The 52,133-nt window shown below is 38.7% G+C and carries 36 protein-coding genes and 1 riboswitch (1 of these 37 running past the window's edge); of the genes, 26 read left to right on the top strand and 10 right to left on the bottom strand.

The features are described 5' to 3' along the window. Window positions 1-328 precede the first annotated feature (328 nt). Window positions 329-1,288 carry an acyltransferase family protein gene (locus tag PQ474_RS08910; protein WP_273842089.1) on the bottom strand — a complete coding sequence of 320 codons (960 nt, stop codon included), beginning with the start codon at window positions 1,286-1,288 and terminating at the stop codon, window positions 329-331. Window positions 1,289-1,814: 526 nt separating this feature from the next. Here PQ474_RS08910 and PQ474_RS08905 point away from each other — a divergent pair. The 10 genes from PQ474_RS08905 to PQ474_RS08860 all read left to right on the top strand — a co-directional run bounded on the left by PQ474_RS08905 (window position 1,815) and on the right by PQ474_RS08860 (window position 18,741). After that, on the top strand, window positions 1,815-2,828 hold the full coding sequence (locus PQ474_RS08905) for a LacI family DNA-binding transcriptional regulator (RefSeq protein ID WP_273842087.1): 1,014 nt from the start codon (window positions 1,815-1,817) through the stop codon (window positions 2,826-2,828). 256 nt (window positions 2,829-3,084) lie between these two features. Beyond that, entirely contained in the window at window positions 3,085-4,413 is a 1,329-nt protein-coding gene (locus PQ474_RS08900) for an ABC transporter substrate-binding protein (RefSeq protein WP_273842085.1), read from the top strand. Between the two features lie 78 nt (window positions 4,414-4,491). Continuing rightward, complete coding sequence (locus PQ474_RS08895) at window positions 4,492-5,394, top strand: carbohydrate ABC transporter permease (RefSeq protein ID WP_273842083.1); 903 nt, start codon at window positions 4,492-4,494, stop codon at window positions 5,392-5,394. A 5-nt stretch (window positions 5,395-5,399) separates the two neighbouring features. Continuing rightward, window positions 5,400-6,311 carry a carbohydrate ABC transporter permease gene (locus PQ474_RS08890; RefSeq protein WP_273842081.1) on the top strand — a complete coding sequence of 304 codons (912 nt, stop codon included), beginning with the start codon at window positions 5,400-5,402 and terminating at the stop codon, window positions 6,309-6,311. A gap of 23 nt (window positions 6,312-6,334) precedes the next feature. Further along, window positions 6,335-7,312, top strand: a complete 978-nt coding sequence (locus PQ474_RS08885; protein WP_273842080.1) for a PfkB family carbohydrate kinase — start codon at window positions 6,335-6,337, stop codon at window positions 7,310-7,312. 58 nt (window positions 7,313-7,370) lie between these two features. Beyond that, complete coding sequence (locus PQ474_RS08880) at window positions 7,371-8,861, top strand: glycoside hydrolase family 32 protein (protein ID WP_337956348.1); 1,491 nt, start codon at window positions 7,371-7,373, stop codon at window positions 8,859-8,861. An 18-nt stretch (window positions 8,862-8,879) separates the two neighbouring features. Continuing rightward, window positions 8,880-9,497, top strand: coding sequence for a YesL family protein (locus tag PQ474_RS08875; RefSeq protein ID WP_273842079.1), 618 nt, complete (start codon window positions 8,880-8,882; stop codon window positions 9,495-9,497). Window positions 9,498-9,618: 121 nt separating this feature from the next. Next, the gene (locus PQ474_RS08870; RefSeq protein WP_273842077.1) at window positions 9,619-15,987 is read left to right on the top strand and encodes a GH32 C-terminal domain-containing protein; all 6,369 of its coding nucleotides are present in this window, start codon (window positions 9,619-9,621) and stop codon (window positions 15,985-15,987) included. Window positions 15,988-16,760: 773 nt separating this feature from the next. After that, entirely contained in the window at window positions 16,761-17,483 is a 723-nt protein-coding gene (locus PQ474_RS08865) for a PDC sensor domain-containing protein (protein ID WP_273842074.1), read from the top strand. Then, window positions 17,452-18,741, top strand: a complete 1,290-nt coding sequence (locus tag PQ474_RS08860) for a methyl-accepting chemotaxis protein (RefSeq protein ID WP_273842072.1) — start codon at window positions 17,452-17,454, stop codon at window positions 18,739-18,741. Before PQ474_RS08865 ends, PQ474_RS08860 begins: the two co-directional genes overlap by 32 nt. Window positions 18,742-18,946: 205 nt before the next feature. On the opposite strand, the gene PQ474_RS08855 is transcribed toward PQ474_RS08860, so the two are convergent. The 4 genes from PQ474_RS08855 to PQ474_RS08840 form a co-directional block, all read right to left on the bottom strand. Then, window positions 18,947-20,011, bottom strand: coding sequence for a hypothetical protein (locus PQ474_RS08855; RefSeq protein WP_273842069.1), 1,065 nt, complete (start codon window positions 20,009-20,011; stop codon window positions 18,947-18,949). Window positions 20,012-20,174: 163 nt separating this feature from the next. Beyond that, window positions 20,175-20,735 (bottom strand): transposase, encoded by a 561-nt coding sequence (locus tag PQ474_RS08850; RefSeq protein WP_273842067.1) that lies wholly within the window; start codon window positions 20,733-20,735, stop codon window positions 20,175-20,177. Between the two features lie 58 nt (window positions 20,736-20,793). Then, complete coding sequence (locus PQ474_RS08845; protein ID WP_273842064.1) at window positions 20,794-21,459, bottom strand: class D sortase; 666 nt, start codon at window positions 21,457-21,459, stop codon at window positions 20,794-20,796. Further along, window positions 21,452-22,612, bottom strand: coding sequence for a processed acidic surface protein (locus PQ474_RS08840; RefSeq protein WP_273842153.1), 1,161 nt, complete (start codon window positions 22,610-22,612; stop codon window positions 21,452-21,454). The genes PQ474_RS08845 and PQ474_RS08840 overlap by 8 nt, the downstream gene beginning before the upstream one ends. 399 nt (window positions 22,613-23,011) lie before the next feature. Here PQ474_RS08840 and PQ474_RS08835 point away from each other — a divergent pair, with 399 nt between their 5' ends. The 4 genes from PQ474_RS08835 (at window position 23,012) to PQ474_RS08820 (ending at window position 29,877) form a co-directional block, all read left to right on the top strand. Continuing rightward, complete coding sequence (locus PQ474_RS08835) at window positions 23,012-26,242, top strand: M14 family metallopeptidase (protein ID WP_273842061.1); 3,231 nt, start codon at window positions 23,012-23,014, stop codon at window positions 26,240-26,242. 407 nt (window positions 26,243-26,649) lie between these two features. Continuing rightward, the gene (locus PQ474_RS08830) at window positions 26,650-29,070 is read left to right on the top strand and encodes a S8 family serine peptidase (RefSeq protein WP_273842058.1); all 2,421 of its coding nucleotides are present in this window, start codon (window positions 26,650-26,652) and stop codon (window positions 29,068-29,070) included. Between the two features lie 349 nt (window positions 29,071-29,419). Further along, the gene (locus PQ474_RS08825; RefSeq protein WP_273842056.1) at window positions 29,420-29,584 is read left to right on the top strand and encodes a YwzD family small protein; all 165 of its coding nucleotides are present in this window, start codon (window positions 29,420-29,422) and stop codon (window positions 29,582-29,584) included. 149 nt (window positions 29,585-29,733) lie between these two features. Beyond that, window positions 29,734-29,877 (top strand): hypothetical protein, encoded by a 144-nt coding sequence (locus PQ474_RS08820; RefSeq protein ID WP_273842055.1) that lies wholly within the window; start codon window positions 29,734-29,736, stop codon window positions 29,875-29,877. Between the two features lie 204 nt (window positions 29,878-30,081). Here the strand turns inward: PQ474_RS08820 and PQ474_RS08815 are convergent, their stop codons facing one another. The 3 genes from PQ474_RS08815 to PQ474_RS08805 all read right to left on the bottom strand — a co-directional run bounded on the left by PQ474_RS08815 (window position 30,082) and on the right by PQ474_RS08805 (window position 34,250). Beyond that, entirely contained in the window at window positions 30,082-31,515 is a 1,434-nt protein-coding gene (locus PQ474_RS08815; RefSeq protein WP_273842052.1) for an alanine/glycine:cation symporter family protein, read from the bottom strand. A 422-nt stretch (window positions 31,516-31,937) separates the two neighbouring features. Then, window positions 31,938-32,027, top strand: a riboswitch (cyclic di-GMP riboswitch). Window positions 32,028-32,856: 829 nt separating this feature from the next. Beyond that, on the bottom strand, window positions 32,857-33,318 hold the full coding sequence (locus tag PQ474_RS08810; RefSeq protein ID WP_273842050.1) for a hypothetical protein: 462 nt from the start codon (window positions 33,316-33,318) through the stop codon (window positions 32,857-32,859). A gap of 167 nt (window positions 33,319-33,485) precedes the next feature. Beyond that, complete coding sequence (locus tag PQ474_RS08805; RefSeq protein WP_273842049.1) at window positions 33,486-34,250, bottom strand: SGNH/GDSL hydrolase family protein; 765 nt, start codon at window positions 34,248-34,250, stop codon at window positions 33,486-33,488. A 288-nt stretch (window positions 34,251-34,538) separates the two neighbouring features. On the opposite strand from PQ474_RS08805, the gene PQ474_RS08800 reads away from it, so the two are divergent. From PQ474_RS08800 to PQ474_RS08785, 4 genes are all read left to right on the top strand, one after another. Continuing rightward, window positions 34,539-35,435, top strand: a complete 897-nt coding sequence (locus PQ474_RS08800) for an LCP family glycopolymer transferase (RefSeq protein ID WP_273842048.1) — start codon at window positions 34,539-34,541, stop codon at window positions 35,433-35,435. 79 nt (window positions 35,436-35,514) lie between these two features. Further along, entirely contained in the window at window positions 35,515-36,192 is a 678-nt protein-coding gene (cmk, locus tag PQ474_RS08795; RefSeq protein WP_273842046.1) for a (d)CMP kinase, read from the top strand. A gap of 557 nt (window positions 36,193-36,749) precedes the next feature. Further along, the gene (locus tag PQ474_RS08790) at window positions 36,750-37,238 is read left to right on the top strand and encodes a hypothetical protein (protein WP_273842045.1); all 489 of its coding nucleotides are present in this window, start codon (window positions 36,750-36,752) and stop codon (window positions 37,236-37,238) included. A gap of 186 nt (window positions 37,239-37,424) precedes the next feature. Beyond that, the gene (locus PQ474_RS08785; protein ID WP_273842043.1) at window positions 37,425-38,447 is read left to right on the top strand and encodes an NAD(P)H-dependent glycerol-3-phosphate dehydrogenase; all 1,023 of its coding nucleotides are present in this window, start codon (window positions 37,425-37,427) and stop codon (window positions 38,445-38,447) included. Window positions 38,448-38,493: 46 nt separating this feature from the next. Here PQ474_RS08785 and PQ474_RS08780 read toward each other — a convergent pair whose 3' ends face one another. Continuing rightward, window positions 38,494-39,270 (bottom strand): SGNH/GDSL hydrolase family protein, encoded by a 777-nt coding sequence (locus PQ474_RS08780; RefSeq protein WP_273842039.1) that lies wholly within the window; start codon window positions 39,268-39,270, stop codon window positions 38,494-38,496. 35 nt (window positions 39,271-39,305) lie between these two features. After that, entirely contained in the window at window positions 39,306-41,291 is a 1,986-nt protein-coding gene (locus PQ474_RS08775) for an InlB B-repeat-containing protein (protein ID WP_273842038.1), read from the bottom strand. 242 nt (window positions 41,292-41,533) lie between these two features. Between PQ474_RS08775 and PQ474_RS08770 the strand changes: the two genes are divergently transcribed. From PQ474_RS08770 to PQ474_RS08735, 8 genes are all read left to right on the top strand, one after another. Continuing rightward, a complete protein-coding gene (locus PQ474_RS08770) occupies window positions 41,534-41,821 on the top strand; it encodes a hypothetical protein (RefSeq protein WP_273842035.1) in 288 nt (95 codons plus the stop codon). 267 nt (window positions 41,822-42,088) lie between these two features. Further along, window positions 42,089-42,976, top strand: coding sequence for a UTP--glucose-1-phosphate uridylyltransferase GalU (galU, locus tag PQ474_RS08765; RefSeq protein WP_273842034.1), 888 nt, complete (start codon window positions 42,089-42,091; stop codon window positions 42,974-42,976). A gap of 69 nt (window positions 42,977-43,045) precedes the next feature. Continuing rightward, complete coding sequence (locus PQ474_RS08760; RefSeq protein WP_273842031.1) at window positions 43,046-46,045, top strand: CDP-glycerol glycerophosphotransferase family protein; 3,000 nt, start codon at window positions 43,046-43,048, stop codon at window positions 46,043-46,045. Between the two features lie 213 nt (window positions 46,046-46,258). Further along, window positions 46,259-47,296 carry a glycosyltransferase family 2 protein gene (locus tag PQ474_RS08755; protein ID WP_273842029.1) on the top strand — a complete coding sequence of 346 codons (1,038 nt, stop codon included), beginning with the start codon at window positions 46,259-46,261 and terminating at the stop codon, window positions 47,294-47,296. A gap of 12 nt (window positions 47,297-47,308) precedes the next feature. Then, window positions 47,309-48,076: an ABC transporter permease gene (locus PQ474_RS08750; protein WP_273842027.1), complete on the top strand. Its 768-nt coding sequence runs from the start codon at window positions 47,309-47,311 to the stop codon at window positions 48,074-48,076. Between the two features lies 1 nt (window position 48,077). Then, window positions 48,078-48,797, top strand: coding sequence for an ABC transporter ATP-binding protein (locus PQ474_RS08745; RefSeq protein WP_273842025.1), 720 nt, complete (start codon window positions 48,078-48,080; stop codon window positions 48,795-48,797). A gap of 40 nt (window positions 48,798-48,837) precedes the next feature. Continuing rightward, window positions 48,838-51,033, top strand: a complete 2,196-nt coding sequence (locus PQ474_RS08740; RefSeq protein ID WP_273842023.1) for a bifunctional glycosyltransferase/CDP-glycerol:glycerophosphate glycerophosphotransferase — start codon at window positions 48,838-48,840, stop codon at window positions 51,031-51,033. A gap of 22 nt (window positions 51,034-51,055) precedes the next feature. Beyond that, window positions 51,056-52,133 carry the 5' portion of a CDP-glycerol glycerophosphotransferase family protein gene (locus PQ474_RS08735; RefSeq protein WP_273842019.1) on the top strand. 110 nt of this gene lie beyond the right edge of the window, so 1,078 of the gene's 1,188 nt are visible here — the first part of the coding sequence; its start codon is at window positions 51,056-51,058; its stop codon lies beyond the right edge, outside the window.

The following is a 52,133-nucleotide window of genomic DNA, read 5'->3' as shown; positions in this document are numbered from 1 at the left end:
AGCCGGAGAGAAATACAAGTCCCTAAAGGAAGCATTAGGACCGTGAAACTTTGGCCGGAGAGAAATACAAGTACCTAGAGGAAGCATTAGAGGCGTGAAACCTGAGCCGGAGAGAAATACAAGTCCCTAAAGGAAGCATTAGGACCGTGAAACTTTGGCCGGAGAGAAATACAAGTACCTAAAGCTAAAGCAGAGTTTAGGTCCAGATATACAACCGTACGAAAGAAAAAATCTACGCAGCCTGATTAAGCTGAACAAGCACCCACCTTCCCTTACGCCAAAGCCTCCCAAAAAAAACACCCAGCCCCTAAAGCTGAGTGTCAAACTGTTACTTTGTAACGGGCTTCATTAAAAAACGAACCGGTTTTCGCGTTGAAATATAAACAATAGCAAACGCAAAAACAACCAGTAACCAATATTGATTTTGTTCAATAATAAATGGGACTAAAGGCGATTCGTGGAGCATTTTCACAAACAGCATATGCAACAAGTAAATAGAAATGGTAAATGGACCAATATGAGTAAAGAAGGTTTTCTGACTCGGGACTAATGTGAAAAATAATACAGTGACCATACTCATCACAACGTACACACCGAATCTCGCTAACCAAGCGAATTGGAGCGTGATGTCATCCATTTTTTCATAAGGCTGTTTTCCCATTAACCAAGCTCTTTCATCAAGTGGCATAACTTTATATAAAATCAAAAACAAAGCAACCAGTAATGCGACTGAAATGACTTTGTTCAACTTCGATGTCAGTCTTGTAAAATGCTCTTCTTTTAAATAATAGCCTAGTAAAAAGAACGGAAAAAAGAAAAACGTTCTAGAAAGGCTTAAGAAACCATCTACGTCGGAAAAATAACCAACCACCAACGACAGAACCACCGCTAGCAGCAGACCATACCTGATCTTTGAAAATAGTAACAGCATCACATTCCATAAGAATAAACTTAATAAAAACCATAAAGCCCACCTTGGAGTAAAAGGAGATATCGACAAATCATTATTAAAGATCACAATGTAATAAAAGGTATAAAAAATTTGGAAAATGAGATAAGGAATAAGTAGTTTTTTGGCGACATTGGCCAGATAACCTGGCTTATGGATTCCTTTTGCAAAGAAGCCCGATATGATAATAAACGCAGGCATATGAAACAAAAAAATAAAGAGATAGACACTAGATACGATCCGATTTTCATATAGAAACTCAGAGAGAATATGTCCAAATACGACAAGGAAAATTAAGATCACTTTTGCATTATCGAAATAAGGATTCCGTTCTTTCATGTATGTTCACCAACCTTTTTTCAATAAACGAAATGATATCATACATTATGTAAAGAAAACATAAGCACTTTTCCCCCTTTTTAATGGAGCGGAATGGCTTTTTCTGGTGAAATGATGATGTATATTTACAAAGTCATAGTTAGAAAGAGTGAAAAAACGAACAGAGCTAAGCTCTGTTCGTTTTCCTGTTTATCTAAATGTCGGACGGATTGACCACATTTACACTTATGAGGTTGTTTTTAAATCCGCCATGCAACGATTCTAAGGTAATTAAATGAAATAAAGCCACCCCATTGTCTAACAAGTTTGTCCCTATCACTGCCATGCTACTGATCCCCGTTTTGGGAGGAACCAACCAATTATCATTTCTTAGTTTTTAATCCATTATGAATAAAAAGAAAAACTTTTCGAATTATATTGACAATTGAAGCGTTTTCATATAATCTCAAGTTAATCGATTACGTAAACGTTTAACTAGATTTGTAGATTGTTAAATAGTTACTGAAAATGGTGAGAGAAAATGAGTATGAGTAAAACAAGTTCTAGTATAAAGGATGTTGCAAAAAGAGCGAGTGTTTCTACAGCGACGGTCTCTCATGTCATTAATGAGACGAGATATGTATCTGAAGAAACGAAGAATAAAGTGCATCAAGCAATGAAAGAGCTTAATTATCAACCTAACCAAATGGCACAAGGCTTAAGAAGCAGAAAGTCAAAAACAGTTGGATTGATCGTACCTATGCTTTATACAGATACTTCTAATTTCTTCTTTATGTCCATTGCTAATGGGATTGAAACCATCTTGCAAGACAGAGGGTATCATTTAATCTTAAGTAATTCTCATGAAGAGCTTAAAAAAGAAATGGATCATATTAAAGTGTTTAATTCAAAGTTAATTGATGGACTCATTATTGCTCCAACAGCCGAAGACTTTTCACAATATGAAGATGTCCTTTCATCCGATTATCCTGTTGTTTTTATTGATCGAAAGCCAAAAGGTTTTGATAAAGACGGGATCTTTGTAGATAGTGAAAAGGGTTCATATGAAGCGATTAAAGCTTTAATTGAAAAAGGACATGAAAGAATTGCTTTTTTAACGGGTTCTTTAGGCATAACGACTAGTGATGACCGATTAATGGGTTATAAAAAGGCATTTAAAGACCATCATTTAGCGATAAATCCTAATCTAATCGGTGAAGGTGAAGCAAGCTTTCAAGCAGGGTATGATTTGGCCAAGAAATTAGTCGTAGAAGAAAAGGCGACAGCCCTTTTTGTTGCGAACAACGTCATGACAATGGGAGCATTAGGCTATTTAAATGAGCAAAAGATTAAAGTTCCAGATGAAGTGGCGATTATTGGATTTGATGATTATGACTGGATGAAGATCACAACACCACCATTAGCCGTTGTGAAACAGCCATCCTTTGAAATAGGGGAAAAAGCCGTAAATCTACTTCTAAAAAGAATTGAAGAACCGCATAAAGGGGAGCCTGAGCAAATTATTTTAAGTACCGAATTGGTCATGCGTGAGTCGATATAAAGGGGAGTAATCCCCTATTTTGGTCCATTCGTTGACTAAACGGATAAACAATTAAATAGATAAGGATAGGAGTAAACTAGAACCATATAGTCCGTCAATAGAGGAATATGGAGTAAATTTTTGTCCTTCAGGTAAACGTTTACGTAATCGTTTAAACAAATATTAGCTATTTTTTACTAATTAAAGGAGGTGAAAAAGTAATACATCGTATTGCTTTCTGAATCAAATTTTAATTAAAAAAAAGGGGCGTTAATCTATGAAGAAATTATTATTTATGTTCATGATGTTGGTTCTAAGTGTTTTGGTCGTTGTAGGGTGTAGCTCTTCTAATGAAGAAACGGGAACGAATGAAGCGAATACAGATGATTCAACGGATACAAGTAAGACAGAATCGACTGATGGCGAATTAATTACATTAGACTTGTGGATTCACCAAACAAATGAAAAAGAAACACAATATTACTTAGATCGAGCAGCGGAATTTAATGAAGCGCATGAAGGAGAAATCTATGTTGAAGTAGCCCCTCCTATTATTGACGAAGGTAGCTCTTATAACGATGCGATTAATACCGCTTTAGTAGCAGGGAATTTACCAGATTTAATTAAGCTAGATGGTCCTTTCGTTTCAAGTTACGCAGCATCTGGAGTGATCATGCCAATTGATGAGTACATTCCTGAAGAGGAACTGACTGATTATGTCGATTCTATTATTCAACAAGGTAGTCACGATGGAAAGCTATATTCATTAGGAGCGATGGAATCATCGGTTATGTTGTATTACAACAAAGAGATTTTTGAAGCAGCTGGCATTGAGGCACCGACATCAGTGGAAGAGGCTTGGACTTGGGATGAATTCCTTGCAGTCGCTAAAGAACTTACAACAGAAGATCATAAGGGATTAAATCTATTCATGAACTACGGTGTAGGCGAATGGTTAACGTATATGGGACTTCCTTTCGTATGGTCCAATGAAGGTCAATTACTGTCAGATGACGGTACAACGGCTGAAGGTTACTTTAATGGACCTGAGACAGTAGAAGCTTTAGAGTTTATTAAAACGTTATTTGCTGAAGGCGTTGTTGATATTTCCCCTTCTGAAATGCAGTTTGAAGAAGGAAAAGCCGCTATGGCTTTAGGTGGACCTTGGATCGCCGTTTCTGCTGAAGAGGCAGGATTGGATTTTGGTATGATGCCTTACCCATATAGCAAAGTTTCTAAATCTCCATCTGGAAGTATGGCTTATGCGGTAACAACGAACACGAAACATCCTGAAGCAGCAGCAAAATTCATGCTATTTATGACAGACAAAGAATCGACGATTGGTTTGTCACAAGTAACAGGTATGCCACCTTCGCGTGAATCTGCCTTTAATGAAATGGATCGTTATGAAGAGTTGCCACTTAGTGTCATGAAAGATCAAGTTATTAATACGGCTCAAGCACGTCCACAAACACCTGCATACCCTGTTTTAACACAATTGTTTGCTGAAGCGTTCCAAGCAGCTGCGTTAGGGGAAGACCCACAAGCCATATTAGATCAATTTGTTCCAAGAATTGATAGAGAGTTATCTAGATTTAACGATTAAGTTTACACTGCACATTGATGGACCGAGTATCCTTACTTCGGTCCATCAAAATTAGTGACACTAGGGGTGACGGAAGTAATGGTAAAAAGCATAAAGGCAACTTTATCAAAGCAAAAATGGAGAGAGGCTATTAGTGGTTACCTCTTCTTTTTACCAGCGCTTATCTTATTATCTTTGTTTTTGCTTTATCCAATGGGGATGGCTTTCTATTATAGTTTTACCGATTTCTATTTGTTGACACCTGGGCAAAAGAATTTTGTAGGATTTGATAATTTTCTTTACGCTTTTCAAGATTCTGAGTTTCGATTAGCGTTTAAAAATACACTTTACTTTGTCATTGTGATTGTTCCGATTCAAACAGCTGTAGGACTCGGGTTAGCGATCCTCGTCAATAAAAAATTACGAATGACCACCTTTTTTAGAACCGCGTATTTTAGTCCTGTTGTGATGTCACTCGTTGTCGTATCGATTCTGTGGACTTTTCTTTACAACCCGAACGATGGTTTATTTAATCAAATCCTTGTCTCTTTAGGGTTTTCTCCTCAACCATTTTTAACGAGCGCTGATCAAGCAATGAACTCGATTATCGCGATGTCCGTTTGGCAAGGGGCAGGATTTCAGATGCTGATCTTTTTAGCTGGTCTTCAGACGATCCCGGCTGCGTTATATGAAGCAGCTTCCATTGATGGAGCAAACAGCTGGAGGAAGTTTTTGAATATTACGTTACCAGGTTTGAAAAATGTATCGATTTTCATCGTGATCACGATTACGATTGCTGCATTCAAATTGCTTATTCAACCAATGATTATGACGCAAGGGGGTCCTTTAGGATCAACAAAATCTTTGGTTCATTATACGTATCAAGTAGGTTTTGCTTATCGAGATGTTGGCTATGCTTCCGCCCTTGCAGTTCTCTTTACTGTAATCGTATTAGTGATATCTCTGACTCAACGAAAATTGCTAACTGAGGATAGGGGGTAAGGGGTTTGGAAACCAAAACAAACATGAAACAGGCAGCTGCAGTAAACAAAGTACCCAAGTATTCGATGAAAAGTCGTCGAGTCTTCAAGAATATAGGCTTGTATCTATTTATGGGAATGTTAGCGTTTATTTTTCTTTTCCCCCTCGTATGGATGTTAGTTTCTTCACTGAAGAGTGATGTTCAAATTTTTAGAGATATGAAAACGGTACACGTTTTTATTCCACCATTGTATGACAGTGTTTCAGCTTATTTTGCCAACTATACTCAGGCGTTAGAGCGTGTGGACTTACTCAAGTACACAGGAAATAGTTTAATCTATACGATGGGTATTATTGCATTTGGGTTAATTGTGAACTCGATGGCTGGCTACGCGTTGGCCCGCATGGATTTTCCGTTTAAAAACTTCTGGATGGCCATCATCATTGCCACGATTATTATCCCGGCAGAGAGTATTTTCTTGCCTCTTTACGTATTAGTTCATAACTTTGGATGGGTCAATACGTATACAGGGTTGATTGTACCGTTTATCGCAAACGCGTTTATGATCTTTTTATTCCGTCAATTTTTTATTGGATTTCCTAAGGAATTGGAAGAGGCAGCAAGGATTGATGGGTGCACACCGATTGGGATTTTCTTTCGGATTATCATTCCGTTGTCAAAGCCGGTCTTTGCTACGGTCGCCATTTTTACATTCGTGAACCATTGGAATGACTTTTTATGGCCATTAGTCGTAGCAAATGATGAAAAAATGAGAACGATTCAAATTGGATTGCAATATTTCTTTGCTCAACAACCCGTACAATGGGGGCAAGTCATGGCTGCATTAACGATTGCAACCATTCCAATGCTACTTATATTCGGCTTCTTGCAAAGATATTACGTGGAAGGTCTGACTCATACGGGATCTAAAAATTAGGGACTAGGATGTGTAAAATAACGATGTCAAAAATTTTATGTTTAGGCGAACTGTTGGTGGATTTTGTTCCAACGGAAAATGGCTTTAAGCTTCAAGATGTAGATCAGTTTAAGAAAATGGCTGGTGGAGCGCCAGCCAATGTAAGTGCAGCGATCGCCACATTAGGTGGAAGATCATCCATGATTGGAAAAATCGGAGCGGATCCGTTTGGAGACTTTCTCGTTGAAACGTTACGGGATAAAGGGGTAGAGGTGGAGTGTCTTATCCAAACGAAAGAGGCTAAAACGGCATTAGCCTTTGTTTCTTTGCAAAATAATGGAGAAAGAGATTTCATGTTTTATCGTGAGCCATCTGCAGATATGTTACTAGAACAAAAGGATCTTAAGGCAGAATGGTTTGAAGAAGCAGAAGTCTATCATTTTGGTTCGATCTCTCTTATTGATCATCCTGTCAGAGAAGCGACAATGGAAGGAATCAAACTAGCGACGGAGCACAACATGGTCATTAGTTTTGACCCGAATATTAGGCTTTCGTTATGGAAATCAGAAGAGGATGCACGAGAACAAATTTTACAATCGATTCCGGCAGCGCATATGGTCAAGATTAGTGAGGAAGAGCTTTCTTTTCTTACGGGGATTAACGAGGAACAAGAAGCTGTTTCAACGTTAATGTCAGGGCTCGTTCAACTCATCATTGTGACGAAAGGGAAAGAGGGGTGTTCGTATTACACAAAGGGAAGCAGCGGGAGCGTAAAAGGCATCACCGTGAAACCGATTGATGCAACTGGTGCTGGAGATGCGTTCGTTGGTGGATTTCTCTATCAAGTCAGTCAGGAAATCAACCAGATAGATGACTTACATGAACTGTTAAACGATCAGAAAAAGCTAGAGGAAATCTTAGCCTTTGCGAATGTGTGTGGGGCATTAACGACAACGAAAAGAGGAGCGATATCGGCTCTGCCAACTTTAGATGAGGTACAGTCCTATTTCATAAAAGAATAAGGATGGAGAGATCTTATTTAGTTTCAGCGAGATATATCTTATATTGGGAGTGGTGATTTTGACATTTACTAAAGGACAAAATAAAGAAAAAACAACTTACTATAGCGAGACATATCGACCGCAGTTCCATTTTACACCGGAAGCTAATTGGATGAATGATCCGAATGGGATGGTGTATTATGCAGGTGAATATCACTTGTTTTACCAATACCATCCACACGGAGATACGTGGGGACCGATGCATTGGGGACATGCGGTCAGTAAAGATATGGTTCACTGGGAGCACCTTCCCATTGCTTTTGAACCAGATGAATTAGGCATGATTTTCTCTGGAAGTGCGGTTGTGGATTGGAATGACACTACAGGCTTTTTCAACGGGAAAGACGGATTAGTGGCGATGTTTACTCATGCGAATGATGGGCTGCAACGTCAAAGTATCGCCTACAGTAAGGATAAGGGGCGGACATGGGAGAAATACGAATGGAACCCAGTCATTGAAAACCCTGGAATCAAAGACTTCCGAGATCCGAAAGTATTATGGCATGAGGAAACCAATAAGTGGGTCATGGTTTTAGCCGCTGGTCAAAAGGTGATGTTTTATTCATCTCCTAATTTAAAGGAGTGGGATTTCTTAAGTGAATTCGGATTAGAAGATGGTGCACATGGTGGTGTATGGGAATGTCCAGATTTATTTCAATTGCCTGTGGATGGAAATCACGATAACAAGAGATGGGTATTGCAAGTAGACTTGGGAGACGGTGCCATTGCGGGTGGCTCTGGTGGTCAATATTTTATTGGAGAATTTGATGGGATAACGTTTACGAATGAAAATGCTCCAAGTGAAGTTTTATGGGTTGATTATGGAAAAGATTTCTATGCGGCTCAATCGTTTTCAGATGTCTCTGAAGAAGATGGCAGAAGAGTGTGGCTAGCGTGGATGAGTAATTGGAAGTACGCCAATGAAGTGCCGACAAACCCATGGCGCAGTGCGATGTCGATTCCTCGGCAGGTTGAATTAATCGAAAATAAAAAGGGTCAAATCAAACTCATTCAAAAGCCTGTTGTTGAACTAGAAGGTTTACGCCAAAAGGTGAAAGAAATCAAGAATGAAGTGGCCTGTGCTGAAAGGAATCTCCTATCTGATGTACAGGCAGATGTGTTTGAACTTGTCGCTGAATTGGAAGATGTAACAGCAACGGAGTTTGGTTTGAAAGTGAGAAAATCAACGGAAGGTCAAGAAACGACCATTGGTTATGAGGTCAAGAGTGAAACATTATTTGTTGATCGTACTCACTCAGGGGAATCTGATTTCAGTGAAGAGTTTAGCGGGAGACACTCTGTACAGATCGCGAAAAAGGATGGAAAGCTGCAACTAAGAATGTTTGTAGACCGTTCTTCAGTAGAGGTCTTTGCTAATGAGGGTGAAGCGGTTTTTACCAATTTGATTTTCCCTGATGAAGAAAGTAAAGGACTAGAATTATATGTGGTAGGTGGAGAGATCAGGGTCCATTCCTTAGTCATCTATCCATTAACCACTACTTGGCGATAACATAGAGGAGGTATTCCGATGAACGGCATGGCAGATGGAGTTTATAAAGTGAGTGATTGGTTCATGCGTTTTGCCTATATTAACGTATTATTTATCTTTTTTACATCCATCGGCCTCGTTCTATTCGGAATCGTCCCAGCGTTTATGGCGATGCTTACGATCATGCGAAAGTGGTTCGCGAAAGAAGAGTTTCCTGTTTTCGCACGATATTGGGATGAGTATAAAAAGGAGTTCGTAAAAGGAAATGGAATCGGGTTTATTTTCTTAGGAGTAGGAAGTTTGTTAGCGTTGAATTTCTATTTTATCCAGCAAATAGACCACGTGATTCAGCTTCCTCTAAAATATGGAATGGTCATGATCACATTCCTATTTGTCATCACCCTTCTTTATGTGTTCCCGATTCGAGCTCAATATAAGATGAGCATTTCGGATTGTATCAAATATGCGTTTATTTTAGGCGTATCTCATCCATTGTCTTTCCTGCTTTGGTTAGCAGGATTATTCCTCATCTTTCTTACACTACGTTTCATCCCAGGATTGATCCCCTTTTATAGTGTTTGTTTAGTAGGAGCATGGTCGTATTGGGTGACAAGTCGTGTTCTTACAAAAGCAGATTCCTTTTTAAGTAACAAATAAATGTAGGTATTTTATGAATGTCTACTGGAACAAGAAGACGTAATCGATTCCTATTCTTTGCGTATCGATTACGTAACCAGAAAAATGAAAGCGGTTTCTAAAGTGAGGAGGGGTCATTTTTATGAGAGTAAGGCGGTTCAAAAAGTCATTGCAATTATTTCTCACGATTTTACTAGTAAGTCAGTCCTTTATGGTGTATCCAGTCTCCATTCAAGCCGAAGAGCATCCGGCTGATACGAATTTTCCAAACGAAGTAGAGAATCCTGGTTTTGAAACTGGCGATTTAACAGGTTGGACCGTAGAGGGGGATGCGTTTGGACAGGACAGTGTCTCGAATGATACGATTTGGTGGGGCGAAGAAATTCCTTTTAATCAAGAAGAAACTTATTTCTTGAATGGATGGGCTTATCCCGAGTCTGAAACGGGTAAAGTAACATCATCCACGTTCAACTTAAGTGGTGCGGGATGGATTACCTTTAAGCTTGGAGGAGGAAAAAATATGGATTTGGTTCATCTCAATGTCTATGACGCTGATACGGATGAACTTCTCGCTAGATACGGGAATACAGAATTCTGTGATTGTCATTTTCCTCATATTGAAGAGGGGATGAATTTGGCCAATCTCGTTCCATATAGAGCGGATTTATCTCCTTATCTTGGAAGAGACCTTTATTTTGAGATTGTAGATAACGCTAAGGAAGATTGGGGCATGATTTTTGCAGATGCCTTTTTTACCTACCACGAGAATGCCCCAACAGAAGGGATAGAGGCGGTTAACTTGGTTTCTCCACCTCCTCCTGAAGAAGAAAAGGAGCCTGAAGAAATAGAAGAACCAAAAGAACAAGAACCAAAAGAACAAGAATCGAAAGAACAAGAACCGAAAGAACGAGAACCAAAAGAACAAGAACCGAAAGAACAAGAACCAAAAGAACAAGAACCTGAACAAAAAGAACAGGAAGGAGCTAAAGATACTGTTTTGACAGGATATTATAAAGAAGCATTTAGACCGCAATTTCACTTCACACCCGAAGAAAATTGGATGAATGATCCAAATGGAATGGTGTATTTGGACGGAGAATACCACTTGTTTTATCAACATAATCCCAATGAAAACGTTTGGGGGCCGATGTATTGGGGGCATGCCATCAGCACAGACTTAGTAAACTTTGAGCACCACCCGATTGCGTTATATCCAGATGAACATGGCTTTATTTGGTCTGGTAGTGCGGTTGTCGATGAGAAGAACACGAGTGGTTTTGGGAATGGGGATCAACCACCATTAGTCGCAATCTTTTCATATGAGTTAGGGAATGACAATCAAACGGTAGGTTTAGCTTATAGCAACGATAAAGGGAGAACATGGGAAACGTATGAAGGGAATCCTGTCGTTGGGATGCCGGCTGAAACGAAAGTAAGCAATGGTGGAGAAGGAGTTTTCAGAGATCCGAAAGTGTTTTGGAATGAGGAAAAAAATGAATGGGTCTTTGTGATCACATCAGGAAAACGAGTAGACTTTTACACTTCACCCAACTTAAAAGAATGGACAAAAGTCAGTCGTTTTGAGAATCCTTCTGTCAATGGAGATCTTGGCATTTGGGAATGTTCAGATCTCATTCCGTTACCTGTCACAACAGAAAACGGAATAGAAGAAAAGTGGGTTCTTATTACAAGTGTAGCAAAGGGTCCGACTGGCGGACCGGCGATGGGTTACTTTATTGGAGAGTTCGATGGAGAGACTTTTATCCCAGATGAAGAAGAAATCAAGTGGCTAGATTATGGGGCAGATATATATGCGGGTGTGACATGGAGTAACACACCAAACGATCGTCCTCTATTACTTGGTTGGATGAGTACACCGAAATATGCTGGCGATACACCGACGGATCCTTGGAGAAGTGCGATGACGCTACCAAGAGAGCTACGTTTAGAACAAACAGATAAAGGGATTGTCTTAGCGCAATCACCTGCTCATGAGTTTGAGAGCTTACGAGGCGAAAAAAGCAGCTGGTCAGATGAGGTAGTCGATCATTCGAACACACTTCTTTCTGGCATTAACGGGGATACGTTAGAAATTATTGCTGAAATTGATCTAACTAGAACAACGTCCGAGGAATTTGGATTTCACGTCAGAAAAGATGGCGCGGAGTATACAGCGATTGGCTATGATCAACAGTCTAATCAAGTGTATGTCGACCGGACGAATTCGGGAATAGTCGATTTTCATTCAGACTTTGCGGCGAAACATACGGCACCATTCGACGGTAATGAAGAGACGCTAAAGATGCATATGTTTATTGATCGATCTTCAGTTGAAGTGTTCTTTAACGATGGAGAAGTGGTATTTACGGAACAGATCTTCCCTGACCCCAATAGCAAAGGTATTGAATTAGTTGGGGATAGCGGCGAAATCTATCTTAAAAATCTAGTAATCTATCAATTAAATAGTGCTGAATTTACACCAGGGTATAAAAATGAATTTAAACGAAGCTATGGTCATTTCCCTAGTGAAATGGATGTTGAGAGTTTACCAACGGATATTGAGAATGCGAGTTTTGAAACAGGCGATTTGACTGGATGGACGACTCATGGAAGTGCCTTTAATGGTGTCGTAACGGATGAGACGAACTTCTGGGGTGGGCCGTTTAATCAAGAAGGGACGTACCATGTGTGGGGATTTGCGGGTGCGAACAATGATGATCGCTCTGACCAACGCACAGGTGTGATGAAATCTAGTTTATTTAAGTTAGATGGAAATGGAACGATTAACTTCCTGGTGGCAGGTGGCCAAGATTTGAATCGCCTATACGTGTCACTAGTAAAGGCTTCGACTGGGGAGGAATTATTTAGAACAACGGGTAGAAATACAGAGCAATATCGTCGAGTCTCATGGAATGCTTCAGAACACTTAGGTGAGGCGATGTTTATTAAAATGGTCGATCAGCATTCTGGTGGCTTTGGTCACATTAACGTCGACGATTTTAACGTATTCAACTCAAGCGAGGATGTCCTACCAAACGATATTTTAAATCCGGGGTTTGAAACAGGAGATCTTACGGGATGGACGGTATTAGAGGGAACGTATGATGATGACGATGTGACATCAGAAGTAGATTACTCGCATCCTGAACCGATTAATAAAGAAGGCGACTATCACCTCTGGGGGAAGGATCATAAAACAGCTCAAATTAAGTCTAGTCATTTTGTGCTAGCAGGTACGGGAGAAATTACCTTTTTAATTGGCGGCGGTAACGATATTGACAACCAATACGTGGCTTTAATGAGCGCTGCTGATGATCAAGAGTTGATGCGACAAACGAATGAATGGTTTGATGATTCAGAGAACTACCACAGAGTCACGTGGGACGCTTCTGATTATATTGGAAAGGAATTGTATCTCTTAATCGTTGACAACGACGACTCTGGTGGTTGGTCACACATAAATGTCGATGATTTTAACGTCTTAAACCATGGGATGGTGTCTCATTGGTCCTTTAACGAAGGCAAAGGTCATTTTGCCAAAGACGAGGTCACTGGAGTTAAAGATAAAATTGATTATATTTTCAATGAGGCAGTCGATAAACCTTCAACAGATCCTCTTTGGAGAGATGGGATCATCGGTAGTGGTTTATTATTTGATGGTTACTCCACCTATATCGAAAGAGAGGCAGCTGAGTTCGCCAAAGTTACAGATGCCCTGACCATTGAAGCGTGGGTTGCCCCAAGAGCCTATGAGTGGGGGAGCGAAGGGAAAAAATCGGTGATTGTGAACCAACATGATCCTGGTAAGAATGAAGGCTTTATTTTAGGGATGGGAAGACATGGTAGCTGGTCATTTGAAGTAGGAATGAACGGCGAGTGGATTGAACTTTGGGCGGATGAAAACAAGCCATTAGAAAAGTTTAAGTGGTCCCATATCGTTGCGACGTATGATAAGAAAACGAGTGAAATGAAGTTGTATTTAAATGGAGAGGTAGTAGGATCGACAAAAACCCCATTGAATACGACGGTTACGCCATCAACAGAGCCACTTATCATTGGGAAGCATAACTACCCAGCCATTATTAATGGTACATTTACAGCGAATATGTTTAACGGATTAATGGATGAAGTGAAAGTTATTAATGATTCCTATAGCGCTGAGAAGGTTAGTGAGATTTATAACGAGTATGTGAGTGCTTTTGAAAATGGCGAGCATCCAACTCCGAATCTAGCAATGGATCGTAGTCGCTTTGACGGAGATCGTCATCGACCACAGTATCACTTTATTTCACCTGAACATTGGATGAATGAGCCACATGCTCCCTTTTATTTTAATGGGAAATACCATATCTTTTATCAGCATAACCCACAAGGTCCGTATTGGAACCATATTCATTGGGGACATGCGATCAGTGATGACATGGTTCATTGGGAAGATATGCCGGTTGCGCTTGCTCCGGATGGAGGTTCTGTCACACCGGATGGAGTATGGTCGGGAGATGCAACCTTTGATGCAGACGGTCTACCTGTTTTATTATTTACAGCGGGTGACGACAGCAAATTTCCAAATCAAATGACGGGTCTAGCAAGAAGTACCTTTGCAGAAGACGGCGATGTCAAGTTACCAAATTGGAAAATGAATGAGGAGCCTGTAACGGTTCAAGCACCAAACTTAAAGGCAGATGAAGGTGAAGTTTGGTATGGACAATTTAGAGATCCGTATGTGTGGAAAGACGGGGATACATGGTATCAATTAGTCGGTTCTGGAATTAGAGATGGCGACAAAAGTGTCGGTGGTACAGCCCTGCTTTATACATCAACAGACTTAGAAAATTGGACATATGAAAAGCCGTTTTTAGTTGGCGATTACGCGAACTACCCTGAGACCGGCCAAGTATGGGAGCTGCCTGTTTTCTTACCTTTGAACGATGAAGAGGGAAATGAAACAGGAAAGCATGTCCTTTTTATCAATCCCTGGTATGAAGGCTATAGCCCTCACAATGTGAAATATGTATGGCATTGGATTGGAACATGGGATCAGGATAACCTTGAATTTACACCTGATCATTCTGAGCCAAGAATCTTTGATAAGGGTGAACATTTCACGGGTCCAAGTGGGTTTGTCGATCAAGATGGTCGTTCGATCTTGTTTAGTATTGCTCAAGGGAAACGATCGGAACAAGCTCAGCATGATGCAGGTTGGGCGCATAATGCCGGTTTACCATTAAGCCTTACTTTACGGGAAAATAATGAACTCGGAATTGAACCAATTGAAGAGTTACAAGAACTTCGAACCAAGCAATTAGCTTCATTTAAGAATCAAAAGATCTCTAAAGCAAATGAGCTATTATCAGACGTTCAAGGAGATCTATTAGAGATTATCCTAGAAGTAGACAATCATAATGCAAGTGATTTTGGCATTAAAGTAAGACGTAGTGCGAATGGCGAAGAAGAAACGCTCATCTCTTATGACTATGAGAATTCGATGTACACGATTGATCGCAATAAGTCTAGTTTAGATAAGGATGTTCGAAAAGGGGTTCAAGGAGATGTGATGGACCTAGGTGGCGAGAACTTGAAGCTTCATATTTATTTAGACCGATCGATGGTAGAGGCGTATGCGAATGGGTATAAGAGCCTTACATCACGAGTTTATCCAACTCGTTTTGATGCACTAGGACTAGAGCTATGGAGTGAAAATGGTAAAGTCACCATTAAGTCAATGGAAGTGTGGGAACTAGGCTCTGCTTATGGCGAAACCGTACCGGCCCATTGGCCAGATGTCGAAGAAGTTCCAGAACATAAACAGCTACCCAATCACGATTTCCAGACAGGAGATCTGACAGGATGGATGGTGGAAGAAGGCCATGCTTTCACAGATGACCATATTACCAATCGCTATGATTGGGGCTGGGGTGGTCCATTTAACCAAGCGCACTCGGCTGCTGACCCGAACCATTATCATTATTGGGGATTCCACCCTGATCATGGTGGAGATGGGGCCACGGGAGTGATGAAATCACAAGACTTCATACTAGGCGGCAATGGTCAAATTGATTTCTTAGTAGCAGGTGGAAACATCATGGATCAATTGTATGTCGCTTTAGTAAGAGCGTCTGACGGTGAATATTTAATGAAAGCAACAGGCCATAACTCTGAACAATACCGAAGAGTAAAATGGGATGCATCTGCCTATATCGGAGAAGAGTTATATGTCAAAGTGGTTGACCGAGCAACAGGTGGTTGGGGTCATATCAACATTGATAATGTGAATGTTCAAGTAGACCCTGCTACACAATTTGATTTGACAGGCCTAGAAGTAGAAGAAGAGCAAGAAGAAGTGGAGGAAGGTCAGTCTGTTCACGGTTTACCAAATGGCAAGGTTATTTTCAAAGGAGGGAAAACACCTGTTCACTTACCTGGCAATCAAGCCAAAGGTCTAACGAAAGCGAAAGAGAACGTTCAATCCAAAAAGACAAAACTTCAGCCATTTAAAAGGCTGGAGAAGTAGGAAGGAGCATTTGCCCTCCTGCTAATGAAATAGAAAGGCTGTTTTCGTAAAGATTGTTGCTATGAAATCGTTTTTCCTGGTAGTGAAATGGAGCGGAAGTCACTCGACTCCTGCGGGATGCAGAGGTAGGGGCGAGACCCCACAGGCGCAGCCGAGGAGGCTCGGCACCTCCTTAGCAGGAAAGCGAGTGGCTGGAGCGCAATGGAACGAACATGTGAAGGACACGTAAGTCATAAAAACAACAAAGTATGCGAAAACAGCCAAAAGAAAAGAACCGTAGCTCAGTTAATGGGTTACGGTTCTTTTGATAGAAGGTTTGATCGGCAATCGCTGTCGCATTGGATAACACCTCTATTTAAGGATTCGTTATAAGTGCGGGATTAAATTTATGTGGGATCTGCTACTGAAGTGATATTTTAAAGATCCGAACTGAAAAACGTCTATAAGTCGTAAAAGTTAAATAATTAAAAAGTTAACGCTATAACTAACTCATTTTCTGCCGATATAAATAACAACTAAAAGAATGGAATGGTATAGAACTAGAAGTCTAGGTATTTTGGTTTTATCATCCCATACAAGAGGGGCAAGCAAAGGGTGAAAAACGTATTAGTTCGTATTTTTCAAATCGGTTAGCAGGAACGATTCTCTTGTTTTTAGTTAGTGCTGGCACTTACTTAATTGCCTATCCATTAAAAGGAGAAGCGGAAGAAACATATTAATTGATCATCTTAGTAAGTGAACAGAAATTTTATGAAAACATACGGGGGATTTATATGATTCGAACATTACGATTCAAACTGATTATCTTATTTCTTTTCATTGGATTAGTGCCTTTAGGGCTTACGTCGGCTATTCTATATTCGATATCGAGTCAGGCTCTGATTGAAGAGGGAGAAAAAGGGTTAGAAGAAATTAGTATAAGTACGGGGGATGCGATCGAGCAGTGGTTTGAAAAACGTGTAGGGGAAGTCGGGTTAGCGGCGCGAACCGATAACATGAAGTCATTAGATGAAAAACAACAGCTATCCCTTGTGAAAATGGTGAAAGAACAATCCAATTCCTATGAAACGGTTGTGTTCACGGGAACAGATGGCGTCGTTAGAGCGCATACGACAGAAGAAAACATCGGGACTTTAAATCTAGCGGACCGGGATTATTTTCAAAAAGGAATGAGTGGAGAATCGTTTATTTCAGACGTTCTTACCTCTAGAGCGACAGGCAATCGAATTGTCGTGGTTGCGGCTCCAGTTCAAGGAGATAATGGTGACATACTAGGTGTGATGTCGGCCTCTGTTAATTTTGAGCAACTTGTTAGTGAATTTATTAATGGGAATCACAGTCAAGATTTGATTCCTGTTTTACTTGATAATCAAAATGTGATTCAGGCTCACCCTGTATCTGAATGGGTAGGACTAGAATTGAGTGAATCTGGTTTGTCCCCAGAAGTAAAAGCATTGATGGAGGGTGGGAGGTCAGACGGGGCATTCTTTATTTAAGGACCAAGGCCAAGAATTTATCATGGCGTATTCGCCGATTGAATTAGCGGGCTATCAATTATTCTTGTATACTCCTTTAGAAACGGTGCTTTCGAGTACAGACGCCCTTAAAAAAACGACCTTATTAATGCTGGGAATTTGTTTCATTGTCATTATCGCGATCGCTACGTTCTTCGGTAATTCGATTAGTCAGCCGATTCATCGCATAACGAAACATGTCGAGCAAATTGCGGAAGGCCATTTAACGGCAGACGCTTTAATGGCTACAAGTAAGGATGAAATTGGAACGTTAACAGCAAGCATTAATAAGATGTCGGTGAATTTAAAAGAATTGATTCATGACGTAACGAATAATGCGGAGTCTTTGGCGGCACATGCCGAGGAATTAACGGCTAGTGCGGAGGAATCGAAAAAAACAACCGAGCACATTACCTCATCGATTCAACAAATATCAAGTGGCGCAGAAACGCAAAGTGAACAAGTTTCTGAAAGTGCACGAGCATTAGAAGAAATGACAGCGGGGATCCAACAAATTGCCGAGTCCTCATCTGAGATTGCGGAAACGTCTTCTGCGACGATCGATAAGGCGGAAGTTGGAGGAAAGTCTGTTGAAAAGACGGTTGAACAGATGAGATCGATTCAATCATCTGTAGAAGCTTCCAACGAGTCGATCTTTTTGCTCGACGAACGCTCAAGAGAGATTGGCAAGATTGTTGAAATCATTACCGGAATCGCTAACCAAACGAACCTGCTCGCGCTCAATGCGGCGATTGAAGCTGCTCGGGCAGGAGAGCATGGGAAAGGCTTTGCCGTTGTGGCAGATGAAGTTCGAAAATTAGCTGAAGAATCGAAGGAATCATCTGATCAAATTAAAAGGCTGATTAGCGAAATTCAAATAGACATGGCTCAATCATTAGAAGGCATGATGAAAGTGACAAAGGATGTATCAGATGGATTGGTGTTAGCCGATACAACCCAATTGAATTTTAACGAAATCATCGAAACGACCAAATCCGTCACAGAGCAAATCGACAGCATGGCAGCAACAGCGGAGCAACTATCTGCAGGAGCCCAACAAGTCACAGCCACGTTCTCTGTCATTTCGGACATTTCTAGAACGGCTTCAGCCAGTACACAAGAAGTTGCTTCTGCTTCAGAAGAACAACTTGGATCCATGGATGAAGTAGCTTTATCGGCCGAATCACTAAGTCACATGGCGTTAGAATTAAGAGAGATGGTGAAGAAGTTTCAGGTGTAGAGGAAGAACGCGTTCCAGGCACTACATTTAAGAAGGTTATAAGAAGAAAATGAGAACCGTAGCTCAGTCAATGGGCTACGGTTCTTTTGTATAGAATGGGTGGCTGCTATGGATTTTTGATAGATGACTTAGTTTAAAAGAACTAGGTATCCTCATTACATATTTTTGTTACTAGATTTTACAAAATATAAAATATGTTCAAACGTCAGCGTGCCAAAGATCCTAATATGTTTTGCTGCCGATTTTGCACGACGTTTATTTGATAAACTTGTTCGTCCAACAAAGGCAATTTCAACTCTATCTGCTTTTTAATACGCGCATCTAGGGGAAGCTTCTGAATACTTTCAATAGAATAATATAGTGGCTTGCGGACTCTATCTAACAAGGCATCTTGATCCTTGTTCGAACAAGATAGAACGAACTCTCTTTGTTCAGAAGTTAAAGAATGCAACTGTTCTTGTCTTTGCTTAGCAAGTTTCCATGCGCTTATTTCTTGTTTTTGTCGTTCGAGAAGGGGGAGATGTAACTCAATTTGTCTTCGGGTGGTCTCCTCATATTCTGAAAGGTCGTCCTCTAGAAAAAAGCAGTGTGCTAGTCCATCTTCAGTGGATAGAAGCAATTCTCTCCGATCTTCTTGATTCAATTTTGAAACAAACTGCTGTTGTTCAATCGTTAATCGTTGAAACAGAGATGATAATTTCTTTTCTTCCTCGTATCGGGCGTGAAGCCGCTCAACCAGTGCAATCTGGTGGTCGGATAACGGAAGTCCTAATTCATATTGGTCGATGATGTCCTGAGGGATTGATACATGCATATACGAAACTAGAGGGTAAAATAGATTCTTTTTGTATTTAACTAATATGTCATCTCTTTCTAGGTCGATCGCATACATCCCGTTTTTCACATCTTTGATCACATTAGAAGGAAGAGAGAGGTAGTTTTCAAAGCAATTCTCCCCTAAATGTCGGACGGTCCCTTCTGTTATATTTTCGATGATGTATTGAAACCGAATAGATTGACCACAGTCACATTTATGAGGTCGCTTTTTATATCCCCCATCCAATAGATCTACTAGCACCCAATCCTCAAGTCTTTCTTCAATCTCTTCGTTGCTCATTTTTTCGTCTATGTTTATTCCTTTGTAGTTTGCTAGCACTTGTAACCATCGGCTTTTCTTTTTCACTTTCATTCTCTGTGTAAGAAAGGAGACTTGCTGCTCATTCAACTGGCTCATGACAGATTCTACTTCTTTTTGTGCAAGGAGTACCATGGGGTCGACACCTCCATTTGTAGGGATTCTATTAGAATTCTATTAAATGGTTATGCGGTGGGTAGGGGTTTTAGAACGCGTTCCAGGCACTACATTTAGACAATAACGTTGGTTTGTCTACGTGAATTGGACTCTAAAGAGAAAGCTACCTCTTTACTAATGATTAGATCAAAGGGAAATCAGGTAAAACGTCTGGCTGTTCAACGAATTGTTTATAGTGATAGGCTTGGGGTTTTGGGAAATAGGATAAGATTCGTTCAAGTTGAACGTGGTTATTTTTTTCAAGGGAGATGTAGGCGCGGTAGCTGCTGTAGGGGTAATGTTCTGGTTTTTTGACCATTTTTGCTTCATGGGGGTTGAGGTGAATGTATTTACTGACATCAAGTTCATATTGCTTGGAATCAATAAGTTCTGCCCCGTATCGTCCTTGAAAAACGTGCCCTACATAATCGTGTTTTTTATTGAAGTATTTTGCATATTTTGAGTTTAAAAGATACATGATTTTGTCAATAGGGTCATTTAACGTTTGGAGTTGAAGGTGAACATGATTGGTCATTAGGCAATAGGAGAGTAGATGAAAGGGATAGCGGGCTCTAGCATCTTCAAGCAAGTCCATGTACATCAGGCGGTCACCTTTGTCTAAAAAAATGGCAGATTTGCGATTGCCGCGGGTCGTAATATGATACATCGCTTGAGGAAACCATATTCGTTTTTTTCTAGGCATAGCAGTGCTCCTTTTTTGGGTGGGATGATTAGTGGGTGCCTGGCACCCACTAATCAATCTAGTCCAACGTTTTCTGCTCATTTCCTTTTAACTCAGCGACTAGTATATAACGCTCGGGAGCTGCGCCAATGAAATCGAAGGGGTAACAAGTGGAGACAGTTAGCGTTGCTCGAGGCTTTGGAACAATGACGGTGCGATCATCTTCATCGACAATCCGGACTCTTTTCACCTTGTACGTAAAGGTTCCGCTTCCTGTTGTTACAATTAATAGATCATTTTCTCCAACCTCACCAAGTTTGCGAAAAACAGTATCTCGGTGCCCAGACAAAACAGAATTATCATTTTCGCCAGGGAGTACACTTCCCGCAAAGTGACCGACTCCTTTATCGAGTTCATCTTCATCAGTACCGTGGTAAATCGGAAGTCTTGCTTCTAGTTTAGGAATATAAAGCTCTCCCATTAGTTCTCCTTTTTCAGGATAAAGTGGATAGGGGGAGGAAGAGTTAACCGTCTCGAGAGTTTCTTCAGGCTCGGTAAGGACGGTTTCGGTAAAGACGGTTTGATCCACAGCAGCACTTTCTGTTTTAAACAAATAGTAGCCTTTTAGAAACTTATAAGCATTTGTACTGGAAAACCAAAGTCCCAATACGACCATTCCACCACATAAGGAAAGAAGAATGAGGGATTTCATTCTTCTCTTTGTTCTAGCATTTCTTTTATCCATGTTTGACTTTAAAACGGCGATAAATGAGTAAACCTGCCATTGCTAATGCAAGGCCTGATGCTGTGTTGACAACATAGTCAGTAGCGGTTTTAGGCAACTTCGCCCCTTTTTCTGTTTTCTTAACGGGTTTGTCTGAATTTTTTTTCACGATAGCTTTTTCCACGATCGTTTTTTCCATTTCCTTTAAATCATTTCCTGTTTCGATGATTAATTCTGGGCCAAACATGTCAGCCGTAAAGAAAAGGTCGGCAAGAAATTCACCTTGCTTATTGTAAAATTCAATTAACAGACCATACCCCTCAGTGCTTGTCATCGTGATAAGCTGTTGGATGGAGACAGGATTCTTTTCGTTTTCTTTGACAAGATAGTATTTCACATCAAGCTCAAAGAGGTTTAAAAGCTGATTGAAAATATCTAATAGCTCAGCCAATTGTTCAGGTGTCACATCAGATGGATCTTCAAAATCTTCAAAAGCCATCAATCGATTTCCTAGTTCTTCTAATTTATCTAAAAAGGCAGGATTGGTATAATCAAGTGACTCAAAATGCTCAAACAGTCTTTCTAACTCTTGATCTGTTAAACCTATTAAGCTAAAAAGGTCATCAATATCTGAAAAATCCACATCAGACCCATATAAATAAAAATCAATTGCCCACTCTAGGTCTTCGATATGCTCATAGTTTTCTAGAGAATCACCATTGTCTTCTAATAAGTTAATTAATTCATCAAGGGTTAAACCATAATCATTTAATAATTGTTGTAAGCTATCATCCGTAATCGGTGTTAAATGGTAAAAATAAAGATCAAAATCTAAATCATCATAAAACTTGTAAACACTCAAAATCGTTTCTCCGGCATCTAATTCTCCATTTTCAACAAGCAGGGCAGTCGCTTCTTCTAACGTTAATCCATGTTCAGCAAGCAGTTCGTGCAGGCTTGTCTCTGTTAAAACAGGCCCAAGAAAATCCTTGATCTCTTCAACGCTATCAAAATCAGAGATGGTTAGTTCATAGAAGTCCAAATGTTCTTCTAATTGTTCTTGTGTCCATCCAAGCTCAGTTAAATAGGTTTGCAGGTCAGAAGATGATGGTGCGGCCAAGCTAAACGAAGGGGATACAACCAAACTAAAAACAACTAAAAACGACATGATCATGCCTTTCACTTAACATTCCTCCTGAGGTTAAATAATGAAATCTAGAATATTATAATCTGATATTCTGAAAATAGATAGTAAATATTTAGGATATTTTTAAAATTTTTGGGGTGCCAGGCACCTCAAGCATAACATTTTATAAATATACAATTACGAATACCCCGAGACTTACGAACTAATTGCATTAGATCTTGAAGATCGTCTTCAAAACCTTCTTGTGGAAGTGGGTAGATTGTGGTTGTGACGCATTTTGTCGAATGTATCTATAAAACTGATTATGTTTAGTAATTGAAAAAAATGTCGAAAGAAAAAATATGATTTTTGTATAATTATTATTTCAAATATCGAAATACTTTGGTATGTTATTTGAGTGAATAAATCATAGAAAGGAAAGATTATATGAAGAAAGTTTTAAGTGCGTGGGTAGCCATGGTTTTGTTGCTAGCAATGATCATATCGACTTCGTTTTCCGTTCTAGCAAATGAAACGGTAGAAACGAATGAGATATTGGAATTGGAGGTAAGTCAATCTTTATTCTCCATTACCGAAGCTCGAACGGTCGAGGTTCAAGCTGATTTTGGTGAGAACGTTGACTTAAGTACTTTAGAATTTACATTTGGAGGGAAAAGCCTTTCTGAATGGAAAAAGTGGAGTAACGATACCACCTATAATGGAGCCCCTTTTATTACGGTAGTAGAGGATCCTCACTTTGTTGATGGCACAACGGTCGTCAAAGCGACATTGGAATTTGATAAAATATATGGTGATACGAATCTATCAAACCGAACGATTCGTGTTCAGTATCAATCATTCATTGGCGACTATGAGCTAGCTCTAGTAAACTCTGAAAGCGATGAAAAGGCTGCAACAACGGTGAAGTTGAATGTGTATGACGAGTTTCTTTTTTATGAAGAATTGAAACCAACGATCGATCACGTGTTTGCAGAAGTAAACGCCGATCCAGACAACCAGCGCTATTTAGAATATCAAAGCGTTGGAACGTCTGCTCGGGGACGTGATATTCATTTCGTTATTTTAGCAAGAGATCAAGAAGCTGTAGATACATATTTAAATGAAACATTACCGACAGCACTAGAAGATCCCGCTAGCTTACTAGAAAAGCTAGAAAATGGAACAATGGGTGACTATCAAGTTCCCATTTGGTTTAACAACATTCACCCTGATGAAGTGGAAGGTGTGGACGCTCAGGTAGAGTTATTTAAAAAGTTTGCGCTTGAAGAAGAAGTTACATTTGATACGGTTCGTGAAAATAATCAAGAAGAGTCCGTTACATTAAATGTAGATGATGTTTTAGATGATGTAATATTCCTGTACATGTTTACAAATAACCCGGATGGTAGGGTGGCAAATACGAGATCTAATGCGAATGGCTTTGACTTAAATCGCGACAATGCCTACCAAACACAAGTGGAAACACAACAAGTGAATGAAGTGATTTCAACATGGACGCCACTATCATTTCTAGATATGCATGGATATGTGAATGGATTTTTAATTGAGCCAGCGACACCGCCTCATAATCCGAACTTTGAGTATGATTTACTATATGACAATTTGCTAGGTCAAGCTCATGCGATGGGACAAGCTGGGGTAGGAAGCTCGGCGTTAGACTCATATTTCATTCCGAAACTAGATTGGGGCAGTGGTTGGGATGATATGACACCGGCCTATACAGCGATTTATGCCATGCTACATGGTTCCTTAGGCCATACGATTGAAGTTCCAACATTAAGCCAGGACTCTATGCATGCAATGGTAGGTACAGGATTAGGTGCGACATGGTTTGTGACGGAAAATAAAGATGATTTGTATGCACAACAGCTTGAGATCTTCAACCGTGGAGTAAAAGGAGAAGACAATCGCGCTGTTGATAAGCATTATGTTAATGCAACAGGGGAATCGATTGGACGTGTGAGAGGGGAACATGATCATTTCTTCCCGGATTACTATGTCATTCCGACTGATGTAAAAGAACAAAAAAACAATCTTGAAGCTCATAAAATGGTAGACTATCTACTTCGTAACGGCGTAAAAGTGGAACAAACGACGAAGAACATCCAGGTCGGTGAAACGATGTACCCGAAAGGAACATTCATCGTTCCTATGAATCAAGCTAAACGCGGTTTAGCCAATGCGGTGCTTTACTCAGGTGACGATGTATCAGACTGGAATGCGATGTATGATCCAATCGTGGTCAACTTCCCGGCATTAAGAGGTTTTGATCTTGATGAAGTCCGCGCAGCAGGTGTGTTTTCTAATCAAACAACGGTTGTAGAAAACGTAACACTTCCAACGGGGGATGTAACTGGTCAAACACCGAAGCAAGTCTTGAAAAATACGAATAACGACACGATTAAATTGATAAATGAGCTTCTTGCAGCTGGAAAAAATGTAGAGGTTGCGATGGAGACGAACGAGCGCGTGAATAAAGGTGACTTTATTGTTGAAACGAAGGATCTTCGTTCATATGAGAATACGTATTATTTTGAGACCTTGCCATTAGGAAATGGACAGAACGTAAAGACCCATAAACAATCACAACCGAAAGTGGCTGTCACTGGCTCTGCACAGTTGAATTTTTCGTTAAGAGAGTTAGGTTTTAACTTAGTCGATCAAAATAATGCGGATGTTATTGTTAGTGATGGAGCGAGTTTTAATGAAGGCAATGTAACGGGAAAGACTTTTATAGGAATGGGGCGTTCTGCGCTGAATGCTGTAAAAAATAGTGGAATTCTAGCTGGTTATAATTATGATTTTACTAGATCAGATCACGAAGGTCTTTTGAAAACAAATGTTACTGATCACCTATTAACTTCAGGTTATCAGGAAGAAGAACTTTTATACGTAACAACAGGTTCTTGGATTACTTCAGTCCCTGAGGGAGCAGATGTATTAGCGACAGTAAGTGACAGTGATGACTTCTATGTAGCGGGCTGGTGGCCAGGACACGAAAGAGCTCAAGGGCAAACTCTAGCATTTACGCAAGAGCTTGAGGATACAACGATTACTCTATTTGCGAACTCGTTAGCCTTTAGAGCACATACAGAACATAGCTATCGTTTGCTAGCAAACAGCATCTATGCTTCTGTAGGTTCTGAAGTTGAACAGAAAGGTAAAGCCAAAGGGCTAGCAAAAGGTACAAAAGTGACAGTAGATCGTAGCAAGGTCAACATGGAGAAAGGGAATAACAAAGTGAACACGAACGTGGCGAAAGGTGCATTCAAAAGCGCAGTTGCAACGAACGAACGTGTGGATCGTGTTACTTTAGCAGTTGAAGGTGAAGCTACTGACAATGTCATTGAAGTTCAGCTTCTAGCAAGTGAGATGAAAGAACTACAAACCTCACAGCCTCATGCGAGATTTGAGATTCAAACGGCAACAGGATCGTATGTCATCCCAGTAGCTGACTTTGATTTAGGCAAAGTAGCGAAAAACAAGAGGAAAGACTTCACGATCTCTATTAACATCGTGATTCAAGAAGAAGTACTCAATGAGGGAAGAGAGCTAGAAGAAGTGACAGTTGACAATAGTCATGTGACGGTCTCTGCTTTAGTAGGGAATGCAGTAGTTGAGATTATGAGCTTTACGACTTTTGTTGAGAAAGACTAATTAATAGTGACGAGTGCCTAGACTCTAATGGGGGTATTGACATGAAGTGGCTTTGACCGAGTGTTTGATGCACTCGGTCTTTTTTGGTGTTTTGGCAAGTCTTAATTAGATCATTTATCACGGTGTCTTCTTTTAGTGACAGCTAAGAAAAAATACCTAGAGAATCGAAATATATGCTTCGATTTCCGAAGTGATTTGTTTAAATAGGTATTTTGGGTTGAAAAATCACTCGATTTTGATCGAAAGTTTCAGTCTATAGTCTCAGAGGAGAATGGCAAAATAAATAGTATTTAGAGTGTGGTAATAAATTTTGAACATTTTTTACCTATTCTAGTACTTTGGAGGTGAGTGAGTAGGATTGAAGATTAGGAAGACTATTAAAGAAAATGAGAGGGTGTTTGGTTAGAATGCATAGGAAAAAGTCAAAGTTACTCATTAGTTTTTTAGCAATTGTCTTATTATTATCAACGTTTAGTATGGGAGCGTTTGCCAATACAAGCCAAAACGCAACAGAACTGCGAACAGCTGAGCTGTTTGGTGAGATTGATCTAGCTTCATCAGCTCGAACAACATTCATTGTGGAACTTGAAGCAGAATCTATGGTTGAAGCAAAACAAAAAGGGAAAAGCCAATCAAAAGCAAAACTAGCTTCTGAAAGAGGGAAAGTAGTTGCAGATCTTCAAAACAAAGTAAAAAACGCAAAAGTGAATCGAGAGTACGACCATGTTTTCTCTGGATTTTCTGTTGAACTACCGGCTAACAAAGTAACAGAAGTTTTAACAATTCCAGGAGTAAAAGCCGTTTATCCAAACGTAGAGTATACGGTCGATGCTCTTGAAGTCGATCCTGAAGTATTCAATCCAAACATGTTAGAAAGTGCGCCATTTATTGGTTCGGATCAAGCATGGGATGCCGGGTTTACTGGTGATGGGGTAACCGTAGCGGTCATTGACACAGGTACAGACTATACGCACCCAGATTTAGCACATGCATTTGGTGATTATAAAGGGTGGGACTTTGTCGATAACGATCATGATCCACAAGAAACGCCTCCTGGTGATCCACGTGGAGGATCAACCAATCATGGTACCCACGTAGCAGGAACCGTTGCGGCAAATGGTGCTATTAAAGGGGTAGCTCCAGATGCGACATTATTAGCTTACCGTGTACTTGGACCTGGTGGTAGTGGTTCGACAGAAAATGTTGTCGCTGGTATCGAGCGTGCCGTACAAGATGGGGCTGACGTTATGAACCTATCTTTAGGAAATTCGCTAAACAACCCTGACTGGGCTACTAGTATTGCGTTAGACTGGGCAATGGCTGAAGGGGTCGTGGCTGTTACATCGAACGGAAACAGTGGTCCTAACAATTGGACAGTCGGTTCACCTGGTACTTCTCGAGATGCGATTTCTGTAGGTGCAACTCGCTTACCTTACAACGTATATACTTCTGAAATTTCCACATCAGAAGGGATTGAATATCCTTCAGCAAAAGTAATGGGCTTCCCAAGTGATGACGAATTACTTAAGCTAAATGAAGGAGAGTTTGAATTGGTTTATGCTGGTTTAGGTGCTGCAGCTGATTTCGAAGGAAAAGATTTCACAGGGAAAATTGCCCTAATCAGTCGTGGAGAATTCGCATTCGTTGATAAAGCGACTAACGCGAAAAATGCAGGTGCAGTGGGTGCGATTATTTTTAACAACGTTGCCGGGGAGCATGCAGATGTTCCAGGAATGGCTGTTCCAACGATCAAGACGACTCTGGATGATGGACAAAGATTACTTGCTGAGCTAGAGGCGGGTAACCATACAGTGTCATTTGATATTGTGTTTGATAAAGAAGTGGGTGAAACAATGGCAGACTTCTCATCCAGAGGACCCGTTACTTTCACTTGGATGATTAAGCCAGATGTTTCAGCACCAGGTGTCAACATTACAAGTACGATCCCAACACACAATCCAGATGATCCACATGGATATGGAGCATTCCAAGGAACGAGTATGTCTGCTCCACACGTAGCTGGTGCAGCGGCCTTAATCTTAGAGGCACATCCTACTTGGGGAGTAGATCATGTGAAAGCAGCCTTAATGAATACGGCTGAAGACGTGATTGATCCTGCAACAGGCAAAGTGTATCCACATAACAGCCAAGGTGCAGGTAGTATCCGTGTACTAGATGCGATTCAGTCAGATACGCTTGTTACTTCTGGAAGTCACTCCTTTGGTAAGTTTGTGAAGGACACTGGTAACCAAGTAGAGAGACAAAGCTTCACGATCAAAAACCTTTCTGACGAAAGCAAACACTACAGCTTTGATGTTGAATTTGCTGGAAATCCAGAAGGTATCAAAGTGATGACAAGTAATAACCTAAAGATACAAAACGGCAACACACAACAAGTTAATTTCAATGTGCTAGTAAATACAGCAAAACTAGATCCAGGATATTATGAGGGGACAATCAAGGTTAACGATGGATCATCAACCATTGATGTACCAACGATCCTGTTTGTAGGGGAGCCTGATTACCCACGTGTAACAGGAGCTTTCCTCGGTAAAGAAGACGATCATTATGATGTAGGATCTTATTTACCAGGTGGAGCGGAAGTGCTTGCCTACGATATGTACGAATTCGACGCTGTTAATGGAGCGATCGGAGCACCGATCGGAACAATTGGTGAATTTGCGAATGTACCAGCACCTATCCACGAATTCACCTGGAATGGACAGGTAAATGGAGAGGTTCTTCCAAACGGCGACTATGTCCTAGCTGTTTATGTTAAACAAGCAGGTGTTGAAGAGTACAAAGCTTATTTAATAACTAAAGAGTAATCCATAGATTTTAAGAACACTCCAAGTGGATATTCCGCTTGGAGTGTTTTTTAATGCGTAATTGGACGGTACCGTGTGCCTGTCGAAAAATCAGTAGGGAAGCTTTTTAGGAGGATGCTGTGACTACTATTTCCTTTGGTGAAAAGTGAAAGGAAGAAAGTGACTAGACTCAATAGTGAATGGTTAAGGTGCAAACCACAGGTATCCCTCGAAATTTGTCGATGGATAGTTCTTAAAGTTCGGCCATTACAGTGATAGAATGAGAAAGTATTTTAATAAAGAGAGTTAGCAGCAAAAAGTGTTCTCCTATGCGAATTAAAATGAAAAGAGATTGGGTGACAGGAAAGAAATGAGTGCGGTAAAAGATGTCGAAATATTAACACAACAACGTCTGTTAAAAATCTTAGAAGATTCCTATAAGAAAGGGACTGAATCGACTGATGTGAATTCAAGACAACTGGTCGAGGATATAGCTACATTCTTAAAGCCATATGTAAAATCAGTCAGGAACTAGTTAATGAGCCTTAAGCCATATAACTTGGATCGCAAGTTGTGTCGCTTAGGGCTTTTTTTATATTAACAATGTAAAAGTTCGGTAAATTTTCTGTCAATGTAAGTGGATTTTTGAGATCGTATTGTATGATTAAACCTGAGGTGATGAAAATGTCTAAAAGTGAGTTATTATCTGATTTATTGAATAATTTTGAAAAAAAGTTAAACCGAAAATTAGAGTTAGAAGAAATTGAGGTTTTGCAAATGGCTATTGAACGATTGGATGTTGAAAAAGGATGTCCACAGCTTCATTAATTGAGCGAACCTTCATCTTATCTTCCAACCTTAAAATGTGAGGTTATATTACCATTGAAATAGATAAATATTCTTATTTTTAAAGATATAACTAAAGCTAATACAGGACTATCTATTATCGTTGATAACCGTTGTTCATGAAAGAAGGAGCTTACCCTTTTAATAGATAAGCTCCTTCTTTTTAAAGATTAGATACAAACTTTCTTATTCATTACCCTTTTGTTCAAAATCACTCTTCTTCCAATGCTCGACATTCTTTAAGCCTGGAATGGATGTAGCTAAGAATTCAGGATTCTTTCCTGCTTTTCGTTGCTTACCATAATCAGCTAAAGCAGCAAAAGCAAACTTCCCGAGTAAGAAGATGACAAGAATATTCATCAAGGCCATCAGTCCCATTGTAAAGTCAGCCATATCCCACACGAGGCTGAACTCCGCAATTGCTCCGAATAGAACCATACCAATCGCAGCCAAACGGTAAATCATAACAGATGTTTTGCTCTTTTTAATAAACTCGATATTCGTTTCACCATAATAATAGTTTCCAATAATCGAACTGAAGGCAAACAGGAAAATCGCAATCGCAACAAAAATACTAGCCCATTCACCAATTTGTGAAGCTAACGCGTTTTGCGTTAATTCTATTCCGACTGCTCCTGAGGCAAAATCTCCTGATAATAGAATGATTAGAGCTGTTGCACTACAAATGATTAGGGTATCGACAAATACACCTAATGACTGGACTAAGCCTTGCTTAGCTGGGTGGCTGACATTTGCAGTGGCAGCTGCATTTGGTGCACTACCCATACCGGCTTCATTCGAGAATAACCCACGCTTAATCCCCATCATCATCGCAGCACCAATTCCACCACCAACGGCTTGCTCTAGACCAAATGCACTTTCAAAAATAAGAACGAACACACTTGGAATCGCAGTAAGGTTCATGATGATCACAATGAAGGCAACGAATAAATAAATAAGCGCCATGACCGGTACAACAACCGATGTCACTTTAGCAATGCGTTGAACACCACCAAAGATGATGATCGCCGTTAAAATAGAAATGATGACACCGATGACCATCGTATCGGAACCAAAAGCACTATTCATTGCGAGTGCAATCGTATTTGACTGAACCGAGTTAAAGACAAGCCCGAAACAAAATGTAATTAAGATCGCAAAGATAATCCCTAACCATCTAGCTCCTAAAGCTTTTTCCATATAATAAGCAGGACCACCACGGAAAGCCTCTCCGTCTTTTACTTTATAGATTTGAGCTAATGTACTTTCCACAAATGCTGTCGCGGACCCTAAAAGGGCAATAACCCACATCCAAAAAATGGCCCCAGGACCACCAAGAGCAATAGCCGATGCCACACCAGCTAGGTTTCCTGTACCCACTCTTGATGCCGTACTAATCGTAAATGCTTGAAAACTAGAGACACTGTTCTTTCCAGCCTTTACCGTGTCTTTGTCGGTAAGAAGACGGAACATTTCACCAATGTATCTGAACTGAACAAAACGAGATGCAACCGTGAAATAAATTCCGGCAATGATTAATAAAGCAATTAGCAGGTAACTCCAGAGAATATCATTTCCGACAGAAACGATATTTTCAACAATCCTAGTGATAAATTCCATTATAGCTTCTCTCCCTTTAAAAGTTTGTGATCTTGCTGAAGCGATTGAAAAAAAAAGACCGCTTTCCTATTATAATAAGAAGAAAGAGAGAAAAGCTAGGATTTTTATTATTTTCATATAATTTAGATAGTTCAGTTATCTATAGTTATGGAAAAATGTGATAGAGCTGGGGACACTGCCCCACTAGGCTTTACCGCTAACCTTTATCCATTCAAACATGCTCCATGAGGACATAATAGGAGCATATATATGTAATTATAATAGAGGAATGATTGAGTCACTACTACTTTTGCGTGTTGCCTGCCCTTGAAAACAAACCCTATTACCACAGTGGAAAAGGTCTAAATGTCGAATCATGTCATAATGTTTGGAACGAAGGGGGATTCACACGGATAGGAATTCAATTTACAATTAAAAGTAAATGTAGGGAAAGGCAAACCTGCTGAAAGGCAGGGGCGCAAAACCACAGATCTAAGGTAACGTTGTAGTACTAAGATGGCTGGGTTGCCACACGAAGGAAGGTTCGAGGATGGCACACTACTATATGAAGGAAGTTTGGACTCCCTTAAAATTAATTGGTATTAAGTTTTATAAGGCGGAAGACCACCTATTTATTAAAGTCTTTAATAAAAAGCGAAGGAAAATTAATATATAAAACAGGCTTATAAAATACTCTTAACATACCTCCGGTTATAACAAAGCCAACATCATTTGATAGAGGTATTAGAAGATATATAATAAGAACTGCTCGTTTCACGTACAAACAACCAATAGAGGAATTTTCCGCGGCAGATAATCAATCGCAAAAAACACAAAGAAGCTCAAAGCGACACTACTTGTAAGCAATACAAGTCTTGCCGCTTGAGCTTCTTTCGTTTTTTTACTGAAAAAATGAAATCGGTTTGTCCTTCATAATCGGATGCTCGTTAAAATCAAATTTCTGCACAAAATTACAATTGGCGCATGCTCTCCCTATTTGCTTGTTCGTGAGAGGGTTTTTATAGTAAACTTCTTCAAAATGGCATACAGGACACTCAGAAAGGATCTTTCTCTGACCCAAAACGAAATCTAGTAAGTTTTCGAAATACATAATCCTCACCTCGTTCACGGCTTCTCCTTCACTTTAACAAATGAAGAAAGAGAAGTAAGGGGAAGGTTGTCATGATCAGAGAGTTATTACGACAAAAGGTGGGGGGATTTACGTTGGCATCGATCTAATAGAGAAAAGAAGCGAGCTACATGTTTGTAGCTCGCTTCTTTCCATACAAACCTCACTGTTTACAAGGGGAAAGATCGTCATACAAACAGAATAACGACCTTTATTAAATGATCTGTGGACAGCTAGTAATCATAATCCCAAAGCACATACCAGTCTCCATCTTCTTTGACCGTAAATACGTTTTGTTTAATGGAGAATCGACCAAATGCACTCTTATATGTTTTGGTGACCGGGATTTTATATACTTGATCAAGTGGTTCGTGGTTAGCAGACATTTTCCAGTTGTTGATTTTCGATGATTTGCCGAATTCAAGGTCAAAGGATTCTACGCCAAAGTGATTGACAAAAATGTGACTCCGTTGATCAATATAACGATCTCTTGTAAAACGTTCCTTCATATAAGGGTGAAAGAGCTCATAGGCATTCCAAAATTCCTGTTTTTGTTCATGCTTGTAAAAGGCTTTGACGACATTTATGCCACTATGGCTTGGAATGATAGCAATAAGTAACCCAATACCAAGAACGATGGCACTTCCTATTATGATTAGTTGCACGAAACGCTGTTGCTGATTTCTCATTCTCATGCTGGGCCTCCGATCTTCTAAGTGCTTGTGCTTTGTACTAATTTATGTGAGAGGGGGTTGTCTTACCACAAATTAACGGAAAGCGTTGTTTGGGGTGCCAGGCACCCCAAACAAAGAAACGCCGTCATCTCAACAGATGACGGCGTTGTTAATTAAATAATGAATATTCATTTTATCAAATAGTCCCTCATAAATTCTGCCAAAAGCTCGTGACCTTTTTTATTAGGTTTATTGTTTTGTATATAGGTTTCAATTTTTTTGTCATCTTGTGATGGCCAGGAGTTCCAATGGTCGGCATAGGTATAGTTGTGATCTAGTAACGCCGTTTTTAAGTCTTGAACATATTCTTGGAACTCATCGTCATCAGGGATGGGGCTTGTAGGCATAAAGATGATTTTTGTATCAGGCAATTCTTTTTGAAGTTTCTTCATTATTTTATCTATATGATTAATCGAGTCCTTAAAAGAGACTTGATTGAAATCATTATGAATAAAGGGCTCAACTACTAGAAGGTCAGGTTTGCTATTGATGACTGTTTCGAGGTATCTTGCCTCTAATACAACCTCTGATGTTGCTTTATCGACATCTACGACAGTTAAAAGGAAGTCATGTTCAGGTAGTAATGGTTGTAAATCAGCTGCTAATAACTTAGGCCAGGACTCTGCATATTTAACGCTTGATAGGGAAGAAGAGCCTAAAACGGTCAGTGAGATCTCATCCTTTTCATTTTTCTTCTTGATAAGATCTTCTATCAAACCACCTACCTTTTGTTGGTTGTCTGTCTGCCTTGTCTCATTGTCAGACTCATCTGACGTCAAAGCAGTCTGTGCTTCTACTACAGTGGAGGCTATTTTGCTCTGATAGTGACCATACCCAACGATAATGGCTGCTACACTAACGATAATGGTTGAATAATATAAGATATTTTTCACGTTCACATCTCCTTATTTTTTTACATAATCTAGTAATTTGACTATGTTAACTATAACAAGCTAGATGTGTGAAGTAAGACGAAGTGTGTCTACATAATCGTTGTTTTTTTAAAGGAATTTAGCGAAATTGATCTAATGTAGGGTTTCGGAACGTCATTGCCATAGGGATTACGTTTACAGGCACTCCAGTAATTAACAAGTAGTTTGAATAAATTTATCTTGTCTGAAAATAGTCCTTTCTATATAATATTCTAGAAATCTATAATTTAAGTAGAGATGAGGCAAGACATGAATAAGAAAAAGGTTTTAATTACACTTGGTATCGCAATTGGAGTGGTGTTTTTAACCGTTGTTGCTTATGCCTTTTATATGTATAAATCAGTATCAGACACAGTCACAGAAATGCACGAACCCTTCGAACCTTCAAGAGATATCGATTTATCCAGTCAAGAACCTATTTCATTTTTGATAGCTGGTGTGGATTCTACCGGTGATACCCATGCGGGTCGTTCAGATACGATTATTGTCATGACGGTGAACCCGAATCAGCAGTCCATTAAGATGTTAAGCATTCCTCGTGATACTCGTACTGAGATCATTGGTAGAGGAATTCAAGATAAAATTAACCATGCTTATGCGTTTGGTGGAGTTCAGATGACCGCTGATACGGTCTCTACCTTTTTAGATATTCCCATTGATCATTACATCAGCATCAATATGGAAGGAATGAAAGGTCTTGTTGATGCATTGGGCGGAGTAAAGGTAGAGAATGCGTTTGCTTTTTCTGCACAAGGCTTTCATTTTGCTGAAGGGGATATATTCTTAAATGGTGAAGAGGCACTTGCTTATTCACGTATGAGAAAGCAAGATCCTAGAGGCGATTTTGGCCGAAATGATCGACAACGTCAAATTGTTGAGGCTGTTATACAAGAAGCCGCTAATTTTGGTTCGATCACAAAAGCAGGTAGTGTTCTAAGTGTTGTAGGGAATTCTGTTCGTACGGATATGACACTAGATTCCATGTGGAAGCTTCAGTCCAATTACCGAGATGCCCGTCATACGGTCGAGCAAATGGAGATTAAAGGAAATAACGCAACGATAAATGGAATTTACTATTTGCAAATTCCTGATGATGAATTGAACCGTGTGCGCACAGAGCTTCGAACTCATATGGAAATTGAATAATTCACAAGGAGACGTCTCATATAGGGAGTAATAAAGCTTATATGAGGCTTCTTTTTTGTCAGGAAAAGGGGTTAAAGGAATGAATCACTCATTGAACATAGCCATTGACGGTCCAGCGGGTGCAGGGAAGAGTACCGTGGCCAAAATAGTAGCGGAGCGTCTTTCTTACTTGTATATTGATACGGGTGCTATGTATCGAACATTGGCTTATGCAGCATTAACAGAAAACGTCGATGTAAATGATGGCGATGCTTTGAAGGCCTTGCTTGATCATGTAACCATTGAATTGGTAAACGATGAGAGTGGATTAAAGGTGTTGCTAAATGGTCATGACATCTCTGAAGAAATCAGAACGATTGAAGTAAGCAAACAGGTCCCTCTTGTAGCCAGTCATGAGCTAGTTCGAGTTGAAATGGTGGAACGTCAACGACAGTTAGCAGCAAAGGGTCAAACCGTTTTAGATGGACGCGATATTGGGACGCATGTATTACCAGACGCGAAAGTGAAAGTGTTCTTAACGGCTTCTGTAGAAATTCGGGCAAAGCGACGTCATGAGGAGCTTTTGAAAAAGGGTTATTCTTCTGATTTAGAAGAGTTAAAGAAGGATATTGCTAAGCGTGATGAGATAGACTCAACGCGTGCCTTTGCTCCTCTTCGCAAGGCAAGTCATGCGATAGAAATTAATACAAGTTTGTTATCAATTGATGAAGTTGTAGATGCGATTATTGATCTTGTGGAAGACTCTGTTCTTACTTAAGTAAAGAAAGTAGTAGCTGTTATCAAAAGCTAATGCACGGTTTACTAGTGTTAATGCTTTAATTGTTTTAGAGAAAATAATGTTCACAAACGACTGTTAGATGATTGACACTTTATATTAAACCTATGGCAGCGCCGACCCAATGACAAGAAGATGAATACGTATTGTTATTTTGTAGAAAGGCAATCCAATTCAAGCACTTATTAAAGAGATAACCTTTTTGATCAACTCGATTGATAAGTTTGAACAACTTCCAAAATAACGTGAACACTAGTCTCACTCCTTTTTTGACTTAGTGTTCGTCTAATTTTAATTATTATTCATGAAAAAGGGATTGATTTTTTAAAAATCCCTCTTTCTAGTGCTCCGTGCGATCAACTAGGTCACTAGACTCAATTGGTGAAGGAGTTATAGAGGTAGATTTGTTTAAAAAGAAAAAATGTCTAAGAGGCAATTGGAAATTGTTGTTGTATGAATGATTTTTTTGTCGAGATATGGTAACCTGTATTAAAAGAGGCTCATGATAAGCTTATAAGTCTTAAATTAGGGGGAACAAAATGAAAGTAATTTTAGTGACTGTACTTGCTTCTGTCGTTTTTATCTTCGGTTTTAGTCAATTCTCGTCAGGAAACGATGTTGATACTTCTGAAGAAGTTGAGATTGTTGAAGAAGTGATTTCAGATGAAGAACTTAAGGCAAAAGAAGAAGCAGAAGGTAATGTTGAAGCAGCGGAAGAAGCAGAAGAACTAGTTGAAGAGGAACCAGCTGAAGCGGAAGAAACAGTAGCGGAAGAAGCAATTGTAGAGGCTACTGAAGAGCCTAAACCTGAGAACCTAACGGACGAAGAAAAGGCCGTTCAGAGATTAAAAGAGTATTTGGAAATTGAAAATGATGAGGAAATTCATATTGAAATAGATCACGAAGAAAATGGTAAGTACTATATTCAAGTTTTTGATATTGAGATTGTTGATGGTGTAGGACACACTGTTACAAGAGGTTGGTACATCGTTGATAAAGAAACAGGTGAAGTTGAATCAGTGCTTTAATGAACTAAGGGTAGCTTATGTATTTAATCTAAGGTTGTTACAGTAAAAGTCGGGTACTATACACCGATTTATTGTATGAAACAGAGGTTAAATGCAGTGAGTTACCCTTGTTTATATTTTAGAACGAATTACTTTACAAGACGAACTTTGATGACAGATTGGCTTGTACGTATTAGGAGGGAAAAGATGAATCACCATAACAAAATGGCCGTATTGGGTTCTGGTAGCTGGGGGACAGCTCTCTCCCTAGTGCTAGCAGATAATAAGATAGAGGTGAATCTCTGGGGGCATAAACAAGAGATTATAGACGAGATAAATGAAAGGCATACGAATACAACATATTTACCTAACATTACATTACCGCAACTTATTAAAGGGTATTCCGATTTGGAAAGCGCTCTTACTGAAGTAAATACAATTTTACTTGCGGTGCCTACAAAAGCAATCCGCGAAATCGTAAATATCATAAGGAATGTGGTGAACGAGCCCGTTACCATCATTCATGCTAGTAAAGGAATTGAACCAGGTACTTATAAGAGGATTTCAGAAATGATTGAAGAGGAAATGCCTAGTCACCTACTAAAAGATGTGGTCGTTTTGTCAGGACCTAGCCATGCTGAAGAAGTGAGTTTAAGACAACCAACAACTGTCACTGCAGCATCAAGTCAATTACAAGCTGCTGAATATGTTCAAACGTTATTCATGAATTCAAATTTTAGAGTTTATACGAACCTTGATGTCATTGGTGTAGAGCTTGGTGGTTCGCTTAAAAATATTATTGCGCTTGGAGCGGGTCTTAGTGATGGTCTCGGGTATGGAGACAATGCTAAAGCAGCCCTTATGACACGGGGGTTAGCGGAAATCGCGAGACTTGGTAGTGAAATGGGAGCGAACCCTTTGACTTTCTCAGGGTTAACGGGTGTAGGGGATCTAATTGTGACCTGTACAAGTAAGCACAGTAGAAACTGGCGTGCTGGACATCTCCTTGGGCAGGGGAAAAGTTTAGATGACGTGTTAAGCAACATTGGGATGATTGTTGAAGGAGTTAGGACCACTGAAGCCGTCTTTCATTTAGCTAAAAAACTAGAGGTTGAAATGCCGATTACCTCTGCGATATATGAGGTCTTATTTAATAAGAAAGACGCAAAGCTAGCAGTAGATGAACTCATGGCTAGAACTGGTAAAAGTGAGAGTGCCACTGGTTTTTAATTATATACAAAAAGCCCTCAATTTTGATAAAGGGCTTTTTGGAGTGTTATTCATGAATTAAATAATCCACTATGAAGTCAGCCCAGATTGCGTGACCTTGTGAATTAGGGCGACCGTTTTCCAAGAAGTTATTGAGGCTTTCATCAGTATAGGCAGGCCAGCTCTCCCAATGATCGGCGTAATGGAGGTTGTTTTCTCTAACGAAAGCTCCGAGGTCCTCCATTTGATTCAGATAAAAAGCCGAATTGTAAAGGGGATTGGCTGGAACAATAATGATGTCCGTATGAGGGAGCTCTCTGGATAGACGATCAAGGGTAAGTCCTAAGATATCAATGGAATCAATAGGTCTTACATGGCCAATGTCGTTTAAAAGCAGTGGCTCATACAACAGAATATCTGGTTCGGAATCGATAATTTGCTGAATCGTAGTGCCATCATGATAGAAATCCAATGAATGCATCCGACCAATCTCAATAATCGTTTCTTCCAAATGTCCATCTGGAAGAAGGGATGATAATTGATCGGTAACTAAAGCGGGCCATGATTGATCTGGATGATGACGATTAGCGATGGAGTCAGATCCAAAGAAGGTGATCTTTATGGGTGAAGCATCCTTGTGATTCCCAATAAAACCCCCAACTTCCTGAACGGCTTCTGATTCTACCGGCTTCTTATCTTCTAGCGTCTCTCCTTCATGAGCATCAGCTGCTTCTCCATTTGATTCCGCAGCCGCATCATAATAAAACTCATAGTAGGCATAGTGTCCGAACATTAAAATAATGATAAGAAATGGTGTTACAAAGTAGTAGAAAAAATTCTTCAAGTTTCATGCATTCCTTTCTGATAAGGCCGAGAGTCCTATTGACCCTCGGTGTTTTCTTGCTGCTCACTTACATCTTCCTGAGACTGAGCTTCTTTTTTAGTAAAGACGGCTATCATATTTATGTCTTTTGACATAATGATATTGAGCGAGGCGTTTTGCCCGGCAACATGACCTTCCCATCTGGAAAATTCCCAACCCTCTTTTGGAATGGCAGCTAAGGTTACAGAGGCGCCTTCAGAAAAACTTGATCCACCCGCCCCTCGTATTTCTCCTTCGCCTCTTAGCGAGGTGCTTAATGTATAAGTTGGAGTAGGGGAAGGAGCAGGAGCTGTTTCCTTCGTAAAGATTGCTTTAATCGTCTTATTTTTATCCATCGTTATGGTTGTTGAGGTAGATTGGCTAGATGAAGCCCCTTCCCAATGACTAAATGTCCAGCCAGAGGAGGCACTTGCAGTTAATGTTACCTTTGTACCACTAGAATATGTTTGATTTAAGGGACTTCTACTTATCGTCCCTTCTCCTGTTACAGAAGAGGTAAGTGTAAATCTTGTTGGTTCTTGTTTCTTTTCTTCTTTTTCATTGATCATGCTTTCATTTGGTTTCTTAGCATTCTCGATCATAGGACTCGTTTGAACCGTTAGCTCTTTAAAAATAGCTCGAACCGATTTATCTTTGTCCATAACAAGGCTAATATGTGGTGATTGACTGGCACTATCCCCTTCCCAACGATCGAAGACCCAACCATCTCTTGGCAAAGCGCTAATTTTAATGATCTCATTAGCAGAAAAGGAAGTAGCATTTGAGCTACGGACTAAGGTGCCTTCTCCTACGATGACAGTCGTAAGTTGTGAACCACTTTCTTCAAAAATGGCTCTGACCGTCATACTTCTGTCAATTGAAATGGTCTTACGCGGATCTGCCCCTTCAAGGCCTCCTTCCCAGCGCTTAAATTCCCATCCCTCTTGCGGAACTGCTTCAATAATGACCTCTGTCCCAACTGAATAAGCCTGTAAATTTGGATTTGTATAAATAATTCCTTTTCCAGAAACTTCTTTAAGTATGGTTCGGTTTTCTCCTTCGACTCGAATATCCATTTGTTCAACGAATTCTTGGTAGGAGACAAGAACCGTTTCAATGCCTTCTTCGTGTGCGATGAAGGTAGCATTCGTCGAAGGATCTAAAATTTCCAGCTCTCCAATTCCATTTTCAATTGACCAATCTGGTGCAATCATCATGGGTTGTCCATTTGCATCTAACCCCTGGACTGAAAGTTGAACCGCTTCGTTAATTGAATAATTCCGTTGTTCATCATAAGTAACCATAAACTCTTCAACGACTTGATCTAGAATATTTAGTTCTATCTCTTTTTGGAAAGAAGCAACTGTAGCCGTTATGGTTACTGTGCCAGGCGCTAACCCAGAAACGGATTGTTCCAAATGGTTGTTTGTAGATAACGTGGCTATGCCTTTGTCGCTAGAAGTCCATGCTGCTTCAAGTGGAAATTCGCGATTATGCTCATCGATCCAAACTAACGAGAGAGGTCTATCGAAACCAGTCTGGATAAATGTTCGATCAATTGCAATACTGATATTATCAGTAATTCTTTGATACTGTTCCATTACGGAAGGTTCGCTCGTTTTATCTTTCCCTTGCTCTAAAATAGTAAGAGCGGAAATCACATCTGATTGAATCATGTGGAGGTTCGAGAGATACACATAAAAGGTGGATTGTGCGGGTAACAGATTAATGCCTTCTATTAAATGATTTTCTGCTTGCTCCATTTGACCTAAGCCGACATAGCAATGGGCTAAACCAATACGAGCATCCACATTTAAAGGATCAATCTCTAAGACACGATCATATTCCTGGAGACATTGTTCAAAATCAGCTTGCTCATACCATTTTTTTGCATTTTGTAGCATGTTTGGCAAGTTGTTCGCTTGTACGCTGACAATAAATATACTAGATATAACAGCAACAATGGCTAAACTTGAATAAAAGATCATTTTACTATTCGACATTGATCAAGGCGCCCTCTCATACAGTAATCTATAATAATGGTTAATTCTACTAATTTCATTATAATTCGATCTATTTAAAAGGGGAAGGTGAAAAGCAAGATTCTTCTTATTAAATAGGCTAATTGTTTTACTCGTTTCCTTAAATAAGGTATCATGGGGAACTATAAACAGGATCAAGAAAACAATGGTGAAATGAAAGCTCCGTACAAAGGAGTCATTAGATTTTGATTCAGGAGGTTATTATGCAAGAAACGCTTATGAACTGGAAGGATCGTTTAGAGAAAGAACGAGTTGATATCTTAAATAAACAAAATATAATTGAAGAACGTTTATCCAAGAAAAAAATGATGTGGGAGATTACTCAAGAGATTGATGTAGCCAAACAAGGTCCTATCACCAAAAGTACGAAAGAGGCTTTGGCCCGAAATCAACAAGAGCTTGAAATGTTCAAACAAGAGAACGCAGCTAAGCTAGATGAGATAGCCGCGCTATTAGAAGTGGTTGAGAGGAAAATTAACAGAAACAATTAATTATTGAACTCCTTTATCAATAAATAGTGAAAAAAGACAAAGCTTTATTTTAAGCTTTGTCTTTTTTGTGTAAAAAAAAAGAAAATAATGGCGAAATTAGTTTGGATTTGTAATAGTGTGTAAGAAAAATATATGCTATGATACTAAATGTAAAAGAATTGTTAAAAAAAGATTACAAATTATTAGGTCTAATTACCCTGTTATGTCTATAAAAAACAAATCTATTAAATATAATTAGAATGACGATTTATGTGCTAGGAGGAACTTATGAATAAAGTAAAAAAGGCAATTATCCCAGCGGCAGGTTTAGGTACTAGATTTCTTCCAGCCACAAAAGCAATGCCAAAGGAAATGTTACCGATTGTAGATAAACCAACGATCCAATATATAGTAGAAGAAGCGATTGAATCTGGAATTGAAGATATCATTATTGTAACGGGAAAAGGTAAAAGAGCAATTGAGGATCATTTTGATAATGCATTTGAACTAGAGCAAAACTTAATTGAAAAAGAAAAGTTTGCTCTATTAGAAGAAGTGCAAAGGTCTACGAATTTAGTGGATATACATTATATCCGTCAAAAGGAAGCTCGTGGATTGGGTCATGCCGTTTGGTGTGCAAGAAAGTTTATCGGAAATGAACCATTTGCTGTTTTACTTGGGGATGATATTGTTGATAGTAAAGTACCGTGTCTAAAGCAGTTAATTGAACAGTATGAGAAAACATCTTCATCGGTGATTGGGGTTCAACAAGTGGCTGAGCATCAAACCAATCGATATGGAATTATCGATCCTTTGTCAAATGAAGGAAGAGCATACCAAGTACAGAATTTCGTGGAGAAGCCAACACTCGGAACAGCTCCTTCTAATTTGGCAATCATGGGTAGGTATATCCTTACACCGGAAATCTTCACCTTCTTAGGTATTCAAGAAATCGGGGCAGGTGGAGAAATTCAGCTTACTGACGCTATTCAGAAGCTAAATGAGGTTCAACCTGTTTATGCTTATGACTTTGAAGGGATAAGATATGATGTTGGGGAAAAGTTGGGATTTGTTCAGACTACAATTGAATATGCGTTAAAAAACCCTGAATTAAGACAAGAATTATTGACCTATATGGAGTCAATTATACAAAAGAACAAACTAACAAATTCTTAACTAAGAGTTTGTTAGTTTGTTTAATAGGGTGAACTTTCTTAAAATGTTTTAGGAGGTCCAAAAGAATAAATGAAAAAATTAAAAGTTCGGGGTATAAAATGGGACGGAAGCAAATTACAAATTAAGTTATTGAGAGGATCTGTGAGTCCAAAGGCGAATTTCTTTCTCAAAGAAGAAAAAAGTGCTCAAACTGCAGAGCTTAATTTTAAAATTGTAAGCCATAATGATTTTGATTTTGTTACTATTGTTAACAGAAACTTTCTTGATCTTAATAAGGGGAAGTGGCTATTACAGGTGGAAGATAAGGCACCAATTGGGAAAAGAAGGATGAGCGTTGGATTTGGTGAGAGTTCGGCTTGGGAGACAACTAAACACTTTAAGCCAATTTCCAAAGCAACTAATGCATTTTATATACCTTATCTAACAAAAAATAATCTATTTGGAATACATGTAAATAGTAAATTTGAACTGGAACGATCGGCATTAGATAATATTAATCTAGAACGAGATATTGTAAATGTAAAAACTACAAAAAATACTATTAATTTTCAAATCGGACGGCCGATAAAAGATTCTTCTGAAGAAGCATATGTGATTTTTAAAAGTGGGAAACAAAAAATAAAAATACCTACAAGAGTATCGGAAAATGGAAAAGAATTTGTTGTTAATAAGAGTGAATTAGATCAATTAAAGCTAGAGAAAAAATGGACGATGAGACTTTTTGTAGTAAAAGGCATTTTATTAGAAGTCTATACCCTTTATGATAAATCAGTAAATAATATTGTCTCAAAAGTTTATAATGGCTACAGTTTAGAAATGGTGAAAAATGGTCAATTCTCTGTAATGTTAACAAAGAATAATTCCAAAAAAAGAAGTAATGTAGATTTCGAAGGGCAGTTAAATGCTGATAATTATAAACTACAAAAAAATATGATTAGTTTTGATCTGAGCCAGGGATTATTTAATCCTTCTAATAGTCTGAAATTTTTCTTATTAAGAAGAAAACAAAAAGAGAAATTCTACTTGGATTATATAGTTAATTCTTTTAAAAACTTTAACAGAATAAATATTCCTATTAAACAATTTCTTAATAAAGATGTAAATAGTGGTAGATGGGATTTATTTATTGAAATTGACCATGGTGGGTTAAAAGAAGTTCGAAGACTAGGTAGCTACAATGAATATTTCCCAACAAATAACGAAAGGTTTGTTGGGAAAGTACCAATAGATGAAGGCATGGTGTTAGCTCCCTACATCACAATGGATAATGAATTTTCTTTCTATGTAGCTTCGGAAGAGAATTTCTTGAAGGAGAAATATCCTGCCCATGTTTCCTTGGTAGGTTTGACAATGAGTCGTGAAGGTATCTTGAAAGTAAAAGCATCTTTAGAGGTGCCAGAAACTAAAAATTTTGCGATTGAAGGAATTACATTAAGGCTTAGAGGGAACGATGAAAAGTTTCATTTTCCTATACTAAAAGAAAAGATCGTAAATAATTGTAAAAAAGAAGTAACCGTTGAAATAAATCTTACTCAGCTACCTTTTCAACAATTTTATTGGGATTTCTATCTCACGATCATGCTTGATGGTGGTATAAAACGACAAGTAAGGATTGCTAATGATAACTACTTTATCCGAAAAAAATTAAAACACAATATGTTTAAATATACAATAAATATGGATGATGGCTATATGATTTATCCCTACATTACAGTAGGCGGGGGATTAAGCCTAACTTATCGTCTGAGAGGAGAGTACGAGACAACCAAGGATAAGTTTAAGGAATACTTAGCGTATGCTATTTATTGTATTACGTTCTGGTTATATTTATGGAAGCCAATCTGGTTAATTCATGAGAAATATTCTGAAACTGCTCAAGATAACAGTTTCTATTTCTTTAAGTATTGTTATGAAAACCATCCTAAAGATAGAATTTATTATGTGATAAAAAAAGGTTCAAAGGATGAAAATAATTTAGCGCCTTATATTGATAGGGTGGTTTACTTCATGAGTATTAAGCATCTTCTATTATTACTTGCTTCAAAAGTTATTGTATCTTCAGAAGCAAAAGGACATGGGTATGCATGGAGAGTTTCTAGAGGGATTATTCGTGATTATGTCAACAGTAAAAGATTTGTATTTCTTCAGCATGGTGTTCTTGGATTGAAGAAAGTTGATAATACGTTTAATTTCAATACGGCTAATTCAGCTGAATTGTTTGTGGTTTCCTCAGATTTTGAGAAGGGAATTGTGAAAGAATATTTTGGTTATCCGGAGAAAAATGTCATTGTAACCGGACTTTCAAGATGGGATGTTCTAGAGGATAAATCAATTACCTATTCGTCGGCTAGTAATAAAAAAGAAATTTTCTTTATGCCTACATGGAGAAATTGGTTAGAAGAGGTAGAGGACTCAGAGTTTATTAAGTCAGACTACTTTGAAGCATATAATTCTCTTTTAAATTCTAACAAACTAGTAAAAGTGTTAGATGAAAATAATGTGAGATTAAATTTTTATGTCCATCCTAAGTTTATGCCTTATGTAACTAACTTTACAAGTTCAAATGAACATATAAAAATTATGCAATTTGGTGATGAAAAGGTAAATGAGTTAATCATGCGCTCTAACCTTTTAATTACAGATTACTCGAGTGTAGCTTGGGAGATGTTTTATCTTAAGAAACCAATTCTCTTTTATCAATTCGATTTAAAGAAGTACATGGAGAATCAAGGAAGTTATATGGATTTAGAGAAGGACTTATTTGGAGAAGTAGGTTATAATCCAACAGATTTAATAGAGTTGATTCAAAATTATATTGAAAATGATTTTGAAGAAAAACAAGAATTCACCAAATTGCGTGGAGAATACTTTAACTACGTGGATCAAATTAACAGTGAAAGAATCTACAAAAAAATCAAAACTAAAGATAATGAAGAGCTTCGTAGATATAGAGTTTTTAGAGGTTTAGAAAATAGTGATCTTGTAAAATCGTTATGGCGAAAGTATAAAAGATATGGAATAGTTAATCGTCTTGGAGCAAGAATCCTTTCGACTTTTAAGTCTATATAAGTTCTATTTGTAGGTAGGGTTCCGTTTTCTAGAATTGGTTAGAATCTAGAAATACCCTACCTTTTTGTGTATTATGATAAATTTCCTATTGTGCTTATATAAAGCATGTTCTATTTACTTCGATTTTTTTTTAGGTTACTATAATGTATGGTTATTTAATTAGTTCTTATAAAAACTGCAGATGATTCTGCTTTTAATAGTGAGCGATTATTAATGAATAAAAATAAAATCTTATTTACCGTTTTGCTTGTACTAAGAAACGAAGAAAAGTATATTGGACGCTTAATAGATACGCTATTAAGCCAAGATTTCCCTATAGAAAATTATGAGTTAATTATTGTTGATGGACTTTCAACAGATCGGACATTGGCTATAGTAGAGAAATATCAAAAAGAATATCCCGGATTTATCCGGGTAATTACGAATGAGAGAAAGACGTTACCCCCTGGTTGGAACTTAGGAATCCGTGCTGCTAAGGGGGATTATGTGTTGCGTATTGATGGTCACACGGAGGTACCTAGTGATTTTTTAACTAATAATTGGGAAACAATAAAGAAACAACCGGATGCTGCGTGTGTAGGTGGAATTATTATCTCAAAGGGACGAGGATTTCAAGGAAGTATCAATGAATATGTGTATTCCCATCCATTCGGTGTAGGGAGTTCGAAATTTAGAACTTTAACTGAGGATTGGGAAGGATTTGTTGAGACTGTCCCATACGGTGCCTATAAGAAAGAAATATTTGAAGAAATTGGCTACTTTAATGAAGATTTAAAAAGAAATGAAGATATTGAATTTCATAAACGTGTATACAATTATGGAGGACAATTTTTTCTATCAACCAAGATTAGATCAACTTATTATGTGCGTGACTCACTCAAAGGTTTAATAAATAAGTCTTTAGGGGATGGAACTTGGTCTATGATTGCGAATCAGGTTACACCAGGTTCTCTGAGTATTTATAAAAAAGCTCCACTTTATGCGTTTTTGATCGGGACGGCTCTTTTTCTGGGTGCTTTTCTGCACTCTGTCTTTTTCTGGTTATTCATGTTAGCTCTACTTTCATATACACTGCTTAATGGTATCGTTAGTTTTAAATTTGCTAGGGAGAAGGGATTGCCATTCTTCTTTCCTTGTTTCATTGCTTTCTTTTGTATGCATTTTTTTAGAGGGCTGGGTTCTTTTCTTGCTTATTTCAAAGCAGAATATTGGATTTATAAAAAACAGTCAATGTCAAAAAAAACGAAGTAAGGTTGAGATCTTATGTTTGAAATATATAAATACAGACAGCTGCTTTCCTTCCTAGTAAGAAAAGAGCTGAAAATAAAATATCGAAACACCATGCTTGGCTATTTTTGGTCGTTACTTGAACCACTTGGCTTAATGATCATTTATACCATTGTGTTCTCCATTATATTAAGATTTGGTATTGAGAACTATTCATTATTCTTACTTTCTGGACTGATTCCATGGATGTTTGTAAATCACTCTGTTCTTAGGGGAACGAAATCATTAACGTCAAATTCGTCTTTACTAAAGAAAGTGTATTTTCCAAGACAAATCTTTCCTTTAACAACCATTTTGACGAATTTAGTTAACTTAGGTATTTCATTATTACTAGTCGCTGCCTATTCTTATTATCTCGGAGTGGGGATATCATTAGCAGGATTTTTCATCCTACCAGTGGCGATTGTCTTACAATTTATTCTTGTATTAAGCATTGTTTTACTGCTCTCAAGTATTAATGTTTACTATCGTGATATTGAATTTATCAGTACGCTTGGAATAAGAGGGTGGATGTATTTATCCCCCATTTTATACCCAATCTCGGAAATACCTGAGCAGTATTTAAGTTTGTATATGTTAAATCCAATGGCTACCATTATTTCCCTTTACCACTTTGTTTTTTACGGAGGGGATTTAATTCCTGTGGCCTCAATCGTATATAGTGCATTATTTTCAATTTTGCTTTTACTTTTTTGCTGGCAAATATTTAATAAGTTGAGCAAAAATATTGGGGAAGTGATTTAATTTGAATGCCATTGATGTAAATAACGTTTTTAAGGTTTTTAAAAAACCATATGACAAGACGCTAAAAGGAAAGCTCATGTCGTTTATGCGCCGTGAAAAATTACATGAGAAGTATTTAGCGTTAAATAATGTTTCCTTTTCCGTTAAACCTGGCGAAGGATATGCCATCATCGGGAAGAATGGAGCGGGGAAGAGTACTTTGTTTAAAGTCATTTCAGGTGTTATCTCTCCTGATAAAGGGGAGATTCAATTAAATGGTTCTATTATGCCACTTATTGAACTGAGCGCGGGTCTAAGTAGAGATCTTTCAGGGCGTGAAAATATAAAATTGAACTGTGCGATTTATGGTTTAAACAAAGAGAAGATCAAGGAAGTCCTTCCTAAGATCATTGAATTTGCTGAATTAGAGGAAAATATTGATATGCCAATCAAATTTTACTCTTCCGGAATGAAAGCACGTTTAGGTTTTTCCATTGCGGTTCACATTGAAACGGATATTATTCTAGTCGATGAAGTTCTTGCAGTAGGAGATAAGGATTTTAAAGAAAAATGCTATAAAAAAATTATTGAATTAAAGAAACAAGGGAAAACCATTGTCATTGTCTCACATAGCTTAAAACCATTAAAGCGAATTTGCGATAGAGCCCTCATTTTAAAAAGGGGTGAAGTTCAAGCGGTTGGTGAGATTAATGAAATGATCGACCTATATGAATCGATGTAATTTTCGTTAAGTAAAACAGATTCCCTAGAGGTGTAAAGGTATGAGTAAAGTAAGTGTTATTATCCCTGTTTACAATAAAGAGGAATATCTAGAGAGGTGTTTAGAATCTCTCTTGAATCAAACATATACAAATTTCGAAGCTATCATTATCAATGATAGCTCTTCCGACGATAGTGAGGAAATGATTGAAAAGTTTGCTAATAGAAACTCAAAGCTGAATGTTTACAACTTTGAGGAAAATAAAGGTGCAGCTGCGGCACGTAATTTCGGTGTGAGCCAAGCAACAGGTGACTTCCTATATTTTCTTGATGCGGATGATCATATCGCTCCCTATACACTTGAGGTTTTTGTGAATCATATTGGTGAGCACCCCTTATTAGTTGGTCCTATCTCTAAAGCAACAACGGTTATACAAGATCATTATCTAGTCGATGATGAGGATAGTGAGGACGACCAAGAAACGGAAGAATCCAATGATACTCAAATTAATGTTTATCAATATCGAGGAGCCAAGAAGAAGAAAGCTCTTAGAAGAAAAGCGATTGTGAATATTTTATGGAATCATGATTTTGTAAAGCAGCATCAATTAACATTTGATGAGCACCTTACTTATTACTCAGATCTATCCTTTACACTAGGTGCTATTGGCGTAGTAGAGTCGGTAGCAGCGATCAGGGTACCTACTTACATTAGAGGCGAATGTTATGATCCTATTGATCATCCGAGTCTGAGGCAAAATCCAATCTCAGCGAAAATTCCGGATTTCTTAATGGCCTATCAACGTTTAAAAGAGCAATTTGGAAAGTGTGACGGCCATATAGATAAATATCTAGATAAAGACTTTTTAAGGTTTTATCATAGAAGCATTACGAACACGATTATCAAAGACGAGGAATATCTGTCGATTTGGTTTGAGGAATTAAGGAAGTCGGCTCAGTTGGTTGACCCGAAAACTCGAAGAAATAGTGGCTTCTTTACAAGTCGTGAAATGAAGACGTTACTCGAGGACGATGAGAGTAAATTATTAAAGAAAATCCGAATTCGTCATCAGTATAAACGCGTGAGAACAGCGTTTTCAGGCAGACAAGCTTTATACAAAGAACTATACCGGTCTGTTTTCTTGAAGCGTCCTCTTAAAGAAGAGCGTATTATTTTTGAGAGCTTTGCTGGTAAAAGTTATTCAGATAACCCTCGTGCGATTTATGAGGAAATGCTCCAGGATGACAACTCGTATGAGTATATTTGGATCATGAATGATCCTTCTAAACGTATTCCAGGAAACGCCAAAAAGGTGAAACGTTTAAGTCTTCGTTACTTCTATTTTTTAGCAACGTCTAAGTACTGGGTCATTAACGCGAGAATGCCGGGATACATGACCAAAAGACCAGAAACGGTTTATTTACAAACATGGCATGGGACGCCTTTAAAAAAGCTGGCGCATGATATGAAGGAAGTTAGAATGCCTGGGACGACCACGGAAAAATATAAAAAGAATTTTTATTTAGAGGCGCAAAAGTGGGATTACTTAGTCTCTCCGAATGATTATTCAACTGAAATTTTCAAACGTGCCTTTAAATTTCATAAAACGATGTTAGATGTCGGGTATCCCCGTAACGATGTTCTTTATAAAAAGAATAACGAAGAAAATATAGCTCAAATTAAGAAAAAGATCGGTTTACCAAATGACAAAAAAGTCATCTTATATGCACCCACTTGGAGAGATGATGAGTTCTACAAAAAAGGCCAATATAAATTTGATTTGAAGCTGGACTTAGAGGATATGAAGAACCGACTTGGTGAAGAATATGTATTAGTTCTTCGAATGCATTATCTCATCGCAGATTCCATTAATACAGAAGGTGCAGAAGGATTTGTCTACAATCTCTCAAGCTATGATGACATTGCAGAATTGTATCTTGCTTCAGATCTTTTAATCACTGATTATTCATCTGTTTTCTTTGATTATGCGAACTTACGTAGACCGATTTTATTCTTTACGTATGACATAGATAAATATCGTGATACGTTAAGAGGGTTTTATTTTAACTTTGAAGAGGTGGCACCTGGACCGATTTTAATGGAGTCATCAGAAGTGATTGATACGATCGAGAACATCAATCAAGTCGAAGGCGAATACGAGGAAAAGTTTGAAGCTTTTTATGAACGTTTCTGTAGTCTTGATAATGGAACGGCTTCTAGACAAATTATTAAAAGAGTGTTTAATGGTGAAAAATAGAATGATGTAAAGGTGTATTTCTATGAATGGTCTTAAAGAAAAACTTAAAAAAAGTCCGCTGATGAGGCGGGTGTTTACATTTGTTTTTATCTGTTTATCCTTTTTGCCTGTCAAAAAGAAGTTGATCCTTTTTGAAAGCTTCTCCGGTAAGCAGTATAGCTGTAATCCTCGTGCCATTTATGAATACCTTTCTAGTCAAAACCAGGATTACGAGATGGTATGGAGTGCGAATAAGAATGTAGTGGAACGGTTTAAAGAGGCAGGTGTCCCTTACGTGGAACGTCTCTCGCCGAAGTGGTTTCTGCTTGCTGCTCGTGCAAAGTTTTGGGTGACAAATAGCCGGATGCCGTCATGGGTACCGAAGCCGCGGCATACGGTTTACGTTCAAACCTGGCATGGGACTCCATTGAAAAAGCTTGTTGCAGACATGGAAGAGGTCCATATGCCTGGTACAAGTCGTGAGCAATATATCAGGAACTTTCACAATGAGTCCAAAAATTGGGATTACCTCATTTCACCAAATGAGTATTCAACGGAAATTTTTAAAAGGGCTTTTCATTTTAATAAGGACATGATTGTTTCAGGGTATCCGCGAAATGACGTACTCATTACTCAAAATTCCAATCATGTTATGGCTGATCTCAAACAGAAATTAAAGCTTCCTACGGATAAGAAGATTCTTTTATACGCTCCAACCTGGAGGGATAATGAATACCATGGTCCTGGAAAGTATAAAATTAATTTGCAACTCGACTTTAAAAAAATGCAGGAACAGCTTGGTTCCGACTATATTTTATTGTTACGATTGCATTCATTTGTATCAGATCAGGTGGATCTAAGTGGGTTTGAAGGCTTTGTCTATGATTTCTCAAAGTACCTTGATATTAATGATCTATTCCTTGTCTCTGATGTCTTGATAACCGATTATTCCTCTGTCTTTTTTGATTACGCCAATTTAAAAAGACCGATGATCTTCTTTACGTATGACATTGAAGCTTATCGAAATCAATTAAGAGGTTTTTATTTTGATTTTGAAACGAATGCACCTGGTCCTATCGTTCTATCAACGGATGAAGTCATTACCGAAATCAAAAAAAGCG

The organism is Halalkalibacter alkalisediminis, from assembly GCF_028610705.1.
Classification (GTDB): Bacteria; Bacillota; Bacilli; order Bacillales; family Bacillaceae_D; genus Halalkalibacter; species Halalkalibacter alkalisediminis.
The sequence above is the reverse complement of the archived record's forward strand: the minus strand, read 5'-3'. Positions and strand labels throughout refer to the sequence as shown.

Coding starts and splice junctions, on each gene's coding strand:
- PQ474_RS08830 (WP_273842058.1), top strand. CDS start 26,650: ATGCATAGGAAAAAGTCAAAGTTACTCATTAGTTTTTTAGCAATTGTC.
- PQ474_RS08825 (WP_273842056.1), top strand. CDS start 29,420: ATGAGTGCGGTAAAAGATGTCGAAATATTAACACAACAACGTCTGTTA.
- galU (WP_273842034.1), top strand. CDS start 42,089: ATGAATAAAGTAAAAAAGGCAATTATCCCAGCGGCAGGTTTAGGTACT.
- PQ474_RS08820 (WP_273842055.1), top strand. CDS start 29,734: ATGTCTAAAAGTGAGTTATTATCTGATTTATTGAATAATTTTGAAAAA.
- PQ474_RS08740 (WP_273842023.1), top strand. CDS start 48,838: ATGAGTAAAGTAAGTGTTATTATCCCTGTTTACAATAAAGAGGAATAT.
- PQ474_RS08750 (WP_273842027.1), top strand. CDS start 47,309: ATGTTTGAAATATATAAATACAGACAGCTGCTTTCCTTCCTAGTAAGA.
- PQ474_RS08910 (WP_273842089.1), bottom strand. CDS start 1,288: ATGAAAGAACGGAATCCTTATTTCGATAATGCAAAAGTGATCTTAATT.
- PQ474_RS08905 (WP_273842087.1), top strand. CDS start 1,815: ATGAGTAAAACAAGTTCTAGTATAAAGGATGTTGCAAAAAGAGCGAGT.
- PQ474_RS08855 (WP_273842069.1), bottom strand. CDS start 20,011: ATGGTACTCCTTGCACAAAAAGAAGTAGAATCTGTCATGAGCCAGTTG.
- PQ474_RS08875 (WP_273842079.1), top strand. CDS start 8,880: ATGAACGGCATGGCAGATGGAGTTTATAAAGTGAGTGATTGGTTCATG.
- PQ474_RS08845 (WP_273842064.1), bottom strand. CDS start 21,459: ATGGATAAAAGAAATGCTAGAACAAAGAGAAGAATGAAATCCCTCATT.
- PQ474_RS08840 (WP_273842153.1), bottom strand. CDS start 22,612: ATGATCATGTCGTTTTTAGTTGTTTTTAGTTTGGTTGTATCCCCTTCG.
- PQ474_RS08760 (WP_273842031.1), top strand. CDS start 43,046: ATGAAAAAATTAAAAGTTCGGGGTATAAAATGGGACGGAAGCAAATTA.
- PQ474_RS08885 (WP_273842080.1), top strand. CDS start 6,335: ATGTCAAAAATTTTATGTTTAGGCGAACTGTTGGTGGATTTTGTTCCA.
- PQ474_RS08865 (WP_273842074.1), top strand. CDS start 16,761: ATGATTCGAACATTACGATTCAAACTGATTATCTTATTTCTTTTCATT.
- PQ474_RS08815 (WP_273842052.1), bottom strand. CDS start 31,515: ATGGAATTTATCACTAGGATTGTTGAAAATATCGTTTCTGTCGGAAAT.
- PQ474_RS08810 (WP_273842050.1), bottom strand. CDS start 33,318: ATGAGAATGAGAAATCAGCAACAGCGTTTCGTGCAACTAATCATAATA.
- cmk (WP_273842046.1), top strand. CDS start 35,515: ATGAATCACTCATTGAACATAGCCATTGACGGTCCAGCGGGTGCAGGG.
- PQ474_RS08800 (WP_273842048.1), top strand. CDS start 34,539: ATGAATAAGAAAAAGGTTTTAATTACACTTGGTATCGCAATTGGAGTG.
- PQ474_RS08870 (WP_273842077.1), top strand. CDS start 9,619: ATGAGAGTAAGGCGGTTCAAAAAGTCATTGCAATTATTTCTCACGATT.
- PQ474_RS08790 (WP_273842045.1), top strand. CDS start 36,750: ATGAAAGTAATTTTAGTGACTGTACTTGCTTCTGTCGTTTTTATCTTC.
- PQ474_RS08895 (WP_273842083.1), top strand. CDS start 4,492: ATGGTAAAAAGCATAAAGGCAACTTTATCAAAGCAAAAATGGAGAGAG.
- PQ474_RS08785 (WP_273842043.1), top strand. CDS start 37,425: ATGAATCACCATAACAAAATGGCCGTATTGGGTTCTGGTAGCTGGGGG.
- PQ474_RS08770 (WP_273842035.1), top strand. CDS start 41,534: ATGCAAGAAACGCTTATGAACTGGAAGGATCGTTTAGAGAAAGAACGA.
- PQ474_RS08755 (WP_273842029.1), top strand. CDS start 46,259: ATGAATAAAAATAAAATCTTATTTACCGTTTTGCTTGTACTAAGAAAC.
- PQ474_RS08900 (WP_273842085.1), top strand. CDS start 3,085: ATGAAGAAATTATTATTTATGTTCATGATGTTGGTTCTAAGTGTTTTG.
- PQ474_RS08835 (WP_273842061.1), top strand. CDS start 23,012: ATGAAGAAAGTTTTAAGTGCGTGGGTAGCCATGGTTTTGTTGCTAGCA.
- PQ474_RS08775 (WP_273842038.1), bottom strand. CDS start 41,291: ATGTCGAATAGTAAAATGATCTTTTATTCAAGTTTAGCCATTGTTGCT.
- PQ474_RS08850 (WP_273842067.1), bottom strand. CDS start 20,735: ATGCCTAGAAAAAAACGAATATGGTTTCCTCAAGCGATGTATCATATT.